The 57,671-nt window shown below is 48.0% G+C and carries 48 protein-coding genes and 1 other RNA gene (1 of these 49 running past the window's edge); 20 read left to right on the top strand and 29 right to left on the bottom strand.

Features of this window, described 5'->3' with window-relative positions:
• Window positions 1-374: 374 nt before the first annotated feature.
• From H6G00_RS27570 to H6G00_RS36310, 4 genes are all read right to left on the bottom strand, one after another.
• Window positions 375-1,160 (bottom strand): peptidylprolyl isomerase, encoded by a 786-nt coding sequence (locus H6G00_RS27570; RefSeq protein WP_190799178.1) that lies wholly within the window; start codon window positions 1,158-1,160, stop codon window positions 375-377.
• A 101-nt stretch (window positions 1,161-1,261) separates the two neighbouring features.
• Window positions 1,262-2,026: a pre-peptidase C-terminal domain-containing protein gene (locus H6G00_RS27575; RefSeq protein WP_190799179.1), complete on the bottom strand. Its 765-nt coding sequence runs from the start codon at window positions 2,024-2,026 to the stop codon at window positions 1,262-1,264.
• A 329-nt stretch (window positions 2,027-2,355) separates the two neighbouring features.
• Complete coding sequence (locus H6G00_RS27580; RefSeq protein WP_190799180.1) at window positions 2,356-5,211, bottom strand: FG-GAP-like repeat-containing protein; 2,856 nt, start codon at window positions 5,209-5,211, stop codon at window positions 2,356-2,358.
• A gap of 120 nt (window positions 5,212-5,331) precedes the next feature.
• Window positions 5,332-5,457, bottom strand: a complete 126-nt coding sequence (locus tag H6G00_RS36310) for a hypothetical protein (RefSeq protein ID WP_277881983.1) — start codon at window positions 5,455-5,457, stop codon at window positions 5,332-5,334.
• A 466-nt stretch (window positions 5,458-5,923) separates the two neighbouring features.
• Between H6G00_RS36310 and H6G00_RS27585 the strand changes: the two genes are divergently transcribed.
• The 4 genes from H6G00_RS27585 to H6G00_RS27600 all read left to right on the top strand — a co-directional run bounded on the left by H6G00_RS27585 (window position 5,924) and on the right by H6G00_RS27600 (window position 10,851).
• A complete protein-coding gene (locus H6G00_RS27585) occupies window positions 5,924-6,589 on the top strand; it encodes a sigma-70 family RNA polymerase sigma factor (RefSeq protein ID WP_190799181.1) in 666 nt (221 codons plus the stop codon).
• 84 nt (window positions 6,590-6,673) lie between these two features.
• Complete coding sequence (locus H6G00_RS27590; RefSeq protein WP_190799182.1) at window positions 6,674-7,663, top strand: DUF1822 family protein; 990 nt, start codon at window positions 6,674-6,676, stop codon at window positions 7,661-7,663.
• Window positions 7,664-7,684: 21 nt separating this feature from the next.
• Entirely contained in the window at window positions 7,685-10,075 is a 2,391-nt protein-coding gene (locus H6G00_RS27595; RefSeq protein WP_190799183.1) for a CHASE2 domain-containing protein, read from the top strand.
• A 26-nt stretch (window positions 10,076-10,101) separates the two neighbouring features.
• On the top strand, window positions 10,102-10,851 hold the full coding sequence (locus tag H6G00_RS27600) for a DUF928 domain-containing protein (protein WP_190799184.1): 750 nt from the start codon (window positions 10,102-10,104) through the stop codon (window positions 10,849-10,851).
• 101 nt (window positions 10,852-10,952) lie between these two features.
• Here H6G00_RS27600 and H6G00_RS36850 read toward each other — a convergent pair whose 3' ends face one another.
• Window positions 10,953-13,643, bottom strand: a complete 2,691-nt coding sequence (locus H6G00_RS36850) for a CHAT domain-containing protein (RefSeq protein WP_199318748.1) — start codon at window positions 13,641-13,643, stop codon at window positions 10,953-10,955.
• Between the two features lie 314 nt (window positions 13,644-13,957).
• A complete protein-coding gene (locus H6G00_RS36315; RefSeq protein ID WP_277881984.1) occupies window positions 13,958-14,080 on the bottom strand; it encodes a hypothetical protein in 123 nt (40 codons plus the stop codon).
• Between the two features lie 626 nt (window positions 14,081-14,706).
• On the opposite strand from H6G00_RS36315, the gene H6G00_RS27610 reads away from it, so the two are divergent.
• Entirely contained in the window at window positions 14,707-15,237 is a 531-nt protein-coding gene (locus H6G00_RS27610; protein ID WP_190644317.1) for an outer membrane beta-barrel protein, read from the top strand.
• Between the two features lie 413 nt (window positions 15,238-15,650).
• The gene (sir, locus tag H6G00_RS27615; RefSeq protein WP_190799185.1) at window positions 15,651-17,567 is read left to right on the top strand and encodes a sulfite reductase, ferredoxin dependent; all 1,917 of its coding nucleotides are present in this window, start codon (window positions 15,651-15,653) and stop codon (window positions 17,565-17,567) included.
• 105 nt (window positions 17,568-17,672) lie between these two features.
• Here the strand turns inward: sir and H6G00_RS27620 are convergent, their stop codons facing one another.
• The 3 genes from H6G00_RS27620 to hpsE (H6G00_RS27630) all read right to left on the bottom strand — a co-directional run bounded on the left by H6G00_RS27620 (window position 17,673) and on the right by hpsE (H6G00_RS27630) (window position 20,661).
• Entirely contained in the window at window positions 17,673-18,527 is an 855-nt protein-coding gene (locus tag H6G00_RS27620; RefSeq protein WP_190799186.1) for a 2OG-Fe(II) oxygenase, read from the bottom strand.
• Window positions 18,528-18,629: 102 nt separating this feature from the next.
• The gene (gene hpsE, locus H6G00_RS27625; protein ID WP_190799187.1) at window positions 18,630-19,598 is read right to left on the bottom strand and encodes a hormogonium polysaccharide biosynthesis glycosyltransferase HpsE; all 969 of its coding nucleotides are present in this window, start codon (window positions 19,596-19,598) and stop codon (window positions 18,630-18,632) included.
• 112 nt (window positions 19,599-19,710) lie between these two features.
• Window positions 19,711-20,661: a hormogonium polysaccharide biosynthesis glycosyltransferase HpsE gene (gene hpsE, locus H6G00_RS27630; protein WP_190799188.1), complete on the bottom strand. Its 951-nt coding sequence runs from the start codon at window positions 20,659-20,661 to the stop codon at window positions 19,711-19,713.
• A gap of 358 nt (window positions 20,662-21,019) precedes the next feature.
• Here hpsE (H6G00_RS27630) and H6G00_RS27635 point away from each other — a divergent pair, with 358 nt between their 5' ends.
• Window positions 21,020-21,580 carry a superoxide dismutase family protein gene (locus tag H6G00_RS27635; RefSeq protein ID WP_190799189.1) on the top strand — a complete coding sequence of 187 codons (561 nt, stop codon included), beginning with the start codon at window positions 21,020-21,022 and terminating at the stop codon, window positions 21,578-21,580.
• 85 nt (window positions 21,581-21,665) lie between these two features.
• On the opposite strand, the gene H6G00_RS27640 is transcribed toward H6G00_RS27635, so the two are convergent.
• Window positions 21,666-22,157: a hypothetical protein gene (locus tag H6G00_RS27640; RefSeq protein ID WP_190644311.1), complete on the bottom strand. Its 492-nt coding sequence runs from the start codon at window positions 22,155-22,157 to the stop codon at window positions 21,666-21,668.
• A gap of 35 nt (window positions 22,158-22,192) precedes the next feature.
• On the bottom strand, window positions 22,193-23,686 hold the full coding sequence (locus H6G00_RS27645) for a site-2 protease family protein (RefSeq protein WP_190799190.1): 1,494 nt from the start codon (window positions 23,684-23,686) through the stop codon (window positions 22,193-22,195).
• 456 nt (window positions 23,687-24,142) lie between these two features.
• On the opposite strand from H6G00_RS27645, the gene H6G00_RS27650 reads away from it, so the two are divergent.
• The 6 genes from H6G00_RS27650 (at window position 24,143) to pyk (ending at window position 31,820) form a co-directional block, all read left to right on the top strand.
• Window positions 24,143-24,823: an MBL fold metallo-hydrolase gene (locus tag H6G00_RS27650; protein WP_190799236.1), complete on the top strand. Its 681-nt coding sequence runs from the start codon at window positions 24,143-24,145 to the stop codon at window positions 24,821-24,823.
• A 121-nt stretch (window positions 24,824-24,944) separates the two neighbouring features.
• Window positions 24,945-25,128, top strand: a non-coding RNA gene (gene ssrS / locus H6G00_RS27655) — 6S RNA.
• A 190-nt stretch (window positions 25,129-25,318) separates the two neighbouring features.
• On the top strand, window positions 25,319-25,489 hold the full coding sequence (locus H6G00_RS27660; RefSeq protein ID WP_190644309.1) for a ssl1498 family light-harvesting-like protein: 171 nt from the start codon (window positions 25,319-25,321) through the stop codon (window positions 25,487-25,489).
• 495 nt (window positions 25,490-25,984) lie between these two features.
• On the top strand, window positions 25,985-28,426 hold the full coding sequence (locus H6G00_RS36855; RefSeq protein WP_199318749.1) for a tetratricopeptide repeat protein: 2,442 nt from the start codon (window positions 25,985-25,987) through the stop codon (window positions 28,424-28,426).
• Between the two features lie 658 nt (window positions 28,427-29,084).
• Window positions 29,085-29,792, top strand: a complete 708-nt coding sequence (locus H6G00_RS27670) for a COP23 domain-containing protein (RefSeq protein ID WP_190799191.1) — start codon at window positions 29,085-29,087, stop codon at window positions 29,790-29,792.
• A gap of 240 nt (window positions 29,793-30,032) precedes the next feature.
• Window positions 30,033-31,820, top strand: a complete 1,788-nt coding sequence (pyk, locus tag H6G00_RS27675; protein ID WP_190799192.1) for a pyruvate kinase — start codon at window positions 30,033-30,035, stop codon at window positions 31,818-31,820.
• A 226-nt stretch (window positions 31,821-32,046) separates the two neighbouring features.
• On the opposite strand, the gene H6G00_RS27680 is transcribed toward pyk, so the two are convergent.
• Both H6G00_RS27680 and H6G00_RS27685 read right to left on the bottom strand, forming a co-directional pair.
• Complete coding sequence (locus tag H6G00_RS27680) at window positions 32,047-33,063, bottom strand: DUF2382 domain-containing protein (RefSeq protein WP_190799193.1); 1,017 nt, start codon at window positions 33,061-33,063, stop codon at window positions 32,047-32,049.
• Between the two features lie 231 nt (window positions 33,064-33,294).
• Entirely contained in the window at window positions 33,295-34,230 is a 936-nt protein-coding gene (locus H6G00_RS27685) for a DUF2382 domain-containing protein (RefSeq protein ID WP_190799194.1), read from the bottom strand.
• 200 nt (window positions 34,231-34,430) lie between these two features.
• On the opposite strand from H6G00_RS27685, the gene H6G00_RS27690 reads away from it, so the two are divergent.
• The gene (locus H6G00_RS27690) at window positions 34,431-35,099 is read left to right on the top strand and encodes a bifunctional 4-hydroxy-2-oxoglutarate aldolase/2-dehydro-3-deoxy-phosphogluconate aldolase (protein ID WP_190681238.1); all 669 of its coding nucleotides are present in this window, start codon (window positions 34,431-34,433) and stop codon (window positions 35,097-35,099) included.
• On the opposite strand, the gene H6G00_RS27695 is transcribed toward H6G00_RS27690, so the two are convergent.
• From H6G00_RS27695 to H6G00_RS27735, 9 genes are all read right to left on the bottom strand, one after another.
• Window positions 35,056-35,877 carry an ABC transporter permease gene (locus H6G00_RS27695; protein WP_190681241.1) on the bottom strand — a complete coding sequence of 274 codons (822 nt, stop codon included), beginning with the start codon at window positions 35,875-35,877 and terminating at the stop codon, window positions 35,056-35,058. The genes H6G00_RS27690 and H6G00_RS27695 overlap by 44 nt on opposite strands.
• The gene (locus tag H6G00_RS27700) at window positions 35,877-36,698 is read right to left on the bottom strand and encodes an ABC transporter permease (RefSeq protein WP_190799195.1); all 822 of its coding nucleotides are present in this window, start codon (window positions 36,696-36,698) and stop codon (window positions 35,877-35,879) included. The genes H6G00_RS27695 and H6G00_RS27700 overlap by 1 nt, the downstream gene beginning before the upstream one ends.
• Complete coding sequence (locus tag H6G00_RS27705) at window positions 36,695-37,630, bottom strand: ATP-binding cassette domain-containing protein (protein ID WP_190799196.1); 936 nt, start codon at window positions 37,628-37,630, stop codon at window positions 36,695-36,697. Before H6G00_RS27705 ends, H6G00_RS27700 begins: the two co-directional genes overlap by 4 nt.
• A gap of 242 nt (window positions 37,631-37,872) precedes the next feature.
• Complete coding sequence (locus tag H6G00_RS27710) at window positions 37,873-38,463, bottom strand: HpsJ family protein (protein WP_190644300.1); 591 nt, start codon at window positions 38,461-38,463, stop codon at window positions 37,873-37,875.
• Between the two features lie 233 nt (window positions 38,464-38,696).
• Window positions 38,697-39,326: a PTPA-CTERM sorting domain-containing protein gene (locus H6G00_RS27715; RefSeq protein WP_190681245.1), complete on the bottom strand. Its 630-nt coding sequence runs from the start codon at window positions 39,324-39,326 to the stop codon at window positions 38,697-38,699.
• A 636-nt stretch (window positions 39,327-39,962) separates the two neighbouring features.
• On the bottom strand, window positions 39,963-40,742 hold the full coding sequence (locus H6G00_RS27720; RefSeq protein ID WP_190644298.1) for a WecB/TagA/CpsF family glycosyltransferase: 780 nt from the start codon (window positions 40,740-40,742) through the stop codon (window positions 39,963-39,965).
• Window positions 40,743-41,371: 629 nt separating this feature from the next.
• Complete coding sequence (locus tag H6G00_RS27725) at window positions 41,372-43,135, bottom strand: hypothetical protein (RefSeq protein WP_190799197.1); 1,764 nt, start codon at window positions 43,133-43,135, stop codon at window positions 41,372-41,374.
• A gap of 285 nt (window positions 43,136-43,420) precedes the next feature.
• Window positions 43,421-44,458 (bottom strand): MBL fold metallo-hydrolase, encoded by a 1,038-nt coding sequence (locus tag H6G00_RS27730; RefSeq protein ID WP_190799198.1) that lies wholly within the window; start codon window positions 44,456-44,458, stop codon window positions 43,421-43,423.
• Between the two features lie 25 nt (window positions 44,459-44,483).
• A complete protein-coding gene (locus tag H6G00_RS27735; protein WP_190799199.1) occupies window positions 44,484-45,056 on the bottom strand; it encodes an NAD(P)H-dependent oxidoreductase in 573 nt (190 codons plus the stop codon).
• 75 nt (window positions 45,057-45,131) lie between these two features.
• On the opposite strand from H6G00_RS27735, the gene H6G00_RS27740 reads away from it, so the two are divergent.
• The gene (locus H6G00_RS27740; protein ID WP_190799200.1) at window positions 45,132-46,034 is read left to right on the top strand and encodes a LysR family transcriptional regulator; all 903 of its coding nucleotides are present in this window, start codon (window positions 45,132-45,134) and stop codon (window positions 46,032-46,034) included.
• Window positions 46,035-46,139: 105 nt separating this feature from the next.
• Window positions 46,140-47,210, top strand: coding sequence for a sugar transferase (locus H6G00_RS27745; RefSeq protein ID WP_190799201.1), 1,071 nt, complete (start codon window positions 46,140-46,142; stop codon window positions 47,208-47,210).
• Window positions 47,211-47,219: 9 nt separating this feature from the next.
• Here H6G00_RS27745 and H6G00_RS27750 read toward each other — a convergent pair whose 3' ends face one another.
• The 3 genes from H6G00_RS27750 to H6G00_RS27760 all read right to left on the bottom strand — a co-directional run bounded on the left by H6G00_RS27750 (window position 47,220) and on the right by H6G00_RS27760 (window position 49,645).
• The gene (locus H6G00_RS27750) at window positions 47,220-48,530 is read right to left on the bottom strand and encodes a TldD/PmbA family protein (protein WP_190644292.1); all 1,311 of its coding nucleotides are present in this window, start codon (window positions 48,528-48,530) and stop codon (window positions 47,220-47,222) included.
• 46 nt (window positions 48,531-48,576) lie between these two features.
• Window positions 48,577-49,437, bottom strand: coding sequence for a Tab2/Atab2 family RNA-binding protein (locus tag H6G00_RS27755; protein WP_190681260.1), 861 nt, complete (start codon window positions 49,435-49,437; stop codon window positions 48,577-48,579).
• Window positions 49,438-49,507: 70 nt separating this feature from the next.
• On the bottom strand, window positions 49,508-49,645 hold the full coding sequence (locus H6G00_RS27760) for a hypothetical protein (protein WP_190644290.1): 138 nt from the start codon (window positions 49,643-49,645) through the stop codon (window positions 49,508-49,510).
• A 267-nt stretch (window positions 49,646-49,912) separates the two neighbouring features.
• On the opposite strand from H6G00_RS27760, the gene H6G00_RS27765 reads away from it, so the two are divergent.
• Window positions 49,913-50,140 carry a hypothetical protein gene (locus tag H6G00_RS27765; protein WP_190644289.1) on the top strand — a complete coding sequence of 76 codons (228 nt, stop codon included), beginning with the start codon at window positions 49,913-49,915 and terminating at the stop codon, window positions 50,138-50,140.
• Window positions 50,141-50,304: 164 nt separating this feature from the next.
• On the opposite strand, the gene H6G00_RS27770 is transcribed toward H6G00_RS27765, so the two are convergent.
• The 3 genes from H6G00_RS27770 to H6G00_RS27780 form a co-directional block, all read right to left on the bottom strand.
• On the bottom strand, window positions 50,305-50,718 hold the full coding sequence (locus tag H6G00_RS27770; protein WP_190799202.1) for a hypothetical protein: 414 nt from the start codon (window positions 50,716-50,718) through the stop codon (window positions 50,305-50,307).
• A gap of 177 nt (window positions 50,719-50,895) precedes the next feature.
• On the bottom strand, window positions 50,896-53,241 hold the full coding sequence (locus H6G00_RS27775; RefSeq protein ID WP_190799203.1) for a CHASE domain-containing protein: 2,346 nt from the start codon (window positions 53,239-53,241) through the stop codon (window positions 50,896-50,898).
• A gap of 103 nt (window positions 53,242-53,344) precedes the next feature.
• Complete coding sequence (locus tag H6G00_RS27780) at window positions 53,345-53,632, bottom strand: helix-turn-helix transcriptional regulator (RefSeq protein WP_242042539.1); 288 nt, start codon at window positions 53,630-53,632, stop codon at window positions 53,345-53,347.
• Between the two features lie 61 nt (window positions 53,633-53,693).
• Between H6G00_RS27780 and H6G00_RS27785 the strand changes: the two genes are divergently transcribed.
• Window positions 53,694-53,966: a hypothetical protein gene (locus H6G00_RS27785; RefSeq protein ID WP_190799245.1), complete on the top strand. Its 273-nt coding sequence runs from the start codon at window positions 53,694-53,696 to the stop codon at window positions 53,964-53,966.
• Window positions 53,967-54,330: 364 nt separating this feature from the next.
• A complete protein-coding gene (gene msrP, locus H6G00_RS27790; protein WP_190799204.1) occupies window positions 54,331-55,314 on the top strand; it encodes a protein-methionine-sulfoxide reductase catalytic subunit MsrP in 984 nt (327 codons plus the stop codon).
• 110 nt (window positions 55,315-55,424) lie between these two features.
• Here the strand turns inward: msrP and panB are convergent, their stop codons facing one another.
• Window positions 55,425-56,207, bottom strand: a complete 783-nt coding sequence (panB, locus tag H6G00_RS27795; protein ID WP_190799205.1) for a 3-methyl-2-oxobutanoate hydroxymethyltransferase — start codon at window positions 56,205-56,207, stop codon at window positions 55,425-55,427.
• Between the two features lie 362 nt (window positions 56,208-56,569).
• Here panB and H6G00_RS27800 point away from each other — a divergent pair, with 362 nt between their 5' ends.
• Window positions 56,570-57,671 carry the 5' portion of a hypothetical protein gene (locus H6G00_RS27800; protein ID WP_190799206.1) on the top strand. 137 nt of this gene lie beyond the right edge of the window, so 1,102 of the gene's 1,239 nt are visible here — the first part of the coding sequence; its start codon is at window positions 56,570-56,572; the stop codon falls past the right edge of the window.

The raw sequence follows: 57,671 nt of genomic DNA on the forward strand, positions 1-57,671 counted from the left end.
TACGCTTGATGGGTTGCGTCAGCAGTTGCGAGAACGTCTGGCAGCACTCACTCCTGAAGTGATTGCATCGATTACCGCTCGTCCCTCTATCTTGGAAGCTTTATCTGTCGCCGGAATTTAGAGAATTGGTATTATTTGTTTAACTCTAAAGGAAGAATATAATTCCCAAATAGAGCTAGAACCCTGTACCACCAGTTTGTCTAGCTCTAAAGGGAATGGACACTAATTGTTTAAAAATGGACAAATAACTGTTTAAAGGACATAAAGCATTAAAAGTGTTCCTTGAATGATTGTTGTAACTGACGTTCAGAAATAGAACGTTAAATCTTTGAAGAAGTATGTTTCTGAGAAATATTTGTTTCTGATTGTTCAACTCATGCTACTGCTAAGTTTTTTGTTGCATCATTAGGATTGTCTGATGTAACTCCCATCCAGATCCGTTCTTGGTAAGGGAGTTGACGGAGCTGTTCCTGAAACCAAGATTCAAATTTTTCTTGAAGCAATCGCTGGCGCATAGCGTCGTCTAATTCTGCCGGAATAAATTTCTCGACACGCACAATCACTTGCCATTCTCCAAAAGGCACAGGTGACTGAACTTTATTAACTGGACTTGTATAAAGCAGTTCTGCCAGGTTCGGATGCAGCTTACCTAATTCAACTGGTCCCATCAGTCCGCTGGTGTAAGCCTCTGGTCCTTCAGAGTATTCGCGAGCAAGTTCAGCAAAGGATTGCTCTCCTTCTTGAATACGAAAGTAGAGTTCGTTCGCAAGTCCTCGATCACTAACTCGCATGAATGAATAAACTACCTGATCTAGCTGCATTTTGCGCTTGAGAAAGCAAGACCCAACCGTATGTCCCCAAGACAATCGTTTGAATTTTTCAATCCTCAGCTTTCGTGTTGCCAGTTTTTCAAATTGTTCCTGACTTAATCTGTAGTGCGATCGCCAAGTTTGCCTTTGGCTTTCAGAAATGAGTCCCCATTGCTGATAAAGCTCTTGGCACGCTTGAGTTGTTTCTTCCGATGTACAGTGAATTGTTTTGATCGCCTGCTCGATAATGCTTTCGCAAATAAGCTGAGGGATAATTTGATAGCAAGCCAACAAAGGGACGATGTTCTCGCTTGTCAGTGTAGAATACCCGATTTGTAGAACGGCAGTCATAGAAGGAACACCTTATAAAGGGGCTGTATTGTAAGCACTACTACGCAATTGACGCTAACCACCAATCCTCAAATTTGAGGATTGGTGGTTAGCGCTAGTGGTTAAGCTACGTCAAAGGTGAGCTGATAGTCTGTGTTGCCAGAGTATTGATAGACTTGAAGAAAATAATTCACACCAGTCCTAAGCTGACCGGCTGAAATCGAATCCATGGAACTGCCGCCGTTGGTTGAGGAAGCAATGACCTCACCCTCATCAACAATACGGTTGCGGTTGCGGTCTTGAATGACACGGATGTCTGCATCATCGCTGAGCCCGGAAAGGTTGATACTATCGAGGCGATAATTACGGCTTAGCTTGAAGGAATAAACATCTGCTGTATCGCTATCCCCAACTGCGTCACTGTAGGTTTGATCTCTAACTACTGTTCCGGCATGACCAACTGTGAATTCTTTAGGAAGAAGGTTGCTCGGCGAGGCTGTTGGAGAAGGTGAGGTGGCAGACAAGTCTAGATCATAGGTGACGGTGCCTGAGCTACCTAGAGCATAACGCTCAACTCTAGCGAAGTAAGTGCCTGCATTGGCTCGAACATTAATTGCATCATCCAGGTTAGAGCTGTTGACGGAGCTCGCAATTTCTTCGTCTAAAACAACTCCGTTCCGGATATCTAAGCGACCATTTCTATTGGAATCTCGATATAGGCGTAAATCAGCATCATCCCCAAAACTGATCTCATTGAGAGACAAGTTGATATTGCTGGTGCCTGTGAGTCTGAACTTATAAACATCGGTAGGGTCACTTGTAGTTAAAGTCGAGTCATTTTTGCTTCTGGGTGTGCTGCGCAAAGTGCCAAGATTGGATGTAGACATTTTTTCTCCTTTGTGTAGTGACATGCGATTGCTCCTGACCAGTAGGATGAATCGCTTTTCTATACCTGTTACTGCGTTGCTCAAAATCACTTTTCGCACTCTGGTGGAATAATTTACATATCTAAACCTAGGGAATGAGAAGCAATATCCTGTTGGGGAGACTGCTGATATCAGCTCGTCATCGTTTACCCTTTGGAGGAGCCGCTTCTTAACAAGAAAAATGCAGAGACTTTTAGATCTCTGCAAATGAGCAACGTACTTGCTGGAAGTGTTAATTGTGTAGAGAAATGTTTAATTTCTGTATTACTTCCAACATGGTTATTGAAAAACTAGAGAGCTACAAAGTCTGCTTGAGTGATTGATCTGGCGCTAATGCCTCGAAGTTGAGCGATCGCACCATTGATATCTGAAATTAGGACTTGATTCCTAAGTTGAGTGATAGTCAAATCTTCATACTTTAAGCCGTTGGATAAGCCGAGGAAGTCTAGTCGATTCTCGAAGTCAATAATTTTGTCAGTTCCCGACCTCGATTGCAGCACAAAGATGTCTGAATTTAGACCACCCTTCATCACGTCTTGTCCTATCCCACCCTTAAGTCTGTCTTGTCCTGCGCCGCCACTTAAAAAGTCATTATGTCTGCCGCCATTCAAACTATCATTGCCAGCAGCTCCCAACAAATGGTCATTGCCAGCACCACCGTTGATTAAGTCATCTCCCAATCTGCCAGAAACGCGATCGCTTCCTGCAAGTGCTTCGATGTGGTCAGGTGCTCTCGTTCCTGTTGCAGTATCATCAAATCGGGTTAGCCGAATTAGGTTATATATAGTTAACTCAAACGTGTCGCTCGTAGATAGACCGGTATTATCTGTTGCTGTAACGGTGATGTCGTATTGTCCAGCAGCGGTAGCAACCCCATCAATAAGACCTGCCCCAGCATTAATCTCTAATCCATCCGGCAAACCATTAGCAGAGTAAGTTAGAGTATCACCTGCATCAACCTCGTTAAAGTAGTCACTGACTTGTAACGTAAATTCACTCACCGTGTTAGTGGTTAAATCTGCAAATGGTTGAACGAGTCTCGGTGGAATAAGCACGTCGAACTCAACCACGGTGTAGTTTGTACCAACGATAATCTCAACTCGTCCATTCCCATCGGTGTCGGCAACCAACAGACTGTTTGTATTGCCCACTGATGTACCTAATAGATCACTTTGCCAGATGATAGCTGATTGCTCAAAGCTGTAGATACCCACTGAGGTACCATTACTATAGACCAGTTCAATATCACCATCTTTATCAACATCAGAGGTTTGCAACCCAGTAATGGCAGTCGAACTGATTTGGAAATTATCTACGGTTTGATACGTTTGTCCATCTATCGCCAACACCTGTCCGTCGTTAAGACCCACCAAGATTTCTTGTGTTCCATCCTGGTCAGGATCATACAGATGGACGCTTGAAACACCACTAAATGAACTTTGCCATTGTTGATGAGTCACTCCATCGAACACAAAGAGGTGATTATTGACAGCAACGATCTCTTGTGCTGCATCGCCGTCCAGATTAGCAACTTCAATTTCAGAAACAGCTGACCAGTAGTCTCCTAAATTAATACTGTTCCATTCAACGGCTCCAGTTGCGCCATCCAAAATGTAGGTATACACCCCGGGGGCACCTGTATGCTCTCTGGAACCCCCCGCAATAATTTCAGTTGTGCCATCGTTGTCAACATCAGCGATCGCCAGTGACCTTATCGGAGCGCCTTCATCATAGAAATAGGAATGCCTGATTTCTTTTGTGATGCCGTCAATGACATAAATGGCTCCGTCATATAGGCGATCGGTGGCGACGACAATTTCTTGCGTACCATCGTTATTAACATCGCCGATTTGCACATCGTGAATTCCAGTCCAAGCCGTTCCTCCAAATAAATTGGTTTGATCCCACTCAGGCGTATGGCTTTGTGCATCCCAAACTGCGACCATGCCATCCCCATAACCACTATTACTCCGAAGCGAAGCAAAGACAATTTCTAGTTGTCCATCGCTATCCACATCACCAATATCCATCGCATGAAAGGGGCCATCAACGTGCTGGCTCTTCCACTCTAGAGATTGCGTCGAGATGTCATGGACATAAAGATGATCTGGTCCTGTTGAGGTTGCCCCAGATCCCCAAAAAAGCTCCAGGGTTCCATCTCCATCCACATCGACTACAGCAATATTAGTAACCCCATGTTCAGGGTTGTCAATTGCCCATTGCTCAGTGCGGCTGATCACGTCATAAGCGTAAATCTTACCGAATTGACCATCACCGTAAAGAATTTCATCAACTCCATCATTGTCAATATCTGTAACCAGAAGGGCATCAATGTCCTGCCTGGTGGTGATTTGCCATTTGGGAGATTGAATGTCTGCATCAAAAACCGTAATGTAGTTCCAAGGAGCTGCTCCGATGATTTCTTGAATTCCGTCTGCATCAACATCTGAGAGTTCAACTGACTGTCCAAAGTCTCCCCCAGCATAATCCCACTGGACGCTAGTGTTGGAACCGTTGACTTCCAAGACCAAACCGCTGGATAAAACAATTTCGTTAGCTGCATCTGAGTCTACATTGCCGATCTCGAAGTCGGTGGAAGCATAATTCAGTTGCAGGTCGAGCGCGAGGGAACTGGCATTGTAAATGTAGATATGGTTGTCATCAGCAATGACGATGTCCTTGATAGAGTCGTTATTTGCATCAGCATACAGGATGTGATGAATCGCGCTATTAGACGGATTGAGGGTTTTGATGGATTGAAGTGAGCTGCCATCATAGATTGCAACATCCCCATTTCCTAGTCCTGTAAAGATGCTGTAGATGCCATCTGCGTCTGTGTCAAACGCCGCGATCGCTGACACTTTGTCTGGATATAAGCTACTGGTCCACTGTCTGTTATACCCATTAGGGTTTGAGATCGGGTCTAACACATACCAAAAATCGTTGGTGCCAAAGGTTGTGAGTGACCCACCAGCAATGATTTCCGTGATTCCGTCGTTGTCAATGTCTGCTGTAATCAGCCCACTACTACCAATTCCATTACCAAAAACACTGTACTTCCAATCCTCTGTCAAATTTGATGTGGTTTGATTACTCAACTCAGAAGCAGCTGAAACTGAAAACGTTTCCGAATTATGCTGAGACATATGCTTTCCTTAAGCCAGGTAAATTGCGGGTAGCAGCAAATCTGCTCAAACAACCCTTTAAAGGAAAGAGTGAGCAGAGGGTATGCCTAGTGCTACTCATCGAACTTAGACATCACAAAGCTAAAGAATTTTGGCGTTTAAAGCCACTCCTACCTCGACAAAACCGACCTGTGTCGGTTCTTTGACCTTTGACTTCTGATAGTCTGCCGATGCGGACTGGTTCTTGTAGCGTTCGACCGATCTCATTCTGGAATCTGCGAATAAATTCGCCAATCTCCTAACCCTGGTTGATATTATCTACATTGGGTTTGAAGAGTTGATGCAACCTGGATTTGAATAAATTTTACCAAGCCATAGCCCCCTTCCCTATCACCTTTACGGGTGCTAAGGTGGGGCAGCTAACCGAATGACGTAGCGGGTCCAAGATGTTGATTTTTTAAGGTCGGGCGAAGCAAAGTAGAACTCGTGAATAGTGTGAGGGAGTCACTACTAGACAAAGAGCGATGTGGAGCAGTTCCACTTTGAGGCGATCGCCTCTTGAGCATGAACAGCACTTGAAAAGCGGCTATCGCTTAGTGAAGAGGCTTAGCTTCTTGAGCTACTGAATTCGTGTACTAAATTTTGTAATGAAGAAGCGCAGTTACCTGGAATACTGCGTATTACAGAAGAGGAGTTATCAATGCCCCAAACCCCTCTCCCTGACTGATTTAATATGAAGGATTTAGATGAAACGCTTCGCCAGCTCGTTGCCGAAGCCTGTACTCATCCTCCTAAAAGCGTTGACCGCCAACGGGCACTGCAGGAGATTTATCGGTTAGTAATGAAGTCGGGCAAACTTTGGAGAGAATACACTCCCTACTATGCAGATGCTCTTCAGCAGATGTGGGAGTATTGCTGCCAGCATTTGGAAGAATATGATCCAACGTTGAGTGGAGTGATCACCTGGTTAGATAATTATCTGAAGAAGCAACTGCGGTTATTTCGCGATCGCCGAAGTCGAGACTACAAGCGACGTGCAGGCGTAGAGCAAACAGAGCAAGGAAATTTTGTAGATCCAGTCGATCGACTTCCAGCACGCCCTGAACTGGAACCAACGCTCGACGTTTGGGAGAAGACGATGAACTGGGTTCAAACTGATCCGCAGGGGATATTGCAAGCAACTTGTTTTAGAAAACGAGCTGACATCAATGCTCAAACCTTGTTCCTGATGCGGTTTCCATCAGAGACCTCTTGGCAAGTCATCGCCGATCGCTTTCACCTTACTCCTGCTGAAGCTAAGGATTTACCCAAGTTTTATAATCGCCGTTGCCTGCCGCTGCTGCGAAATTTTGGTATCTCGCAAGGATATCTAGATGAGGAGGAGAGTAGTCATCGCTGAAACTTTCACAAAAGTATAAGTTGATGCTGATACTGCGTGACCACGACGACTCTTGACTACTCGCCAATTGCTAAGAGGGGAACTATGAATTACGATCTTGGGGCTTTCGATGATGCTGGAGTACCTGTCCTAATTACCCAGGAGGCCCACCAACTCGCACAAGGATTTGCCAAACAGCAGCCTACGCCAACCAAAGCCGATCAGGTTTATCTCAATACACTGGCGGTTTGCGCGGTGAATAACTACCTCAAAATTTTGGAGGTTTCTGCAAATTTGTCAGGATGCGACAGTTGGAATCCACTGATGCGATCGGTAATTAATGCAGCGGATCTAAACATTGTTGGGGTGGGGCGGTTGGAGTGTCGTCCGCTCTCACTGGCTGGACTCGAAGACCCTGACCCAGTTTGCCACGTTCCCACTGAGGTGCAGGAAGATCGAATTGGATATGTTGTGGTGGGCATTGATGACCATCGTCAGGAGGCAACCCTTCTAGGCTTTGTCGATCAGGTTGAGACAGAAGAATTGCCGCTGCGTCAGTTGCGATCGCTCTCTGAACTACCTACTTACCTGCACTCGTTAACTTCACGTCAAGACCCATTACAAGGCGTGACGCGGTTAAGTCAGTGGTTAGATGGCTTGATTGAGGCAGGATGGCGATCGCTGGATGACCTGTTAGGGCTACAACCCCTAGCAGTACAATGGCGCAGTGCAACGCCAGAGGCAGAGGAGACATCTGATACATCTGCGATCGCACGAGGCAAACTGTTAAGCTTCAGCGATTTACCTGATGAACAGGTCGCCCTGATCTTGAAGATTACTCCAGAGGCAGACTCATCAGAGGCAGACTCATCACATACCGTTACTGTTCATGTTTGCCCAACAGCCGATCACCCACATCTTCCAGCAACGCTGCGGGTGATGATTTTAGACAATGAAGGTTCAATCATCATGCAGTCTGATGCCCGAGCAGATAACCGACTGATTGAACTGGAATTTAGCGGTGATGTTGGAGATGCGTTTAGTGTCAAAGTGGAGCTAGCGGATCAAAACAAGGTCGAGTCCTTCGTGATTTGAGTGAGATAGCAAGGAACCGTCATGAGTAAGCTCGTGGTTCTGAAATTGGATGGTGACCTGGAACAGCAAGGATTCCGGATTACGTTGGAGATTGGGCAGGAGGGACAATATCCCGATACTGCAACGAGTGGAGCGCTTCCGCCCAACCCAGAGTTAGCTGCCCAACTCGCGCAATGGCAAACTCATTATCATCGTCTATCGGCTCCCTATCGCGCACTTAAACCTCGGCAGATCCGCTACGACGGCTCCCTCCACCCAATTGAAGCCTGTCTCCAATCGGCAAAGACGCTAGAAAAACACTTGAGATTGTGGTTGCAATCCAATTCGTTTCGAGAAATTGATAATCAATTGCGTCAGGCATTGGTTCAAGAGGAACGGATTCGAATTTTGCTTCGCACTGACGATCAGCAGTTGCATCAGCTTCCCTGGCATGTGTGGGATGTGGTTGAGCAATATCCAAAGGCAGAGGTTGCGTTGGGTGCGCCCAAGTTTCGCCGTCCCCTGACTCAACTCACCCGTTCTGCGTCTACAACGAGTGGAGTGAGAATACTGGCTATCTTAGGCGATCGCTCTAACATTAATGTCGAAGCTGATCAACAAATGCTGACTGAGCTACCAGGAGCTAACCTGACGTTTTTGGTAGAACCGGCTCGACGAGTGCTGCACAACCACCTGTGTGAACAGCCTTGGGACATTCTCTTCTTTGCTGGGCACAGCGAGACCACGGAAGATGGCGAGGGGTGGATCAAGCTCAACCCTGACGTGAGTCTGACCATTGAGGAACTGAAGTATGGGGTTAATCGGGCGATCGCCCACGGTTTGCAGTTTGCTATCTTTAACTCCTGCGATGGGTTGGGCTTAGCCCATGCGCTTGAGGAACTGCAACTGCCCCAAATGATCGTGATGCGGCAGCCTATCCCTGATCCGGTTGCTCAAGACTTTCTCAAGTATTTTTTGAAAACCTTTGCTGGAGGGGAGCCATTCTATTTAGCAGAAAGAGAAGCCCGTGAGCGATTACAGAGCTTAGAGGATCAGTTCCCCTGTGCCAGTTGGCTACCCGTCATTTATCAGCATCCAGCAGCAATTCCGATGACCTGGCAACAGCTATGTCGGAATGAACCAGAAGAAGAGCAGTCAAAGCTCAAAACTCCAAACTCTAAGTTAAAAACACCCCTTTCTACTTCCTTACAGAGACCACTTGGGCTGGTCTGCTTAAGCAGTGTGACAGTTACGGCTCTCGTTATGGGGTTACGGTGGTTTGGCTGGCTGCAACCGTGGGAATTGCAAAGCTACGATCGCTTGTTGCGACAGCGCCCGGCTGAGCTACCTGACTCTCGCATTTTATTGGTTGGGGCAGACGAACGAGATTTGCAGCAGTATGGCTTTCCAGTACCCGATGCAGTGTTAGCTCAAGTGATTGAGAAACTAGGGCACCATCGTCCAGCAGCAATCGGCATTGATATCTATCGCGATCGCCCCGTTTTACCGGGGCATGAATCCTTTGTTGCCGAGTTGCAGTCTAATCCAAATGTCATCCCCGTGTGTACCTGGGGAACAGATGAAACCCAGGCGATCGCCCCTCCTCCTGATAGCCCTGTGGAGCAGATTGGTTTTGCAGACTTAGAACTGGATGCAGCGGATGCAGTGGTGCGACGGCATGTATTGTCGCGATCGCCCAACCCGATTTCGCTTCTATCTCCCTGCACCACACCCTATTCTTTTAGCCTGCAACTGGTGTTTAACTATCTCGATCGACAAATCCCAGCAATTCCTCCAACTTTGACAGCAGAACAGGACTGGCAGTTTGACACAACAATCATTCGACGTTTAACCCCTCGCACGGGTGGATATCAAAACCTGGATGCGCGCGGCAATCAGATTTTGATCAACTATCGAGCCACCGCCGAAATTGCCCAACAGATTTCAATTACGGCTCTCCTTCAAGATCAAATTGACCCCAGTTGGATTCGCGATCGCGTAGTCTTAGTTGGCGTAACAGCCGCAAGTGTTCAAGATGATCAGTCCACACCCTATGGCAGAATGCGGGGGTTACACATCCATGCGCATATTGTCAGTCAACTGCTAGACACTATTTTGGGCGACTACTCTAAAGTGGATGCTTCGCATCGTCCTTTAATTCAAGCAATGCCTCAATGGGCTGATGCCCTTTGGGTGCTGGGGTGGACCCTCGTGGGAGGAGTATTGGTTTGGCATTTGCGGGTTCATCCTACTGGCATTCCCATTTTGTTGAATTTGACAATTGGGTTTGGAGTTGCCGTCGGAGTATTATACGGCTCGTGCTGGTTTGCACTGGTTCAGGGGCTTTGGCTGCCACTGATTCCGGGGGTTTTAGCGCTTGGAATAACAGGAGGTGTGATGCTTGTCTTAACGCCAGGTTCTGTCGTGCAGTAGGATTTGTCGAGGTTCATTGAATCCATATGGTTAATCAATTACTGATAAAACGTTTCAAAATTGGAGTGTTAGTAATTAGCCTCATACTCACTCCAAATGCCGGATGGACTCAAACGAGGCTAGAAGCAGAAACTTCTTACCCACACCATGCTGAAGTTAACCCTTCTAGAGTAGCAACGCGCCCCAGACCGCGCCCCATAACAGGTACTCCAGATGGCAGTCGTACCGGAGGAGGAACTCGTCCTGGGGAATCCGCGAGTCAGTGTAGGCAAACCACTCATCCACCCACCGCTCTTGTGCCCGAAGATGGAAAAGGGGCAACAGCAATGGAGTCTCCAGTGGTCTGGTTTTACATGCCTTACACAAATCAGGATGTGACTACCGTTGAGTTTTCAGTGCATGATCGCAATGAGACGACCACCCTGTATCGCTCCTCGATTCAACTGGCAGATGTACCAGGAGTGATGGGAATCACTATTCCGATCGCTTTGGAAATGGAGGAAGCCTATCAGTGGAAATTAATGATTAATTGTGGCTCTGAGGGCTATGGACACAGAGATTTCGCTCTGGATGGTTGGATTACGCGAACCACTCCTGACCCTGCATTTGAATGGAATGGAGTTTGGTATGACGCACTAACGGAATTGGCTACTCGTTATCGCTCTAATCTAGAAGACACTGCTGTTCGTACAGCCTGGGTTGACCTTTTGGAACAGGTTGGTTTAGCCGATCTAGCTTTAGACACGGTTGTGGATGCACAATTGCTGTCTAATTGAAGTCTACTCCCTTCCCGATTAAAGATTAGGTGCTAAAAGATCAGGGATGCCCCCCCGCGACGCGGGGGGGCATCCCTGATCTTTTAGTGGGAAAGGAGTAATTAAAGCCAGTTTCCTACCAATACATACGGTGCCCAAATATAGGGAGATCGATAGCCATATTCATTGAAGAGTGCAAGTTGAGCCTGGTGCAACGCTTCTGCTTTCGTCAGGGTGGACGGCGTGAGGCGGTTATAAAACTCTCCCATCAAAATAGCAGTAGAGGAATCGCTCACCTGCCACAGCGTAGACACGGTGCTGCGTGCCCCGGCGCGAACGGCGATTCCTGCTAACCCTAACGTTGCTCGTTCATCTCCCTGGGCAGTTTCACAGGCACTCAACACTAGCAATTCAATGAAGCTGGAGCGGTCTTGCAGGTCAGTGCGTAACAGGTCATTTAAGTCTTGGCTCTTTAGTAACTCGCTATAAGCCACAATAAAAGTTGCGTCTGGATCAGAGCTAAACTGCCCATGCGTTGCAACGTGAACGATGGAGAAGTCGCCGGAGTCAATTTGCTGTTGCAAGTTTGTTCTCGTAAATTCCTGATTCAATAGCAACTCGGTTGAAGCCACTGCCTCAATCTGCTGTAGCTCGTTTGTAACGTTTGCGAGGGGGCTAAAGGATTGTCCTTCGATTTGTCGCGCTTCACTGACCCCGGCTGTCAGCACCTCAAGGGAATTTCCTGAGGGAGGTTGGAGATCAACCAGTTGCAAGCTAGGAGCGATCGCCACAGCATAGGGTTTCTCAATCAAATAACGCTCCCCATCGTGAAGGACCGACATCGGAATGTTTCGCAGCGCTCCATCCAACACAAATACTAGAGTCTTCACCGTATTGGTGGCAGCGAGGTCTGCCTCTAGCGGACGAATGATCCAGTCGTAGACTTGAGTTGCCTTCTCAAGCAACATTTCAGGACGATTTCGAGCAACGATACTGGTTCGCAGATCGGTTAGGGTTTGTTCAACCTGATGTTGTGCGATCGCAGTGGTGTAATGCTGTAATGGTTGTCCTGGCAATCGATAGACGAGTTCTAACCGATCCTCCAGAATGATGGGATAGATGATCGCCGCTGTTGGATCAACGCGACCGATGCTATCGACTAAGGGTTCAGTTCCAAAGGGAGTTGTCGCTTGCACAACGGTGCAGCGCAAGAAGTTTTCGATCTCTGCCAGCTGTAATGCATCTATCACCTCAATTGCTTGCTTTAGCTCGTCTTGGCTCGGTTCACGACCCACTTCTGACTGCAATAGCAAACTCACCAAACGCCGATAGACTGGCTCGACGTTGCTGCGAAATGAAAATTGAACGTCGGAATTAATGGTCAACAAATCGCTGCGAACAGACTTTAGAGTTTCAAACGCCGCCGTGTAGGCAGCGATCGCTCCAGGGCGATCGCCCTGTTTTTCCAGCAGTCGTCCCATCTGCCACTCCCATCGATAGCGGATATCGGGAGCTTGAATCGTTTCTGTTTTCAAGAGCGCTTGTTGAGTCACAGCTTGAGCTTCTGACCACTGGCGGGTTAACTCGTACAGTTCTCCCAATTGTCCTAATGCAAAAGCTTCTGACCTAGAATCTTGCAGAGTGCGAGCCTGCTGAATGGCAGTTGCTAGCAATTGGGCAAGCTCACTCCAATCAGGCAAGGAAGGAGGGGGCTGTTCTAGCTCTGGTTGAGTAGTTTGCTGCAAGCAATCTGCCTGAGCAGAGTTAAGCTGCTGACGCAGGCAGATCAAGCTGCGGACTGCATTCAGAGTTGCAAACACAGTAGATCGCCCAGTCGGTAGACGGGTGAGATCAGGTTGAATCTGCAACCACAGTTCGGCAGCATCCGAAGTTTGCCCAGTTTCTGCCAGCAAGCTGAGTTGATTGAGCCTGGCTTGAATCTGATGAATCGGTAAGGTCGCTCTGCTAGCAGCTTGTTGATAGTGAGCGATCGCGTCCGTTTGATGCGGTTGTGCTTCATCTGCTTTGCCGATGGCGATCGCGCGATCGCTTAAAGCCCGGTTTGTGTTGCCCAGATCCAGCAAAATAGAGCTCGTGAGTGAAGGAAGATCGAGAGAAGTGGCGATCGCCAGGCTCTCTTGCAGCAGTTCGTGGGATTGGTTTAAGTAGCCTAAGCGTCGTTGAGCATTGCCGAGATACCACAGCCCCGTTGCTACCAAGGATGGCTCTAGAGGCTGTTGCTGCAACACCTCATAAACATTGCCTAGAGTTGCTTCGGCTTGCACACTCAACCCCAATGCCTGGAGCGCTTCGGCTTGATTAATCGAACTGAGAACCACCCCGCGAATATCGTTGGCTTGCTGATAAGCAAGCGTTGCTTGTCGCCAAGTGTCTAGAGCGTCATCAAAGCGCCCCCCAGACCAATGCAATCGACCCTGGGTATTCAAGGCTTTTGCAAATACTGCCAAGAATGGTTGAGTAGATGTATTGGATTGCTCAGACTGCAATAGGTTAAGACTGGTGGCGATCGCCTCTTCCGCCTCTTCCCAGCGTCCTAAATGCTGATACGCCACCGAGAGATTGCTTTGCACTAATGCCTGCCCTAGCTCATCATCCTGAGCCGTAAAGCCAGCTAATGCTTGATTCCAGACTTCAACCGCTGTCGCAAATTGCTCTTGCTCATAATAGTTAACCCCCGCCTGCAAAAGCTGTCGTGCATCAGCAGACAACGCGGGTCGATTGACAACCACCATAAAACTCAGGAGCGTGAGTAAGAAGAATGCAACCAGTCGGTGATATCGTCGCGTGATCACAGTTCACCTCTCCCGTATTACTTAGGGAATCTGGCAACTCGTTGAAGCTACTAAGTTATTGCCGTTCACAGACCGTCTTTGGATGATAGGTCAAAGTCTTTTAGAAGCGTTTTGAAACCATTGTGCCTATTTATCTCGCGCCGACCACACCCCTGATATCAGCATGAATAGCCCCCCTGCAAAGATGGCGATCGCAAACCCCGCTGAAATCGCGTCCATCCAATGAATTGCTTCCATTAGATATCCTCCTGATGATTCATTAACAAACAATTAATGAATCCTAGCTCAGTTCAAGGTAACTATACTGCGTTGACTTAACTCCTACACATCGAGTCTTGGGAAGACTTTAAACGGTTCATCTCAGTTGGGGCGATCGCCTGATTCGGCTGGGTAAAAAGCAAGTCATTTGTCTGCTGCATTGACCTGGGTGTAGCCACAAAACTCTGCTAGGAGAGTGTTCTCGGCATTACTAGCACCTGAAAGCATTTGAAAATAATTGCTCCATTGTACGATTCTTCTATTTTTGAAAGAGTTAGAGATTTATAGAGAAAAAAGATTTGTATTTTTCATAAAAATGTATTTGAAAGTTGCAACTAAACATTAGCTGAGGACGTAAAAGATTATGTTTTGTTCCCAAGCTATCAAAACCCTGTTTGGATTAAAGAGTGGACTTATCCTACTTTCAAATCACTGAATTGATTAAATAACTTCTTAGATAATTTCTATATATCTCGAACAAAATATTACTGACTTCGTTGCATTTTTTGAAACAAATTATGTGTGACAGTTAGAAAACAGACCATCACAACATCCTGTTCATTTTCCTAGGATTTAAAACAAGAATATATCCAGAGCAAAGTTGCTGTAAGCCCCACAAGTCTAATCTCGAAGCTACCGCTGCATGTTGAATCCATTGCAAGACGAGGCTTCTAGATTTATACAGCACTTTGTAATATCTCAAATTCGGGTGGCGAAAAAGTTGAGTTTTCTGGAACTATTACGTCGACTCTAACGACGCAAAATCTCAAAAAGAACAGCAAAGAAACTGCTGAAGGGAACGAACATGAAACTTTCATTGAAGTCTATCGCAACTTTTTCTGCATTATCTGCACTAGCAATTTCTCCAATTTTCCTCTCTGCTAATCCTGCTTCTGCTCAACCTGCTGGAATGGATGGAACCTACGTCGGTGGTGGTATCTCCGCAGGTGTCCTAGATGGTGGAAGCGATGAAGAGGGTTCCACATTTGGAGGCAACATTCAGGGACGTTTTGCTGTACCAAATGCGCCTGTTTCTTTACGCGGTGCGGTTCTATTTAGTGATGACACCAGTGCGATCATGCCAATCGTTTCTTACGATGTGCCTATCACAAATAACGCTAACGTTTACGCCGGAGCAGGCTATTCCTTTGTAGAGCAAGACGGTCAGGCAACCCCTCTTGGCAACCAGGATTCTGTCGTCTTGACGACAGGTGTTGAGGCTGAGGTCGTCCGAAATGTGGTGCTGTACGGCGACGCAAAGCTAGGTCTAGATGCTTATCAAGATAGCTCTAACCCAGCGCTCAGCTTCCAGTTTGGTGCTGGCTACCGATTCTAAGAATGCAACCCTTGAGGGTGTAACTTCCCAGGGTGCAACTACAACTAAGGGTGCAACTCCGAATCTAGTGAATCCTTTGAGTTAGGGAAAGGACGGGGAGAGAATTTAGTTCTCTCCCCATTTTTCTTAAAGATGGCGAATTGAATAACCTGCGTTATACCAATCCCAAAAATTAGGGCTCTAGATAGAAGGGCACCCCGTGGAGCAGCGTGCCCTTCTATCTAGAGCCTCTTTCTAGAGAGACGCTATAAGTTGTCTTAACTGGTGTGACAACAGCAGCATCTTCATAATTTGAAATTCTTTCTAACAATGGGAAAGGCTGATGTGAGAAGATGCGATGCTAAGATCGGAGGGGTGGATTCACCTTTATTCCGACCGGGAAACCGGAAATCAGTATCCTTTAGATCTTTGCAATGGTTAAAACTCCTGTTTCTCTACCTGCCACTGACCGTAAGTCTTCCAAAGTAGAAGGCCTTAAAGAACGCAGCCATGCACTGCGTGAGCCTGTCGCCACTGAGATCTCTCAGGATACAACCCATTTTAGTGAGGATGGGATACAGATCCTTAAGTTTCACGGTTCTTATCAGCAGGATAACCGCGATAATCGGGTCAAGGGACAGGAGAAAGATTATCAGTTCATGCTGCGGACTCGGAATCCTGGTGGTTTTATTCCACCGCAGCTTTATCTGGCGTTGGATGATCTGTCGAGCCAATATGGCAATCAAACGCTGAGGATCACAACACGGCAGGGAATTCAGCTTCATGGCATTCTCAAGAAGAATCTGAAGACGGCGATCGCCACCATTGTTCGCAACATGGGTTCAACCTTGGGGGCGTGTGGCGACGTTAGCCGCAACGTGATGTCTCCCCCTGCGCCTTACAAAGATCGCCCTGAATATGTTTACGCGCGTGAATATGCGGATCAGATTGCAGATTTGCTGACGCCCAGAACGGGCGCGTATTACGAAATCTGGCTAGACGGTGAGAAAGCGATTACGGCAGAACCCAATCCGGCGATCGCTGAGGCACTGGAACGTAACGGCAACGGCACCGTTTTTCATGACAACGAAGAGCCGCTCTATGGCACTTACTACATGCCGCGCAAGTTTAAGTGCAGCGTGACGGTGCCAGGAGACAATTCAATTGACCTCTATTCACAAGATGTCAGCCTGGTAGTGATGACCAATTCCCAGGGCGAACTGGAAGGCTTTAACGTGTTTGCGGGTGGCGGCATGGGACGCACTCACAACAAGGAAGAAACCTTTCCTCGCTTGGCTGACCCGATTGGCTATGTAGACAAAGCTGATGTCTACGACCTGATGAAGGCAATCGTGGCGACTCAGCGCGACTATGGCGATCGCTTTAACCGCCGTCACGCCCGAATGAAATATTTAATAGAAGATTGGGGCGTAGACAAGTTTCGCCAGGAAGTTGAGGGCTATTTTGGCAAGTCAATCCAACCGTTTAAACCGTTGCCAGAGTTCAAATATCTGGACTTTTTGGGTTGGCATGAGCAGGGCGACGGCAACCTGTTCTTGGGCATCTCGATTGACAATGGGCGAATTAAAGACGAAGGCACGTTTCAGCTTAAGTCGGCTCTGCGGGAGATTGAGGAACGATTCGCGCTGCCAATTCGCCTGACCGCAAATCATAACCTGGTGTTATATGAGATTAAGCCGTCTCAGCAGGTTGAAATTCAGGAAATTCTTCAACGCTGTGGCATTCAGCCGGAAACTGAGATCGATCCACTAGTACGTTACTCGATGGCTTGTCCGGCGTTGCCTACCTGCGGTCTGGCTACCGCTGAGTCAGAGCGGGTACTGCCTAGCGTTATGGAGCGAATTCGGACGTTGCTAGATAAGGTGGGCTTGGATCAGGAGCATTTTGTCGTGCGGATGACAGGTTGCCCCAATGGATGCGCTCGCCCTTATTTGGCAGAGTTAGGCTTTGTAGGACAGTCACCCGATACCTATCAACTGTGGCTAGGGGCTGACCCAAATCAAACTCGTCTGGCTGAGCTTTATCTGGACAAGCTGAATATCCAAAACCTGGAAGCTGCGCTAGAGCCGCTGTTGATCTACTTCAAGCAAGAGCGTCAGCAACGAGCAGAGCCGGAAAGTTTTGGCGATTTTTGCCATCGAGTTGGGTTTGACGCACTGCGGCAGTTTGCGGCTAGCTATGAGCCCAGAACGAGCAACAAATTGCGTCACCGGATTGGCATTAAGGATGAGGTGTACGTCAAGCTAAAGGCGATCGCCGCCCAGCAAGGTAAACCGATGACAGAGCTAGCGAATACGGCTATCGAGGCTTATTTACAGACCTTAAGCTGAACTGCGGAAGGCGATCGGTATTAAGTCGATAAAAAGTAGCGCAGTTAATCCCTGCGCTACTTATTTTTTGGGGGAAATAGCCGTTTTCCCCTACAGAAATCTCTTTTACAAATTGCTGAATTCTTTCCAGAAAATGCACTGTTTTTGGCGATCGGACAGAGATTTTGAGATAGTCAGTAACTCATCCTGACTCAGGATCGACTTGCAGGTTTCTGGATTTTTAGGCTTGCGGGAGGTGTAGGTAAAGAACATGGCAAGCCGTTCGGATTCGGTGGGCATTCTGCCTCGGTGAAATACACTGCAAGTGTCGGTAAAGACAACCGTTCCAGCGCCACCTGTGCAGCTTCTCCAATTAGACGATGGCACCGCTTTTTCTACAACATCATCTGGGACAAAACCATAGTTTCGCTTAAACACATTAGGAGGCGGTGTTAGCGACTTGGGAATATATTCATACGGGCCATTGTTCTCACCTACCTGGTTGAAGTAGACGATAATTTTTGCCATTCGCCGATCTTCAATATCGATGTGCCATTGGCGGGTACCTGCCTGCGAACCATCCGCCACATCTCGACGGAAAGAAACTCCATGGTAGGCAACGGGTAGCCCTAAATAATTTTCGATGATGCTGAGCAACCGCTCTTCTAAACCCCACAAAAACAGTCCAGGATACTGCATCAGCAGGGTTGAATCTGCGCGAGAGTAAGCTCTATTTTTCTTAGGAGGAATCTTTAGCAGTTCAGGGGCGATGTGACCTGCCGCATTCAATAAAGTGGATGTTGACGGAATGTCTAAATCAGTTAATGAAGTAATTACAGTTCCTTCTTGCTGAAGACCTTCAACAATTTGGCGATCGCCAGGTAAGATTGCTGGAAGCCTATCTACATATTTGGCTAAATCTGATTTGTAAGTTAGCTCAGATAAAGCTTGTGGAACCTTTTTGATCAGAGTGTTAAGCACGTAACCTTTCCTTTAAGTAAGGGATGAAAATAGTTGGGGCGATCGCCTCAAATTCGTTAGAGTTGTTTGACTTGTTTTAGCCAGCAAGACGTTAATTTAGAATCATGCCTTTTGAGTCTTCTTTGAGCTAGACATGAAGCAGTAAAAGGGACTGGCTAAACAGCTTAAGAAAAATGTCATTTCGCAAGCAGCAATCAAATCAGTTCTTACTTTCCCTCGATATTTCAACAGGTGAAGGATCACTCTACGAGAATTACCTAAGAGAATCTTGCTCACAATCACGGGTTTTTGCCAGCTTTTTGCTCCCACTAAACGAAGCTGACAAACACATAGTCCAGCGGTACGAATCAGCTTAAGCAGATTTTCTTTCTCCAAACGCTGTTTTGGAATTTGGTGATAGATATTCATCAGAGGGTTGTACCAAATTTCCCAATTTGCTCGATGCAAGTGTAGAGAAATCTCGAAGTCGTTGCCGCCTCTACCGGTGCGAACCAACTGTTTGGGCACGCTGTCCAACCAAGCCTGCCTGCGTACAACTAGCCCTGCTCCGGGAGGCAGACTGAGTTTTTCTGGCTCATACCGATGAGGTTTTGAGCCGCGTTTTTTAATTGCCAGAAATGATTGAATCCGCTCAAAGTTTTCGGGCGGTTCTACTTCAAAGTCACCGTGAATTTGCCCACCGAAAGCGCCTGCTGTGGGATGGGTTTGACCAAATTCATAAGCAGCAGCAACCCAGTCTTGAGTTGGTAAGGTGTCATCATCCAGGAAGCCAACAAACTCACCTTGAGCATTTTCTACGGCACACTGACGGGCAAATGCCAGCCCTTGTTTTACTTCAAAGCAGTACTTGAGAGTGGGACCTTGCCAATCAGCCTGATAGGACTGAACCACTTCTTTGGTATTGTCGCTGCTGTTATTATCGACAACTAGGATTTCCCAGGAAAAATCAGTGTTGATCTGCGATCGCAACCTTTCCAATACTTTAGACAAGCGATCGCCGCCATTATAAGTTGGGATTGCAACGGTAAAGCCAATCCCTGCGCCTTCCGGCTTACTATTTTCAGAAGTCATATCTTTCCCTGAAAGTTCTCAAAGCAGTGATTGTTGAAGTCGGTTTATCTTGCCAGCCAAAATTACTTCTAAGTAGAAGGCTCGAATTCCTGAAATAGATCAATTAGATCCGCTAGATCCGCAAAAGCCGCTTTCTCCATAGAAAGAATGGGCTAATGATGTTGCTGACCAAAAGCTCCATTTCACAGGCCGCGATCAGGTCATTCTTAATCACCTTTCGGTACTTAAGGAAATGCAAAACTAGTTTTCGTAGATCACTTGCTAGATACATTAAGAAGGCAAAAGGTCTCTGCCAAGCGGCAAAACTCAGCATCCGGATGTGATGGCTGCTCAACCCGATGCAGCGAAATACTGAAACCAGATAGTCTCTCTCTAGGCGCCAGTGGGGGATTTTGTGTTGAACCTGCATTTCAGGGTTGTACCACAGTTCCCAGCCTGCCTTCTGAATGTGCAGCACGACTTCTAAATCTTCACTGGCAAGTCCGGCTTCTTTACCTGTATTGTTCAGGAATAGACGTTTGGGAACGGACTCCAACCAGGCTTGCCTCAGCACAACCAGCCCGGCTCCAGGTGGAAACATGCGCTTCTCAGGTTGGTACAGTCGGGGTTTAGAACCTCGCTCGATAATAGCCAGGTAGCAGGCAATTCTCTTAAATTCTTCAGGAGGCGCGACTTCGTAGTCTCCTTGAATGCGACTGCCAAAGGCTCCTGCTTCGGGATGAGTTTCGCCAAAGGCGTAAGCTGCTGCGACCCAATTGGGAGCGGGCACGTTGTCATCATCCAAAAAACCGATGTAGGTTCCTTTTGCTTCTGTAACGGCTCGTTGCCGGGCAAAAGAGGCTCCTTGACGAGGTTCTAGACAGTACCTTAGCGGACAGTGAGCGGGCCATTCCGCCTGATAGTCCTGAACGACTTTGGCAGTATTGTCTTTGCTGTTGTTGTCTACAACAATGACTTCCCAGGAGAGATTGTCCAGGTCAATCTGCGATCGCAATCGCTCTAGCACGTCTGGCAAACGCTCTTCGCCATTGTACGTAGGAATCGCTACCGTGAAATCAACCATAATTTTAAGCAGATAGTGAATATTAGCGGTTACGTTAATTCAATTAAGAGCTGCAAAATTTTCAGCCTATTTGCAGACACTAAGTCAGAGTTCCTTGACCAGTTTTCATAAGTCAGATAGTAGCGAATGCGAGGATATCAGGACTAGCGATCTAGCTTGATCTTCATTCACTCTTTAAGGTTGGCTATGTGTTTCTACATATAGGTTTCGGCGGAACTAGTGAGTTGTGCTGACACTGCTTAAACCCTACAGGGGATTCACAGACCAGAAATTTACGTAGAAGATTCAATCTATGAGCGATCGCTCAAATAATCAGCGATCGCTGCTTTAATCAAGCTTATTATTCAAAAAGTGAACCATGACTAGCATTGGCAAAATCATCAAAACATTGGGGCTAGCCCTCTGTCTGAGTCTTTTGGCTGTAATCTATTCTGTCCCTGCCGCTACTGCCGCTGAAATCGGCAAAGCCATCATTGAAGGCACCTCAGAATCTGCTTCTGTGACAGGAGAAGCCCGTTTTGTCGAAACAGATGCGGGGCTGCAAATTAACGCAACGCTGGACACTGCCCCCTCTGGAAATCATGGGTTTCATATCCACGAGTTTGGCAGTTGCGCTGAGGGTGGCAATGCAGCAGGAGGGCACTTTAACCCAGATGGAGTAAAACACGGCAAACTTGCCACCGATGGATTTGCCAATGCTCATGCAGGCGATCTGGGCAACATTTCGGTTGCAGGGGGTGAAGTCACTACGTTTAGCGAAACGCTTCCTGGCTTAACGCTGAATGACGGAAAGTATGCGATCGCCGGACGAGCAATTATCGTGCACGAAAACGAAGATGACTTTGGGCAACCCACCGGCAATGCCGGAGGTCGCATCGGCTGCGGCACGATTTTCCTCAGCTCTGATACGGCAAGCTAAACTTGTTTGCTTCCGGACATCCTGCAAGCTATAGCTGTAGTCCCTTGTCTTCAGCGTTAGGGATTACAGCTATACAGCTATAAAATTAAACCGCTGAGCCATTAGTAATTGGCGTACCAGATTTTGTCTGATCGCGAGTCGCTCGTTCTTTAGCTAACAGGTTCACCGTGTCTCCGAGAGCCGTTGTTAAGCTGCGCCGCGTCTGAGCATGGTCTGCCTGCTCTGCTTTGAGCGATTGGGACAGACGATCGCACTCCATCAGCGCTCTCACCAAAGTCTCTTTAACCTCTGATGGGTTTTGTAACTGCTCTAGCTGCTCTTGAATTGCAGACTCAGTTATCCCATCACTCACAATAGGCTGAGGCGACTGCTGTAACCGTTGCAGTTCAGCTTTCAGCATTTCAATTTGCTGTTGTGCCAAACGTGCCTCAGTACGCCGCTGCTGTGCCTCTGTTTCATAAAACCTGCGCCAATTTGCAGCACTGGTGTAAGCCTGATCCCGTTCTTGATTGACCTCAGCCAGTTTCTGTTGAAGTGCCTTAATCTCTAACAACCACTGCCTAACATCCTGAGACATCCCACCAACTCCTCATGCAGCCCATGCTAGAGAGTCTAAAACAAAATTTGAGTTACAGATTGGGGAACTGGCAAAATAATACTGACCAGTAACCCTAATGCAACTAACCCCCACCAATCACGCTGGTTATCCAATTCACTGACATCATTCAGGGCAGGTTCGTCTACCACGGGAATGAAAAACAGCAAAATTGCCCAGAGAAAAAATTCTTGCTGAACAAACGACAGAGCCAGAACCAACAACCGTGCGACCTGACCGATCACTGCACCCACTCGCTGCCCAAACATCGCGTGAACGATATGCCCCCCATCAAGCTGACCCACAGGCACCAGGTTCAGCGCTGTCACCAGCAAACCCAAACAGCCTGCCACCGCTACTGGGTGCAGCTTTAGAGCAGTAGTCGCAGTCAACCCACTACCCAAAGCTAGCTTACTCAACAAAGCTAGCAACAGCAAGCTAGGTTGAAAGGAAGTGACGTTTAGAATACCAGATTCTTCTGTGAGGCTAACAGGAGTAGAGTGTGCTAACCCCCAAAGCAGCAGCGGTATCGTAACCAAAAAGCCTGCCATTGGTCCAGCAATCCCTACATCAAATAGCGCTTTTCTATTAGGTACAGGAGAACGCATCTGAATAAATGCACCAAAAGTCCCAAAGGGAAAGAAACTGGCTGGTGGAACCGGAATAAAGTAAGGCAGTGTTGCCCGAATTTTGTAAAACCTAGCCGCCAGATAGTGCGCTAACTCATGAACTCCCAAAATAGCCATGAGTGCTAGTGCATAAGGCAGTCCATTCAGCAGCAAAGCAGCTGTAATTTCTGTCTCTTCAGTAATTGCGCCGGAGATTGCAACGCCTGCCAGCGTTGTAGTGAAGATAGTTGCTAGCAGCAGAGTTAGGGCTAGACCGGGGCGGTTTAGGGAATCACTGGTTGATTTTGCGGCTGCTTGGGCTTGAGGGTTAGGCACCAGAGCAAAGAAGGGTTTGCCGTTCATTCCCTCCTGAAACACAATCAGGAAGCGATTGCCAAACTGCCTTTCCACATTCTCCCGAATCGTTTTGTAGGCTACTTCGGGTGAGGTTCGCAGTTGTCCCCGACAAATTAAAGCCTGGGGACGGTATTCAACATTTTGCAAGTAATAGACTGACCAGGGAAAGCAGTTTTGCAGGGCCGCTTCTTCTTCTTTATCGATGGGTCGGAGGGTAGGGCGCTTTTCAGCAGTAGGTTCGGCGATCGCCTGCGGTCCCTGTTGTAGACCTTGTGCCTGTGCCTTAACCGCAGCGCCAGATTTGGACGAACGTCCCCACTGAATCAAAAACCAGTACAGCAATGGACAAAGGATGAAGGGCCCCAACAACAGGATGGCTGGCATTGGTTCGTTTTCTCCATAAACCAAAATCCAGCCTGTCCAGACAAAAGCAGGAGTCATCATCACTAACCACAGTACCCAGATCGGAGTTCGGGTAATGCTCGCCACCGTCCGCTGGACGATGAAGTACGTAAATATTCCCAAGAGGAGCAACCAGAAAATCATGCTGCGGGTCTCAATTTCGTCAACTCAATCGATCACTGATTGATCACTGGTAGATCTCCAGCATACCGCTTTCAACCAATCCTCAAGGCGAATGAATCTAAAGCTTTAATTCAAACCCGCACAAAACAAACACCTGCGTCATCAACATCCCAAAACTCGCCAAGAAGCTTTTGCTGCGGGATTCGAGCAAGACTTTTTCAGATGAACCCCGTTAAAGTGATCATTCTACAATCGATCAGCTAGCAGATTACTGAAATTTGCCTAGAAATTCGTCTCTATAGTTAAGTCTACTCACGAGAGTTAAGCTCGTTCACCAGCTTCATGCCAAAACGTCAGTAGAATAAGGATTGCATTAGCGTGAAATCCGCTTAGTACGATCTGCTTAGAGAGACTAAATACTGAATAGTTGTGTTAGATCCTGCCTTTAGCCCTGACTCATCCCAAGCCAACCGAACTTTGAGTGATTCTCAAGCCAACTCTAAGCAACCCCGTAAAGTCTTTGAGGATATTTTTGCCTTTCCCCCTAACCGCGACACGATGGGGGGAACTGCTTATTTAATACAAGCCACGGAAGGAAACGAAAACATTCTGGTTGACTGTCCTGCTTGGGATCAGACAAACCAGGACTTTTTGCAGGAGCAGGGCGGCGTTCGTTGGCTGTTTCTGACACACCGGGGTGGTAAGGGTAGAGTTCGTGAGATTCAGCAAACGTTTGGCTGTGAGGTATTGATTCAAGAGCAAGAAGCTTACTTGTTACCGGGAATCGAGCTAACTCAGTTTCAGCAAGAGTTTCAAATCAATCCGCAGTGCCACACGATTTGGACATCGGGTCATTCTCCTGGCTCCGCTTGCTTGTATTGCGATCGCCACGGCGGGATTCTCTTTACCGGACGACATTTGCTGCCCAATCAGCAGGGCGAACCTGTACCTCTGAGAATTGCAAAGACCTTTCACTGGCCCAGACAAATTCAGAGTATTCAGCGAATCATGGATCGGTTTACGCCAGAAACGTTGAGCTATATCTGTCCGGGTGCCAACACTGGATTTCTTCGGGGCAAACGCGCTATTGAACAGGCTTATCAGCGGTTAGCTCAACTTGACCTAGCTACGCATCTACAAGCGAAACCTCTGCTGTAAAGCTTTTCAGCCCTTGGGTAGACCGATTGCTACGTGAGAAATATGGCTTAAGTCAAGATTTATTCATTTACGGTTTACCACCCTTGCAATCGCCCCCACAAAGATCGTTAAAATAGGCGTAGTTCTGCTGCGGCGTTGGTGACTGCCAATAATGTTTTATGATCTATGCCTTGTTTACAAGGGAAACTAGATGTTTCAGTGGCAGTATACCGGGCTTGTACCCGGAAACTTAAAACTGAGGCCGTGCTTCCCACCTGGATTATTCCAGGTCAAAAACTGAGGTAAGACGGCGTTGCGGGGGACTCTCAAGCTTTCTTGATTTCTCATAGAAGCTTTTAGTTCTAAGAGAACAACGGATTTGAGTGGCGTAGGCATTGCCTGCGCCACTTCAATTTTTGGAAAGAGAAAAATTATTAAGAAAAGTAAACAGCTAGGTGAGAGTGATCCCGCAATTATTTGTTACAATTGGTGAAATTTGTAACGAGAGGTTCTTTCATGCCCTATACCACCGAAGAAGGCGGTCGCCTGAATAATTTTGCGGTTGAACCCAAAATTTACCAGGCTGAACCACCAACCCAGGGACAACAGCGGAATTATATTATTTTGAGCGTTGCGGCGATCGCACTGATCGGCGGACTCCTCTTTATAGCGGTTTCTGTATCGTAAAAGTCTTTTACAAAATCGATAGCAAACCAGGCGTTGAGTGCCTTCTGAAATTTGGCACACATCTGAATTTGACATCATTAACCAGGCTGCCCTTGTGGAAAAGCCTGGTTTTTTGATTTCGATAAACACCCCTGTGCAGCGTTTGATAGGGCTATTTCAGTTTCAGGAAGGGGAAGCGAAATGGCGTAAAACTGACTTACCTCAGATACAGCACTCTTGTCCTGACCTGAAGGCAATCGGCTTGAAGAGGTTTATAACAGCTTAATCTGTTAACTGCCCCAACTCCTTTATCAAGTTAGCCGGAAGCCAGCTAGTTCAGTCACATTTCTGAAGAAACTGTTGTAGAAACGGCACATCTGTAGCGTTCTACGAAAATAGGTTTCATTACGTAGTATTCAAAATTGACTGAAACCTATCTGATTCCCAAATTTCTGGCTCCAGATCTGGTTATCAAATCTGGTTATCAAACCCATTCTCGACCTGCGGCATCTTCTCGTGACAGACATCCCCTTTCGCAAAATTTTAGGCTTAAACCAGCAGACCTATCAATGCCTGAAACTGGCTTTGAGTTTGAATCTGCGTCGTCAGATTTTTATTGCAGTCTGTGATGACCTGACTTTGCGCGATCGCCTCGCGGCACAGCTTTTGGCAGAACTGGCAAATCCTTCTCCAACGGCACTCAATCGGGCTGCAGAAACAGGCGGACAGCGCTATCCTCGTCTAGTCACGCTGGATTTGAGCTTGAGCGATCCTAACCCAATTGTGCAAGTGGCTCAATGGCTGTCTCAGTCACCGCCACCCAAGACGGGCAACCGCCGCGCCCCAATGCCAGCCTTTCAGTTTGTGGGGATCGAACACCTGACTCGCCAGTCGGCTGCGGTGCAGCGTCTCTTTTTGACGCATCTTCAGGGCATCGAGCGCAGTTTACCTGTGCTGGAGTCGAGCTTGCTGCTGTGGATGCCGCGTCCCTGGTTTCGCTCTATGCCGCAGTCTGCCCCAGAGTTTTGGCGCTGTCGCACGGGAGTGTTTGAGTTTGTTGGCGATCCCACGCCGCTGCCTGCCGCATCTATTCCTCAACCTCGGACGCGTCCTCAAGAGGCGATCGCTGCGACTGCGGCTCAAGCGGCCCAAGCATCACCTCAAAAAACTGTTCCGGCGATCGCCAAAACTAATGGTTTGCCGCAGTCTCAAGCAACTGAATCAGAATCGCTTTGGGATGCACTGGATCGGGATCTGGCAAAACTAGACCAGGCTAACGCAGCCGCACCCCCAGTTTCTCGTGCAAAAGCACCTCAACCTGGCCCTGGTGATCGCCCTGCAAACTCAAACGGCACGGGGACAGCTCCACATCAACTTGTCACCTCACCTGCCGCTCCAACAGGTAGAAATCAATCTCCAGGTGCGACCCCCAGTGCGCGTCCCGCCCAGACTGCGCCGACCGTCCCACCCCGCGTCGCCCCTCCAGCCCAACCACCTGCTGCCAAAACTCAACCTCCTGCTGCTACCCCTGCGCCGCGTCAACCAGTAAAATCTGATGCTGCGGTGGATCAACCTGCTCAGGCTAGACCACCCCAAGTTCAGACGGGAAGCAAACCGAGCCAGCAGCTAGTTGTGACGACTTCGACCCCCAAGCAGGGTAAATTAGCCGAATCTCAAGCCCGCATTCAAGTGCCCCCAGGAGCAAGTGAAGCGGTGCAGCCATTGCCTTTGTTGCAGCAGATTGAATTGCTGCATCAGCAACAGGCTCCTCCAGCAGTGTTGGCAAATGCCTATCGAACGCTGGGCAACCTCTATCGCGATCGCATCGAGCAGGGTGACGCTTCTCCTCAAAACCTGATGATCGCGATCCAGGCGTATGAGCAGGTGTTGCTCTGCCTCGACGAAACTTCAAACCAGTGGGCAGACATCCTGAACGACCTGGGCAACCTCTACTGGATGCTGTCGCGATCGCCCCTTTCCCCCGATCAAGCATTACCTTACTTGCAGCAGGGCATTCAAGCCTATCAGCTTGCCCTGACGAAGGTTGATCCCCAGGCTCAGCCTCAAACTTTCCCAATGATTCAAAACAATCTGGGAGCGGCCTACGCTGATCTGGCGCGGTATCAGGAACCTGCCGAGAATCTTCAGCGATCGGTTCAGGCATACCAGCAGGCATTGCGCTATCGCAAAGCAGATGTAGAGCCATTGCGCTATGCCTCGACGCAAAACAATTTGGGCACCACCTACTGGAACCTGGCGCAACACCAACAGCCCAAGGTGAATTTGAAGCAGGCGATCGCTGCCTATTCAGAGGCTCTGCGCTACTACAATCCCAAGCAAGAGCCGCTCAACTACGCGATGATCCAAAACAACCTGGGCACCGCTTACTGGAATCTGGCTCAGCAAGAACAGCCAAAAGACTGGCTGGGGCTAGCTCTAGGAGCCTATCGCATGGCATTGAAATATCGCACCCTGGAAGTCGCCCCAGCCGCCTTTGCCGCCACCCAGAACAATCTCGGTACAGCCTACTGGCACATGGCGAATCATATGAAAGATGACGCTGAAGCCCGGTTGGACTATCTAGAGCAGGCGATCGCTGCTTACAAAGCAACTCTTATCGCTGCCGAAAAACTGGCTAAATCTTCTCAGCCCATCCCGCTCAACTTTGACCTCAACGCCACTCACAATAACCTGGGCTTAGCCCACTATCAAATCGCCAGCGATCCTCACGTTTCAGCTGAAGCTCCAGCTCGATCAAATCATCTGGAAGCTTCACTACATCACCATCTACAAGCGCTACAGGGCTGGCAGCAAAAACCCGAATTCAGCCAAACTGCCTTGAGTTGTCTCCTGCAAACCATCCGCGCCTTCTACAATCAGTTCGGCATTCAAGGACAAAACCTAGCCCTCTCTAAAGTTCCTGGGCATCTGCTGCCGCAGATTTTGCCTCAGCTTTAGAAGAGGGGCTAGGGGCTAAGGTTCCGGAAGGAACTAAGGAACTATAGGTGGGAGGTTCGAGGTTCGGGGTTCGGTACTGGCCCCTAGCCTCTACAAAAAAGCTGACTTGATTCCAAGCCAGCCCAAGAGATAGTCAATCACGTTGTCTTTTCATTGGAAGAAACCCAAACTGCGCGTTCCCAAATCGGCAGGGGTTAACGGAATATTGACGTTTCCGCCATTTCCTTCTCCACAAAATAGTGTAACAAGAGACACAGACCTTTCGTCATATAACTTTACGAGATTTTTGGGGCCATTCCATAACTGCACCTAATGAATGCTAAAGATACTCTTAAGACAGATTGCTCAAAAGCGGCACCTAGAAACAGCTCTATTTTATCAAGCTGCGATTTAGCGCTTCTGCACAAGCCTAAGTAAAAGCGAAAAATTGTAGATCTGAGGCACTTTGCTGAGATTGTTCTCGTCCTCAGAAGATGGAGAAGCTTGTGCTAGCTTTCTGGATCGCGCCACTTAACCAAACCAACTAGCTAAACTAGTGGAAACCAATTCTGGGATTCGCTTCCTCTCCCCGCCCCAGTTTGCCTAACTTTTGCCCCAAAATTTGCCCAAAAACGAGTTTAAGAAGATAGCGTTCATTAACCTAAAAGGACTTCATAATATGCCATTATCCCTGTTTGGGTCACGTCAAACACTCACAACACGATTACGACGAGGAATCAGCTTGTCTGTAGGGCTGGCAATGGGGCTAGCAGGAGGGGCGATCGCCCAAACCACTCCCCAACCGGACATCACCAGCAGCACCCGCTTTGCCTGCCAGTCCATCAACGGACAATATACTGTGATGTACTATCCCCAAAGCCAACCTGGGCAAGCCTATGCCTGGGCTACTCCAACTGAGCTAGGTGGCGGTTGGACGGAAGAACGACGCTGCAGTGAGATTAGCCGTCGCCTAGAGTCCTACCGTCCTGACGGCTTGCTAGAAATGCAGACAGGCGTAGAAAACGGCTACAACACCATTTGCGTCACTACTCAGCAAGATGCATCTTGCCGAATTGTATTGACCGTGCCTCCTGGACAAGATCCATTGGTAATGCGCAACCGCGTCTTTGAAAACCTGGCAGTTGCAGATAGAGGTCAGCAAACCGACTCCGTTACAACTTTCACTGGCGGTGATGATGGCATCCTCAACCGCATCGGAGAGGCGCTGGATATTGACTTACCGGGTTCGAGACGCAGCAACTCAAGCACTGACAGCATCAACCTGCGTCCCTTCCTGGACCAGGCTGATGGTGGCACCGGAACCAGACTACAAGGCGGCACCCCTGCTCAATCTAGTCCACAGCTCAACCCCGACAGTTTTCGCTAGATGATCTCCTAATAAATTGGTGCCCACCTCCCCATTCTCAGTCTGAGGGTGGGGAATTTCATGCTGAAGGCGATCGCCAAACATGATACTATCCCTCTTGCCTCTCCACCCTGCCTCTCCATCCTGAATGTCTTTCCTTCAGAGACGAGCTAGCCTCTACCAAGCAATCGTCGCTCCAGACCAAACCCGTGAAACCTGGCAATTCTGCCTCTAGAATTTCTACTTACTTCTGGCAACTCTATGCAACTGCAACACTCTATCCGTCGAACCAAAATAGTAGCTACTATCGGGCCAGCCACTAGCAGTCCAGAAGTTTTGCGCGACCTGATTGAAGCTGGGGCAACCACACTACGACTCAATTTCTCTCACGGCACTCATGAAGACCACCAGCGAAGCATTCGCCTGATTCGCCAAATTTCGTTTGAGCTTAACCAACCCGTTGGAATTCTGCAAGATTTACAGGGTCCCAAAATTCGTCTGGGCAAGTTTGAAAATGGTTCCATTACCTTACAGAAGGGCGACCCATTTATTCTTACCAGTCGGCTTTTGCCTGGAAGCCAGGAAATTAGCTCTGTAACCTACAAACCCTTGGCAGACGAAGTTCCAGAAGGCGCAACGATTTTGCTGGATGATGGTCGCGTCGAGATGATTGTAAACAAGGTAGACAAGACAAACAAAGAACTTCACTGCCGTGTGGTTGTGGGTGGAGTGCTGTCCAACAACAAAGGCGTAAATTTCCCAGGGGTTTACCTTTCGATCAAGGCACTTACCGACAAGGATAGAACTGACCTGACGTTTGGGCTAGACCAGGGCGTGGACTGGGTCGCACTGAGCTTTGTTCGCAATCCTCAAGACATTCTAGAAATCAAAGAATTAATCTCTAGCGCAGGCAAAAACGTTCCTGTGATCGCCAAAATCGAAAAGCACGAGGCGATCGAGCAAATGGAAGCTGTGTTGTCGATCTGCGATGGAGTGATGGTTGCCAGAGGCGATCTGGGAGTAGAACTGCCTGCCGAAGAAGTTCCGCTGTTGCAAAAGCGGCTGATTGCCACCGCTAACCGTTTGGGTATTCCGGTGATTACGGCCACTCAAATGCTGGACAGCATGGTTCAAAGCCCTCGCCCGACAAGGGCAGAAATTTCAGATGTGGCAAATGCCATTTTGGACGGAACCGATGCGGTCATGCTTTCTAACGAGACAGCGGTCGGCAAATATCCGATTCAGGCAGTAGAAACGATGGCTCGCATCGCCACTCGCATTGAGCAAGACCAACCCCTGAACAGGAATGCAGAAAGCGCACCGGGGCGATCGATTCCCAATGCGATCAGCCAGGCGGTGGGACGCATTGCTGAGCAGCTTAAATCCGCTGCCATCATGACGCTGACCAAAACCGGAGCAACGGCTCGAAATGTATCCAAGTTTCGGCCCCACACTCCCATTTTGGCCATTACTCCCCATGTGGATGTAGCTCGCCAACTCCAGCTTGTCTGGGGAGTAAAACCTTTGCTTGTGTTGGATTTGCCCTCTACCGGGCAAACCTTTCAGGCAGCACTGAACGTGGCTCAAGAAAAGCAACTACTCTCAGAGGGCGATTTGGTGGTGATGACTGCGGGCACACTTCAAGGCGTGGCAGGTTCAACGGATCTGATCAAAGTTGAAGTGGTCACTGCCGTGTTAGGTCGGGGAATTGGCATTGGACAAGGTTCAATCAGTGGACGTGCCAGAGTTGCTCACAGCAGTAAGGAAGTCGGTAATTTTAACCCTGGAGAGATTCTGGTTGCCTCTGGCACTAGTGCTGACTTTGTAGAGGCAATTCGCAAAGCTTCGGGGATTGTAACTGAAGACGACAGCCTCACCAGCCACGCCGCCGTAATCGGTTTGCGCTTGGGGGTTCCGGTGATTGTGGGTGTTAAAAATGCAACTGAGGTAATTCGAGATGGGACAATTCTCACGCTCGACATGCAAAGGGGATTGGTTTACTCCGGTGCAGTAGGGCTAAACCAGGCAGATACAACGCTTAGCGTATAGCGCGATCGCCCCTTGTTATCTCTCTTCCATTACTCTCGAACAAGAGGAACGAGGGAAATTTCTTTCCCAAAAGTGACAAAGCTTGTAGTGCCACGCATATACTTCTTTCCCACTAAAACAGGAATGCACCCCCGCGTCACGGGGGTGCATTCCTGTTTTAGTACCTAATCCTCAACCGGGAGGGGAGTAAAGGAGATTGGTACAGACGTAATGTTGTCTTGAGGGGCTAAGGAAGCGGACGTTCATCAATCAATGGACGACCGGCTGTGTTGATGTCTAGCTCCTCACGGCGCAGCGTTTCTTCAGTGGTCACCGTGTCCTGCCGGACTTCCTTCCGAATCACCACTTCGTCGCGCACCACGGGCTGCTTGGTAATGTCAACGGTTTCCTCGTAGAGGTCTACCCGCATCACCTCACCCGACTGAAAGTCGGTAGCACCTGAAGTTACGGCTACACCCCGGTTTGCAGTAGGGTTATGTTGAATTACAACGCGCTCCTGCTGCACGGGGACAGCAACTTGAGTAGTCTCAGTCTCGATGCGCTTACCAACACTTACCTCACCAACTTTACGGCGGTCTTTGTTCGCGACTAGCTGCTCTTCATAGAGCCTGAAGGTTTGATGATCTTGCTCGTTCATAGAGTACAGAGAGGGTTCCTGCTCATAGCGGTATGTATTGCGATTATAAGGAGTGCGATCGCGATCCGCATCCCTATCCAACCGATCAAACCCTGGAGTTGAGGTAGTTGTGTTGCTCACAGGCGGGTTGACTACCGGCTGGGCAGGAGGAATATTGTTTCTGACGCGCTCACTTGGTTGGGGAGCGGAAACCGCAGCCGTCCGAGTTTCCGTTGGCATTCTCTCTAGCGGAACCCCATTCTCTAATGGAGCGGTCCGGTAAACGCCTCTCACCTGCTCTTCATAGTCATAATCGACAGTCATGTGTTCATCATATTCAGGCAGCTGCTCTGCTTGCTGGCGAGAGAGCCCTTTTAGATAGATGCGCTGCGATCGCGGATCGCTACGAAACCGCCCAACTGGCAACAGCACCTTCTTGCCAAAGATCCAGAAGCCTGTATCCATCACTAGATAGCGAAATCGCCCATCTTCATCTACCAGAGCAGTACTAACCGTTCCTACTTTTTCATCTTGTTCGGTGTAGATATTGAGACCTTTGATGTCTTCGCCACCAAACAACTCGTTTCGATAGTTGGGATGAAAATCTTCGATTTTATAAAGAGCCATGCTATTCTCCGTTCTATATTCGTCAGCCTTACAGCCAAATAGGTTCGCTTGACCAAAAATGAGTTCAAGTGGTGCAGGACTAACCTACACCACTCAGGGTTTTCTTCACTTAAGACTCCACCCTAAGATGCCAGTTTAGAAATTCTGGATCTTATCTTGTTGGAAGGTAGAGTTCCGCTAGAGATGTCTCCAGGTTTTACCTAGAGACACGATTGGCTAGGGGAGTCCGTTTTATACCGAGCGTCCGGGGCGGTCAGAGCGCTCAACGATGGGTCGTCCTTGGGTGTCGATATCCAGTTCTTCACGACGAATATCTTCTTGAGCTTCGACGGTTTCATGGTCGACCTCTTTGCGGATCTGGACTTCTTCCCGAACTACGGCTTCCTTGCGGATATCAGGAGTTTCTTCGTAAACTTCCATCCGTGCTACTTCTCCCTCACTGAAGTCGTGGGCACCTACCGCAGTGCGGGTCGCGTCGGTGGGGGTAGTGCGCTCAACGACTACTCGCTCCTTATCAACGGGTACTGATACTCGTGCAGTCTGGGTCTCAACGTGCTTGCCAATTGCTACTTCACCAGTTTTAACGCGGGTCTTGTTGGCAACTAGACGCTCTTCATAAAGACGTAGTGGCTGATCTTCAATTTCGTTGCGGTTGTACAGAGCGTGGTCGCGATCGTAGCTATAGGCATCGCGATCGTAGGTACTATCGACAGCTGAAGCGCCCATAGCAGCCGTGCCTGTGAGTGGCTTCGTGCCTGCATCAACGGGTTGCATGCCGGGTTGCGTACTGGATTGAGCGGCAAGAGGACGATATCCACTTCTCACGCTCTCTTCGTAATCCTGATCGACTTTGAGGTCATCGGTGAATGCGGGTAGATTTTCTACCTGATCCTTGGTCAAGCCATCTACATAGATCCGACGTGCGTCATAGTCAAAACGAGCCATACCGATGGGCAGTAAGACTTTCTTGCCAAAAACCCAAAAACCTGTGTCTACGATTAAATAACGAAAGCGTCCTTCTTGCTCGTCAATTAGAGCGTCTTTAACAGAGCCAATTTGCTCGTCGTTTTGGCTGTAAACGTTGAATGAATCAAATGGAATTGCATCGCTATCGCCAAAGCTATTGCGATAATCTGGATAAGCTTCTTTGAATTTAACTAAAGCCATGTTGTTCTTCCTAAAACTAAACTTCGGTCTATACCCGTCTAGGTTATGAAAATGCTGACTGCGATTCATCTCCCGCCTGGCTGACGTGGCACTTGTTAAATTTCGGAGCAAAGTCTCAATTATTGAAGTGACAACTAGGCTAAAAGGTAGACGCAGTAATGTGGTTTGGTCTTTAGCCAACAAATTTTGTTTTTAGAGGTATGTTTAAGAGCGCTTGGCAGAATTTGGTGCAACAGCAGCGGGCGATCGCCGTCATTCGGGTACCCCAGTTAAGTTTGGGACTTAGTATGGCTAGAGCGATCGCCGCTGCAAATATGAAACTAATTGAAATTACTTGGAATAGCGATCGCGCAGGTGAGCTGATTCAACAGTTGCGGGATGAGTTACCCGATTGTGTAATTGGTACAGGTACTTTACTCACGCTTGACCAATTAAAAGATGCGATCGCCGCTGGAGCTGAGTTTTTGTTTACCCCGCATGTCGATTTGAATCTAATTGAGGTGGCAGTTGCCCAACAGGTACCGATTATTCCAGGGGCATTTTCACCCACAGAAATTGTTACGGCCTGGCAAGCCGGTGCCGCGAGCGTGAAAGTATTTCCGGTGCAGGCCCTAGGAGGAGCTGACTATATTCGCAGCTTGCAGGGTCCATTGGGCAACATCCCCCTGATTCCAACAGGTGGCGTAACAATCCAGAATGCCAGGTCATTTTTGGATGCAGGGGCGATCGCAGTGGGGCTATCGGGGCAGTTGTTTCCCGAGGAGGCGATCGCCACTCAAAACTGGGAATTGATTACCCAGCAGGCCCAACTATTGCGACACAATCTTACGAATTACGTTTCTGATACGCCCGAATCGCCAGAGTGCTAAATACGGCAGTCAGCGCTGCACTCCACAGTAAGGACTGAATCACATATTCAACATAAGGGCCACCGAATGATAGCCCTCGCATGGCTTGAGCTACAGCAGAAACGGGATTGAGGGACACAAACCCCTGAACCCATTCGGGAAATCCTTCTTTGGGGACGTAGCCAATGCTAAGAAAAGTGAGTGGCAACAACCAGGGAGCCATGGCCGCCTGAACGGTTTCAGCAGATTTGGCTTTTACGGCTAGAAAGACTGCCACCCAGGAAAAAGCAGAGGTGAAGACGACAGGAAGGAGTAGATAGAGCAGACTGTTGATGAATCCATTTTGGAAGCGAAATCCGATTAAATGTCCCACTAAAGTGATGAAAGTGACCTGAACGAGGAGCCGTCCGGCCCCACCTAAAATGCGTCCGGCTAACACGGCAGAACGGGCGATGGGCAAGGTGCGAAGTCGAGATACCATGCCGCTTCTAAGGTCATAGTAGAGTGCGGTTCCTGTATTGATCGTGCTAAACAACAATCCCTGAATTGTGCTAAGTGGTACCAAAAACTGTGCGTAGTCTGTGTAAGAGCCATTTGGCACCACAACCTTTGCAAAACTGGCTGTAAAGATAAGCATCAGGAAAATAGGAAAACCAGTTGAACCAATGATCACAGCCGGATTTCTCAGATCTAATAGTAGGTTGCGCTGAGTCACAATGGCAATGTCATGCAGGTCGCGAAAGAGTCCACCTTCTTGTCGGATTTCAACCAGTTGAGCGGCATTCAAAGGAAGCGTCATCAGGAAATCCTCCGGTAAAGCCAGATCGCAGTAAATCCGAATCCAAATAACAGCACAATTAACCAGCCGATCGACCACAGCAACGGAAGCAGCAGTGGTTCACCACTAGCCAGTGCCCTGAGAGCCGCTGCAATATGACTCACGGGTTGAGCTATGACAAAGGGCTGAAGCCAATTTGGAAAGTTTTCGGCAGGGCTAAATCCACTGCTAAGCAATAGAAAAGGAGCATAAGGAACAATCACAAGAGATTGCACCAGATCAGGTTTCTTTAGCCCCAAAGCGAGGAGAGAGTAGCCAGTGACAGCGACGGTGGTAAAGAATAAAGTGAGTAAAATGTATCCGATCGCAGACAACACCCCTGCCTGAAACCGAAAACCATAAAGGTAAGCAACGGGAAGTAGAATGGCGATCGTGACAATTGCCCTGACTAAGTAGGCAATTAGTAGCCCACCTAGAACAGCCGCCCGTGAGATCGGCATTGCCCGACAGCGTTGCAGCATTCCTGTATCAATATCACCTGCCAGGTTGCTAGCAGAATTCATTGCGGTAAAAAACATCGCTTGAAGCGTGATAATGGGCACCAGGTATTGAATGTAATCAATGTTTTGAGCCGACATCGATCGCTCAAATGCAAGCAGGAAGGCAGTCAGAAACACAATAGGAAAGACTAACACACCAGTAATGACGGCTGGCTGGCGACTCAGTCGAATTAAGTTGCGCTGACCAATGATGAAACTATCGGCGATCGCTCTACTAATTCCGGCTTCACACCGAACCTTCACCAGTTGTTTGGCTTTAGCCTGCAAGTCGATCGCAGTCATATGGTTTCTCCTGTGGTGTGTCCGGTCAGGGCAAAAAACACATCATCCAAACTGGGACGACAGAGAGAAATATCAGCCAGGGTAATGCCGATAGCATCCACCCGACGAACCACTTCAGATAAAGTTGTGACACCATCGGGTGCAGCCAGAGTAAGTGTTTCGGTGCCTGCAATATCCCCTAACCCAGATAGCGCTCGTCTCACTTTTGGCTCATCCTTGGGGTCTGCCAGTTCCAGTTTGCAGAATGTCCCACCGACGCGATTTTTTAGATCATCAGAAGTGCCTTCTGCAATAACGGTGCCGCGATCGATCACGACAATGCGATCGGCAAGCTCGTCTGCTTCTTCTAAATATTGCGTGGTTAAAAAAATGGTGATACCGCGTTTTTTTAGCGCGACAACCATATCCCAGAGTTGACGACGGCTGCGTGGGTCAAGCCCCGTAGTTGGTTCATCCAAAAACAGCACCAGCGGCTCAGCTACAATACTGGCTGCTAAGTCCAAGCGACGACGCATTCCACCCGAAAATTCCTTGACCCGGCGATTGCCTGCCTCTAGTAGCTCAAACTGTTCAAGCAGCTCTGTTGCCCGTTTTGCTGCCGTGTTGGCAGAGAGTCGCAGCAATCGCCCAAACAGAATTAGATTTTCGCGGGCAGTCAATTCTTCATCAACCGCTGCAAACTGACCCGTTACGCCAATTAGCGATCGCACCGCAGCGGGCTGTTTAATGACATCGTACCCGGCGATCGTGGCATACCCTTTATCAGGCTTGAGTAGGGTTGTCAGGCAATTAATTGTTGTGGTTTTACCTGCTCCATTTGGCCCTAGCACCCCCAACACTGACCCAGGAGGCACCGAGAGATTAATGCCCTGTAAAGCTTTTGTCTTGCCAAAGCACTTTTCTAGCCCTCTGGCTTCCACCATTACATCCATTATGAGTCCGCTCGCTACTCCAGTAAGTCTAGAGTAGACGAACGGCAATCGCATCCTCCGGATCTCCAAAGACAGGATGCGATGCCAAAAGCAAAGATCTGCAACTCCTCAAAGAAGTCGCAGATCTGATTCCTTAAAGACCGAACGCGATCGCCAGCTGTAGGTTAACAAATTAGTTGCCGGGACGAACGTCTGTTCGTCCCGGCAGCGGGTATTTCTAACATGAAATCGTCTTATCTCTATTAACGCTGTCGCATTCCGTAGCGTCCTAGGCTAACTAGCCCAATTCCAATCACAACCAGGTTACCGACAGTAGAAAGTCCAGCTTTCAAAATTCCAGTTCTAGCGTTTTGTCTAAGCGTCTCGGCACGAGTTGTGAGCATTTGGTTAACTTGCTGTCGCTCCTCTGGACTGACTTCAGCCGCCGCCGGGTCATTTTCAGATGCTTCTAGTTGCGTTTGCAGTTCAGCAGCTTGGGTAGAAATGTTAGCGATCGCCTGCTGTTGTAGAACCAGACTATCTCGCAAAAGCAAAATGCAGGAAAGGTGAAAGACAACACCAATAATTAAACAGCCCATTGCCAATTGCTTCAGCCATTGGCGACTATCAAGGCTGCCAAACATCGTGAGAGCTGCGCCAAAGAGTAAGATGATGCTGCGATCGCCAATTTGCTGCATAAACCCAACCCGCCATTCCAGGCTACCGAGGTTAGGTGGCAGTGCCAGCAACAGTAAATCAAACAAAAAACCAGCCAGACAGGTGAACCCAACAATGCGGCAGAGGTTTCTGGCAGCGTAGGGGTGAGCAAAGTTGGGGGCAGAGATACTTGCCATAGAAGTTAAAGGATTGGTAGGGGAAAAAACTGCTGTAAACTGGACTGCAACATACAAACTTAGAAAAAGTTAAAGGGAGGAATAGCTGCGTCGGAACGGCTTCCAAAACAGCTATCCCTACCAACCTTGACTAGTAGAACAGTTCCAAATGGAGTAGTTATTAGTTACCTACACAGAGGAACTAACGTTTAAAGGACCGTCTCTAAAGGCAGAGCATATGATCACCAATCAATTTATGCTTCTGCTTCTACCTGCTCATTCTCTTCAGCATTACGCTTCCGCAGCACAGCTGCACCCATGCCGATCAAACCGGGGAGCAGAGCAGGAGTGGGAATTTCATTGCCTGCGACGATAGTGACGGAGTAGCTATTCTGATTATTCCCCATGAATTGAGTGGTTAGACGACCAGTTCCTATGGTGTTGTCAGCAAAAAGTCCACTAAACTCATACAACTCTTTGGTAGAGTTATATGCAAAGGAAGTTAGGTTGAAGTTGAAGGGGCTATTTTCACCGAAGTACAAGAAGTTGTTAATAGCCGTAAAGCTTGCTACAGAGGAGATGTCTTTGACTTGACCAACCGTTATTGCTCCGAGGAATGGAAGATTCACAGATGGCAATCCGGTGAAGCTACCCGTTTTACCGCTAACGGCAACAGAAAACTCACCAATGTCCTCACCAGTTAAGGTATCTACAGCGCCATTGTACAATTTGAAATCCAAACTCTCTGGGCTAACAACAGCGTATCCTGTAAAATCTAGTTGGCTACCAAACTCTAGAGCTTCAGCAGGAGAAACCGCTAGTGTGGAGCCTGTGAGTACAGTGGCAGCGATCGCGGTCTTAAGAGCAAATGATTTGAAATTCATGCTTAACCTACCTAGTGTGTGTGCTTGTTCGGGTTGAAGGGTAATGGTTGAACCTGAGTCAGCTACCGAAGTTTTCGTAAGCTATTCTTTGCGAATAGTCTTAAAAGCTTCGTAGCTAGCGGCGCACCTTGGGTAGAGAATTAGCACCTGAGAGAAATACGTAGGGCTTAAAAAAACGCATCTTGCAATAAGTCAATTGTATGTGACTGTACTGTAGCCACAAGACATATTGCGTGGTTTCACGGTATTTTTACACTCACCGTCCTCTTGTTAAAGAAACCACTTATTTATCAAATGTTCCTCGTAAGTTGACTAGTCAGTATATTCACCTCTTCTCCATTAAAATCAGGGACAAGTTTTCATTAAGTAGGACACATTCTTAATTTTTTAATTCTTGGTCTTAGTTTTTTAATTCTTGGTCTTAAAGTTGTTCTAAAGAGTTTTTCCCCTACGTTTAGCAAACAAAAATCGGCAAGTTATTTAAGTTAGGAAAAAGAGGGGAGGCAGGGCTTAGCCCTGCCTCCCCTCTTTTTCCTAACCTGTATAGCTGCAACTGTAGAATGGGCGATCGCGCAAAAACAAGGAGCATAGGCCCCTTGTTTATTAGTGAGTATGTGACTTCAAAGAATTGCTGGTTTACCCTTGAGAGCGTAACAACACTTTGGGTTGTTTAATCAACTGCTTTGTCGCCAACCACAAAAACAGAGGAATCGTCGTGCTGTAGCGTTTCCAGAGCCGACGAGGTTCTTGAATGAGTCTATAGAACCACTCCAGACCCATTTCTCGAACCCAACGCGGCGCTCTCTTGCAAATACCTGCATAAACTGGGAAAGCTCCACCTAAGCCAATCATGACCGCGTGAATTTTGTCCTTATGCTCTGCCATCCAGCGTTCCTGTTTTGGACAGCCTAATGACACCAAAACCACACCTGCACCACTCGCATTAATTTTTTGAATCAACGCCTCATCTTCCGCTGGTGTAAGGGGTCGGAAGGGTAACGGTTCCATTCCAGCAATTTGTAGGTCAGGAAATTCTTGATTTAGCTTTGCTCTCATCTGATCAAGGATAGGCGTCTCAGAACCTACAAAGAACAGTCCGACATCAGTTGAGGGAGCAGCTTTACAAAGAGCTAGTAGGATGTCTAAACCTGCGACGCGGTCTTGATCTCGCACTCCCAACAGTTTCATCATCCAGACCAGCGGCATTCCATCCGGTGTAACCAGATCAGCGCTTTTGAGAACCTTGCTAAAGTCCTGGTTTAAATACGCCTCTGTCACCATGTGAACGTTAGCGACACAAACAACTTTACTGAGATGTTTGCTAGCCCATTCCAAAATTACTTTTATTTGCTCGTCGAATGGTGAAGCGGTAACGGGGGAATTGACCACACTCACCTTTTTAAGGGGTGGTTTCACAGTATGACTCCTCTATCCAATAACTGTTTTTTTGCTTTTGGATGCAGCGTTAAATGCGTCCGCTACGGTTCAGCCACCCTGTGAAAAGGTCAATAACAGACCTCTTTGACCAAACGTGTGTTTGCAAAAGAAATTGAGGTTAATGGTAGAAGTCCTGTTTGCTAAGTTGTCCTGAAGTTGCAACACACATTCAGGAATGTAATTAGCAATAGCTGTGGCAGTTCAGCACCAGAGAGAAGGTAGATGGAGGGGTAATGAACGACATTGAGCACAAACTTGAACAATGTCTAACTATCTATGTCTACGTAAAACCACTAGCCTATCCGGAAGATTATTTTGAAGTTAAGTCGGATTTGGGCACAGTTGACAAGAATTTTTGAGCTCAACCCTAAGTAGGCTGCTTCGTAGCTTTTGCAACTCAAAAGTGAATACTTCAAGCAGCGGTAGAGCGAGTAAGCAATGGTTTAGCTGCTCGTCAACCACTGATCCACACTAACAAAATATACCGAATTACGTGAACATACTCATCCTTTCACATCCTATTTCATGAAGAGATGCGTAAGAATTGCGATCGCCTCAAGCATTAAGCTCAATCCTTGAGAAATCATCAGCATCGTAGCAGTTTATACCTAGATTGCGAAAACGAGTTTAGGTTCGGAAGCCGACTCTTCAGAAACTAGTTCTGCAGTAATGGTTAGGGGTGCCGAAGTCCAATCCGATTGATGCGAGTGAGCATCTGCTTGGAATTGAACGGGTTGTGATTGCTGAGATCCTTCTGGCAGTCTCAACATGGGATAGCAGTTAGTCAGCATAGTTTGCCCTTTGGTGTGTTGTTCTGTATTCAAACCAACGTACCGCGCCAGCATTGCCAGCCTGGATTGGATGTCAAGGTGAGTGATAGTAGTTTTAGTTTGAATAGCAGAGTTAAGGGATTTACGTCTGTCAAGGGCGATCGCCGCTCCAGTCGCAAGCAACATGCTAAAGGCAATTCCTGCACTTAAATCACGCTGGAGATTGGAAATTGTGGGTGCAGGTTGACCTGTTTGATCGTGAATTAATTCTGGTGGAGCAATGACTTCCCAGGCAATTTTCTGCTGAGCAGCCTGCGGTTCTAGCTCTTGCCGCTTCACAAGATACTGGTTTAAAGTGCTAGTGGCAGTGTGCAACTCCTGTTCCACTTGTGAGTGTTGACGAGACAGCGCTGCCCACTGTTCCGTTTGCTGGACCAGCAGCGTTTCCGCTCGTTCAAGGGACTGTTGACGAATTTCTAGAACCTGGAGGTATTGAGTGGTTTCAATCCAACGTAGGGCCATTTCTGGTGAAACAGGCATTTCCACCGACTCTGTGAGTGCAATCGTGGGATTGGTGGATAAGTAACTGAGTGCAATCTGTCGAGCTTCCAGACGCATTTGTAGCTGCAACTCACGATGCTCTTGCTGCAAAGACTCGACTTTTTCAGCATTCACTTGGAAGCGAGTCGATTCTTGGGCAATTTCTAACTCTACGGTTCGGAGCTGGTCGAGCAGCGTTTGATAGCTAGATGACTGATTTAACAAAGTTTCGGCGATCGCCGAATCAGGCAAACCCATTTGCTGCTGTAACATTACCTGACTGCTGCGAATCTTCGGCAGAGTTGTTTGCAAGGTTGCCTGCTGGTTTGCAATTTCGCGAGAAAAAGCAGACAAGCGTTGCCCTTGGGCATCTGGATCGCTTAAGCCATGCTGTTGCTGAAACCCCTGTAGCTGCTGACGCAAATCTTCCACCCTTTGCTGCACCTGAGGAATCTGGGCATCAACAAATTCGAGTCCTTTACATGCACCTGATTGACACTGTTGTCCATAGTTCAGGTAAGCATCCACAACCTGGTTTAGAACAACCTGAACCGTTTCAGGATCTGCATCGCGATAGGTAATCTCCAACATTCCTGGTGCTTCAAGCTGGGCAATGTGCAAGTTGCGGCTCAAAGCATCATAGTCAAGCTCAATGTCTTGCGCTTGAAGCTGTTCAACGACCGGGCTAAGGAGTGCTGCACTCCTTAAAACCTCGATTTGAGTATCATAATCAATCGTAGGAACCGCTGTCTCATAGCCATTGCTCAGGGCTTGGGCTTGAGGAGAACGGTTGGCGATCGCAGGCTCCACGGAAATCTGGAACTTTCCCTCATATTCGGGGGCGCGGCTCAAGATTTGTGCCAGGTTTGCAGAAGTCACAGCCACTGCGAGTCCAGCAACAACCACTACACGCCGCTGTCCATCTGAAGTAAACCACTTTGAGGGAGATGGCTCCGGGTTAATGGGTTCCCATAAAGACGGCAAGAAACGAGAAGAGGGCTGAATTGAGTAGCTGTCCCTTCTAGAAGGTGACAACAGGATAGCCTGTGTGAGTTCTGTCATGAGATTCCCTTGACAGCATTACAGATGGTGTCTTTGCTTTTGGTAGACTTTGCCCCTGTGTCATCTTTCAAGCCCAAAAACGTGAATCAGGAAAGTTTTTTTAACAATCTCCTCAAACTCCTCAAAATCAGGAGTGAAATCCACGTGAAGTATTGCTGTTCTTTAATGAACTTGAGTAGAAGAACAGAGTTCCCCATGCCCGCTTCTGAACTTCAGACGTAGAAAGATAGAGACAGTCCGGAGTCCTTCAAAATAAGAGAAGGATTTTAGCGGACTTTATACGTTCTAAGGCTCGAATTGCCAGAGGGTAGGTTCCCATTCATAGCGATCGCCTCTTAGACGAATATGACCCACTGCGGGAAACGGCATATGATAGGCAATCACCATTGTTCGATCTTGAATGACCTGATCGAGTAGCCTGCGCCGCGTTTCTGCTGCTTGCTGCGGGTTAAAGTCAAACCCAGTTTGCCATTCAGGATGTTCTAAATCAAACGCTTCATTAAAGAAGACATCAGCAGTAACCATCAATTGAGAGGCTTCAGATTTAATTTGTAATGCTGATTGACCCGGAGTATGTCCTGGTGCAGCGATCGCAGTAATACCTGGAACAATTTCTTGATTAGGTTGAAACTGACTAACTTTGTTGGCGATCGCCCCTAAATGCTTCTGTGCAGATGCAACAATACCTTGCTTGAAAGCTTCAGGAATGATCAGGAGTGATAAATCAATCGTGGGGGTTGTCCAAAACTGCCACTCGGTGGCTGAAATGTAATATTGAGCGTTAGGAAAGGTAAGTTGTCCATCAGGAGAAACAATCCCTCCAATGTGATCAGGATGAGCATGAGTAATGATCACCGTATCAATGTCTCGAGGTTGAACTCCTATACTCCGAAGATTTTGCGCCAGTTTTGCAAGCCCTGCTCCAAGCTCTATCCCTGCACCTGTGTCAATTAGGACTTGATGAGCGCCTGTATCCACATACGTTGCATTGAAATAGAGGGATAAGTCGCTAGGTGACCAAAATCGTTCTACCATTGCTCTCTCCACTTCTATCGGATCGGCTGTTGGAGCGTAGGTTGGCAGAGGAGGCAGTGTTAGTAATCCATCAGAAATCGTCGCAACTTTGAAACTTCCTACCTGAAACTGATAAGCTCCTGCGTTGGGAGTACTTTCCTCATGGGCTGCATTAACTGTCGGTGATTTCATCGGCAAAGTGAGGATGAGCGCAATGAGCAGAAAAGCCATTGTTTTAACAATCGTTCTGAAGTGCGATCGCTGTACAGCCTGAATGACTGCTCGAACTAATCGAATAGAAAGCGACATACATTGCTCCACTTAAATGTGAGTATTAACTCGCGACACATTGCTGCAAAAGTTGTTTGTACCAATTTGATGCCTGTAACAGTTGCTCATCTGAAATGGTTCCAGGAATTCCCAGCTCTTTCGGCAGAAATCCGTGAACGACGAAAGGTGTTTTGTAACTCATTCCGCAAAAATTTGCAGTTTGCTGAATGGGTCGCAACAGTTCACTCATCGTGAAGTTAACAGCTCCTCCTGCCACATACATTTCTGATAAGCCACCTGCTGTCACTACAGGCATCAACTCCTTTCCCTTAAGGGCCGTACCTGCTTCACCATAAGCAAAACCATAAGTGAGTACATCATCCATCCACTTCTTCAGCAGTGGCGGCACTGAGTACCATTGCAACGGATGCTGAAGCACGATCAAATCGTGGCTTCTCAAAAACTCCTGCTCCACCTGCACATCAATTTGCCAGTTTGGATATCGCTCATACAAATAGTGAATCTTTACCGAGGGAATTTCCTGAGCCGCTTCTACTAGTGCTTTATTGCCTCGGGATTCTGCAAAGTTTGGATGAGCCAAAATAATGAGTACTTTCTTCATAACTTGCTCTGCCATAGCTCTTCGAGTCTAAGATATTGGCAGAACGGTTATATTGTCTAATAAACAATCACCATAAGGGTTATCACTGAAATGAATTACGAACAGCTTGATTTGAATCTGCTGAAGATTTTTGATGCGGTAATGACAGAACTCAACGTGACTCGTGCTGCCGATCGCTTGAATATGACACAACCTGCCGTTAGCAATGCTCTCAAACGCTTACGTCACTTGGTGAATGATGAGTTATTCATCAAAGTCCCAAGTGGAGTGAGCCCAACTCCAAAAGCGACAGAAATGTGGCAGCCTATTCGCGAGTCTTTAACTCAAATTCGTCGAACTTTTGAGCCAGTGGAGTTCGATTCCGCTGTTCAAAGTGCTAGCTTCACGATCGCCCTCAATGACTTTTCAGCCCATGTGATTTTGCCTGCTTTGATCCACACATTGGAAAAACTTGCACCCAACATCAATTTGCGGACTATACCCAACACTCACATCAATGCTCCAATGCTGCTAGAACAAGCAGAGATTGACCTTGCAATTGGTGTATTTCTAAAGGTCAATGCTCGTTTGCGATCGCACACACTCTTCACCTCAACCTGGGTCTGTGCGATGCGGCATAACCATCCGCTTGCAGGTAAGAAGTTAACTCTAACCCGCTACGCCGAAGCAAAACATTTGCTTGTAACCCTGACTGGAGAAACAACAGGTTTGCTTGAACCCTTCCTACAGGAACAAGGACTCACTCGCCGCATTGGACTGACGGTCAACCAGTTTTTTGTGGTTCCCCAAATTCTTATTAACTCGGATCTAATTGCAGTTTTGCCAACACGAGTGGTTCAACTAAGTGGAATGAGTGATCAACTTTACCTCACCGCTGTTCCCATTGAAATTCCTCCCTCCTCTGTGAAGATGATGTGGCATGAACGCAGCCATCACAATCCAGCCCAAGCATGGTTTAGGTCTCAACTGGCTAAAGTTTGCTCAGGCATTTAAGTAAAATCACCCAACCCAACCCCCAATCTCCATGAGCTATAATCCTAAAAGCCCTTAGAGAGCACAGGTTTTATCGTTCACAGAGAAAAAAGAGTGTTTTAGAGAATGACTAGCTATGTATCATTACCTACCTCCCTCAATGATGTTCCACTACCAGTAGAATTACCTCCACTTGTCCTGGTAGCCTTTACCCGCCCTGATTTGCTCAAAAAAGTTTTAGCAGCAGTTCGTCAACAATCACTAATGCCATCTAAGATTATTGGTTTTATTGATGGGGCAAGAAAAGCTGCTGATGAACCTTTGATAGAACAGTGCATTTCACTACTAGAAGAGTTATCTACACTCGTACCTGTCCATATCGTTAAAAGAAATCATAATTTGGGGTGTGACCAAAACGTAATTCTGGGTCTAACAGAAGTTTTATCCTCTCATGATTCCTTGATTTATCTAGAGGATGATATTGTTCCTAATCCACACTTTTATGATCGGATGTGTCGGCTTCTAGAAGCTTATCGACATCACCAACAGATATGTTCAATTAGTGCCTATGCAAGCCTACCAGCAGAGTTGAGTCCTCGGACTGATACAGACTTTATCGTGTCTAACCGTGTCTTTAGCTGGGGATTTGCAACCTGGGCTGATCGGTGGAAAGAGCTGAATTTAGCCAATCAATCAGAACAATACAATCCTTTTGGCGAGTTTTACAAAATTCCAGCTACCTCTCAAACTAAGAGAACAATGATCAACCAGTTTTGGTTGGAGAAAAATCGACAAACAGACTGGGTCATTACATTTACCCTTGCCGCTTTATATCACCAGAAGACGCATCTTGTCCCCACCACTTCCTTTACAACAAATATTGGGTTTGGTCATCCTGAAGCCAAAACTTACAAAGGCAAAGAACTAGCCTGGGTCAATGCTAGATATGATGCCAACTTTTGTCCCAAGCGATTACCAGTTAGCCTAGAGTTGCCAGAGGAACTGAGACATACTCTTAACAATACGAGCTTGACTCAGCACTTACTGAAGCAGGGGGAGTTGTGGCTTAACCCATCAGCTTTTCTATATCTAGCGAGACAGTCTAAAAATTTAAGTAATGTGTTGGCGCTTTTAAAGCTGTTCGTAATCCGTCTGCCTTTAATGTTAAAACGCTGGCGTAGAGGTCTACCTGTGTAAACTTAACCATCAACTGCGTCCTGTAGTTGACAATCCCTCAACAATAATTGAAGGTGTGTAGCAGGAACCGTTCCAATCAGCATCGCCTCCAAGTTCGACCAGGTTTTTGAGGGCAGTGTAGACGTTGCCTGCAACCATGGTGTCTTTAACACGACCAATGATCTGCCCATTTTCTACCCGATAGCCCAAATCAACATTCACCGAAAACTCACCAGAGATGCCTGCACCGCCACCCAGCATTTGATCAACGATGATGCCGTAATCGAGGGAGGCGATCAGGTCTGAAAGAGATTTGAAGCCAGGTTGAATTAGCAAGTTAAACAATCCGGGGGTGGGGTAGCTGCCCAAGCCGGGGCGAAAGCCGTTGCCTGTGGTGCCGCTGCCGAGCGATCGCCCCAGCGTGCGATCGGTATAAAAAAGCTGTAAAACACCATCTTTGATAAAGGTGATCGGTTGGGTGGGCGTGCCTTCATCATCAAAGGGGCAGCTAAACGGGCCTGCTTCGGGCTGTTGAGAGACGGTCAGATCAGGGGAAGTAACGGGTTCTCCCAGGCGATCGCTCCAGGGGGAAGCCTTTTCGAGTACCTGTTTGCTATTCATCGCCGCTTGAATGGTGCCCCACAGCATGTCTGCTGCCTTGGAGGTAAACAGTACTGGAACGCGCCCATTGGGAGAAGCCGCGTTGTTTTTTGCCCAGTCCAGCCGCTGCAACACCTGATCAGCCACAGCCACCGGATCGAGCCTGCCGCGTTGGGTTTGCCCGTCTGCGACACTCAGGAAATCTTCACCCCGTACCCACTCCGCCGATAGATAACAACTCAGTGTGGTATCAGTGTAGCTACAGTCCAGTCCTTGAGAATTGACCAGGCGCGTTACTTCTGCCTCACATTCCCACTCGGCTGTGCAGAGACATTCGGGGTAAGCCTGACGCACCAGAGCGATCGCCTCTCTGCCCCAATCTACCAGGGTTTCAACCGCTACTGCTTCTCCCAAATCTGGGTAGGTAATGTGAGAGGCGGCATTGAGTTCAATGGTTTCTGGGTCGTTCAGTTGACTGAGGGCGATCGCCCGTTCGACTAATGCTTGCGGTTCAACAGCACCATAGGCAACAGCCAAACCAGGGCGACCATCTTGCCAAAGCCGTAGTGCAGTTCCTTCTGCCTGAGAGCTTTCTAGCTGCTTTAGCCGATTTGCCTCAAAGAAGACCGGACGAGAGAGCGATCGCGACTGAAACACTTCTGCCGCCTCTGCGCCTGCTTGCTTTGCTAAATCCAGCAGTTGCTCTGCCGGTAACATTTGTGGCGAGTTATCGGAACCCATAGTATTCCTTGGTTGACCGTTTACTATCTTGTGCGATCGCGGTACTTTACGCCAAGTTCAGTTCTTGCAGCAGCCAAAATCCGGCAAAGGTTTCTGATTCTGGGTCAGTCTGCACGGCGATGAAATGTACTTGGTTTGCCTGCTGCTTAGCAATCTCAAAGGCTTTTGCTTCGGCTTGCAGGGCGGGGGTTGGCAAGTTGATCAGAATCCAGGCGTTGTCGGCTCCGGTTTCCAGGACAAGCTGCGGTGGAGAAGTGTTGAACTTGAGGAAAGCTAGCTCTAGCCCAGACATCCAGCCTGCCAGCGGCACAGCACGGGGCGAGAAGATGATTAAACCGGGAACCCGAGCATCTGGCGCTAAGCCTGCCATCTCTAACGGAAAGGCTTCACCAAAGCCAATTTCCCACTCTGGCATCTCTTTGAAAGCGATCGCTTCCAAATTGACAAACGCCCACTGTTGCCCAATTAGCGCATCTGGCAAGGGCTGTGGCGCGTTGTCAGCCATTGCTACCGAAGGATTGGTCCCTGGCTGATAGGTGGGATAAGTGGGATAGACCTCTTGCATTCGCTGCTCAATCCACTGATTGAGCGCTAGCGTGCGCCGACTCGCAAAGGCAGTGATTCCGGCATCTTCGCAGCCTTTGGTGATCATGTTAGCCATCTGACGGCGAAAGAAGCGAATGCGGGAGGGCGGCTTAGCTGCTTGGGCGATCGCCTCTTCCAGCGATTCTCGCAACGTCACCGAATTCACTTCGCTGTTAGAACAAAATTTGGCATAGCGAAACAGCGAATCAGGCTCAGTGGTGATGTCTGTGGGGCTTTCGCAAATCAGCACCTCCCAAAGTTTCTTGTCATTTTCATCCAGCACCGGACGAGAGTAAAAGTCTAACTCCCAGATAACAGGCATAAGCAGGCAATTAATCTGAACCTCTGCTCTAGATCATAGGTGAGGACGGTTCTGCAAGTTTATTTTTATTTCACGCAGAAAGTGCAATCCTAACCAGTTCTGTAAATCGGGCTAGAGAATGCGATCGCGACATGGGCATCTGTTCTGCTAGGGGCATCTGTTTTGCTAGAGAGGCTACAGTCCAGGCTTTTTTGGGCGATTCGTGCATTAGTGATAGGGCAATCTCTAGCGTTCGGTTCTTTGACTGAGATTATGATGCTTCTTAATTCAGGAAGTGATGCTAAATGTTCTCCAACTAAGGGTGGATTTATTCTTCTCTTAACAAAATTTATTACTAATAGTCTTACTTCTTAGGTTTGCCTTACTTCCTTTGTCAGAGAAAAACTCACTTTAGAAAACCCAAACGAAAGAGGCAGATCTTGATATTGAGCGAGAACATAGTAGAGACGTTACTAATGAAGTATTAAGAAAACTCATGAACACTACTGAAATGGATTTAGAAAGGTCTGGAAATTCTGCCTTTGCCGTCAACGATTCTCCACCCCATCAAGCTACACAAGCGGAAAAAGAAGCACGCTTGAAAGAAGATGTTTTAGATGAGGACGAGACTCCTTCCTACGCGTTTGGACTTAGTCTCGTAGGCGTTATACTTGCGCTTCTCTTGTTTATAGCGGGTCTTTACTATGGCATTATCAATCCTTAGATGAAGCAACAAAATCTAGAAAGGATGGAGTTATTAAGCTAACTTCGTCCTTTCTAAATTGTTTTATTCACAATACTCAGGCTCATCCAACTGAAAAAGCGGTTGAAGTTCTAGCCTAAACTAGTTCTCAACCGCTTTCTTATAGCGACGCTATCGACTATTGCTTACTTGCTGAAAACATCTTTGATGTTGTCAACAGCACGTTCAACAGCATTTACATTGTTGTCGATCGCTCTCTGAGTCCGAGATGCATCTTCATTCGCTCTTTTCTCGATGCGGGCTGCATCTCTTTGAGCTTTGCGTCCGATAGAGCTGCCATTGTCAGTTGCATCATCAACTCGGTTAGCGTTGCTATTAGCAGCATCCTTAACCTTCTCTGCCGCATCCTGAACAAAGCCTTTGTTGTCTTGCTGAATCTCGCTACCGGTCTCTGTTCTTGCAGCGATTACGAGCGTACCCGGAGCAGCCATTGCGGCGGTGTTTGAGAAGAATGCACCCTGCCAAACAAAGGCGATCGCTGAAACACAAAACAGGGCGGTCACAGCCCAACGTCCCATAGCAGCAAACAAATTAGTCATTGGTTTCATAGAAATAGAAACAGTGTTTACAATGTTGGTCATTTCTATTTCTAGTGCATTCAATTTGTCGTTTGAATGACCTTTTGGCAGAGTTCACATGGTCTAAAGGCATAAATTGAGATCTTCTAGTGAAGGGTAGTACGACTCAGCCGCACTACCCTTCACTAGACTCTGTTCCTATTGCGGCAAGGTCACGGTAAAAGTAGTGCCAGTGGCGATCGCACTCGTCATTGCAACCAGTCCCCCGTGCAAATCTACGCAGGTTTTCACAACGGCTAATCCTAGACCGGTGCCTGCAATGTCACCCACATTTTTGCTGCGGTAAAAGGTTTCATAAATTCGCTGCTGATCTTCTGGGGGGATGCCAATGCCGTAATCTTTGACCTGAAACACAACTGAACCCGGATTGTAAATCAAGCTGAGCAACACGGTTGAGTCAGGCGGAGAATACTTCACAGCGTTCGAGAGCAGGTTCGTCAGAATGGAGTGCAACAGTTTGCTGTCGAGTTTTACCGGAGTCGGGTAGCCGTATTGGGTGAATTCGATCTGAGATCTGCCTGTGCTGAGCTGCATTTCTTCGACAATCTGCTGGCAGAAAGGTTCTAGATTGAGGAGTTCTGGACGAAATTCTAGCTTCCCGGCTTCGGCGCGGTTGAGCGTCAGGATATCGTTCAAAAGCTGTGCCAGGGTTTTGGCAGCAGACTGAATGCGCGACAGGTTCTTTCGCTTTTTCTCCTCTGCCCAATCTTCAGAACTACCGGACAACAGTTGGGTCGAGAGCAGGATCGTACTTAGGGGAGTACGAAATTCGTGGGAAACCATTGAAAACAAACGTTGCTTCAGATCGCTAATTTCCTTGGTTTGTGCCAGTTCTGCCGATCGCTCTTGCACTTCCATTTCTAGCTGACTGTTTGCCTCAAATAAGGCAACCTCAACTTGCTGGCGTTCATTGATTTGGCGATGCAGCAGGTAATACACCCAAACCAACAGTGCCGCACTCAGAAGAATGCCACCAATATTGATTAGAAAAATGCTGCGAACGCTATCGGCTGCCTGCGTTTCCCATTGCTGAAGGCGCGATCGCTCCACTTGCTCCATTTCACGAATCACCTGCTGAATCTGCTGCTGAAGCTGGCGATCGCCACCATTGTTCTGAGGCTGTGGCAGGGTTTGCTGAAGTGAGGTAAGGCGTTGAGAAAGTAGCGGCTCCAGCAGATCCAGGCGGCTTTGCTGAGCAGCATCCGGGGCAATGGCTTGGCGCAAAGATGCTACTTCGGAAGTGATTGTCCCCACGCTTTCAGCATCAACTTGCTCAATCGCGGGTACCGTTTCTGAAATAGGAAGTTCTACATTCTCTAACCGAATTTTGGTATCCGTGGCGATCGCTAAGATCTTCGCCAAACTTGCCATCGTGCTATACGTGCGTTCCATGCCGTTTGTGCTTGCGGTCAGGCGAGTTATGCTGCGGTGAGCAACCAAGTTGACGCTGCCCAGCACTAGAAACACCAGCCCGACTCCAACCGCAATCAATCGCTTTTCTAGAAACCATCTCGCCTGCGTTTGTTGCAGATTGAGCAAAACCTGCTTCAGTTTTTCAGCCTCAGCCGTCGCTGCATCTGCCAGACTGCGGCTTTGCTTGTATAGCTCTTCTCGATCGACATAGGCAGACGTGGGCAATAGCAAGAGCGACCAGTGGCGATCGGCAATGGTAAAACTGCGGCTACAGATTGAATTGTCCTGAGCTGACAGCTTTTCTTGCCAAAAGGAGTGGTGTTCCTGAAAGCCCCTTTCCTCGGCTGGGCTAGCAAGCACCCGTCGAGACTGAGCTTCATAAGTAGCCAAAAATGCTTTGTCGGGCTGGTCGGACTGATCACACAGAAAGAAGTTGATGTTGTCTAGATTCAACCCGGACAACGAAGCCCGAACCACGTCTGCTACCCGAAAGACGCCTAAAACGAATCCTTGGAGGCGATCGCGCCTTTCTGCAATGGTTTCTCCGGGTGCACCCCGGTAAATCGGCAAAATTACCAAAAAGCCAAACTGCCGCTGAGTTTCCTGCACCAGTTCGACCCTACCACTGATGGCGATCGCCCCCGTATCTCGGGCCCGTTCCAGCGCCGTCCGCCGAATTGCATCCGAAAACAGGTCAAACCCCAGTGCCAACTCATTGCCAGTGAGCGGCTCTACATAAGCAACCGGAAAATATTCTGGACGTATTGCCGCTCTGGTCAGTTGCCCGTCTGTGCGCTCTGTTACCTGAAAGTTTGTATAGCCCTCAGCTCGGAGAGTTTTCTCGAATAGGGGGCGATCGCACTCCTGCAACCGGGGCAGCCATTCCAATGCCTGAATGCCTGAATGCCGCAGCAGCACAGGCTGCACAAATCGACCAAAATCTTGCCGCCCTACCCACTCCGCTGAACCATAAAGCTGCCCAATCGAACGCAACACCTCAAAACAGGTATCAATACTGCGCTGTAAATTGGCAGCTAAGACATCGGCTCGTTCTTGAAGTTCTGTTTTCACAGGCAGGGGAGAGGGGAAAGAAGGGCTTGCTCGTTACCAAGCTCTAGCCCGGTAATGCTAATTCGGAAGCTCCAGCTTCCTCTGCTCAACCGGGGGACTTTGCTCAACCGGGAGAAAAGTCATCTGGTATTTCATCAACAGATTGAATTTCTAAAATCTGCATCAAGGTTTTCCATTGGCGAGGGGTCAGCTTTGGCTCAGTCTCTCCTGACACCCAGCGTTGATAAGTCCGTAGCGGAATGCCACACTGAACCGCGAATTCAGCCTGTGACAAGTTTGTGCGCTGAATCCTCAACTTCTCAATGGATGAATCGCTTTCCTGAGGTCGCCTGTCTTTCTTCATCAACGAATTTGGCGCGCCATGTTGACGTACAACCATTTGGCGCGTCATAATGGCGTATGAAATTTAAGAGTAGTGAATTGCCCAAATAGAAAAGGGCAGCACTACTTTAGTGTCTCATTTCTACCACTACAACACCATGACTTATCACGACCAGCTTCATCCTTGGGTGGTCTATCGTCTGCTGCCCAACTGTGAGAATGTGGCGATCGCCCGTTTTCGTCGTCGCAATGATGCTGAAATGTACCTTGCTACCCTTCAGCGACAGGTGCCTGATGTGCGATTGGCGATCGCCTTTGAACCACCTGAAGCCCTGCCAACTAAGTGCGAAGGACCCGATACTATAAATTCAGGGGAAGTTTCAAAGGCGCTACAAAAGAGTTAACGATGACGGAAATTATCTTTATTAGTTGAAGAAGATCCTGAAGGCAGCTACGTTGCACAGGCGATCAGTGAACCTATCTTCACTCAAGGTGAAACCTTGGCAGAACTGCGGGAAATGTTGCGAGACGCGGTGCAGTGTCATTTTGAGGATAATGTTGTCGACCATTTTGAAATGGAGCGGGATGAACTGCTTAAAAGACTTTTTTAGATGAAAGTAAGGCTGGTGATCGCTTCATAACTTGTCCATTCATAAACTTGGAAATGGTTGCTGCAAGCTGAGATAAGAATTACCTGAGAATAAGATGTTTCACCTGGAGGAACCCTATATATTAAGAAGTGTAGAGCGGTAAGGGTTCTGGGTTTTTATGGCACTCATTCGGGTTCCCCAGTCATGGCAACTGCCAGAACGGGACGTGACTTCTGAAGCAGCCTTTTTTAATCGGCGGCGATTTCTCAAAACCCTGATAGGAGCTGGAGTTGGCGGTTCCATCGCAGGACTGTGGGGTTGTCAGGCTCAAAGCGTTGAGGGAGAAGAGCCACTGTTGGGCACCAGTCCATTGCAGGGTGCGCCAAATCCGGCTTTTTTGGATGCTGGCAGCGATCGCCCCCTGACCAATGAAATGCTAGCTGCCACCTACAACAACTTCTATGAATATGGCGGCAGCAAACACATCTGGCGAAATGCACAGGCACTTCCCACAGAAGATTGGAAAGTTGAAGTCACCGGACTGGTCAACAATCCGCGCACCTTTGACCTGGACGATTTGCAAAGAACTTTTCCTTTAGAAGAACGGGTTTACCGTTTCCGCTGCGTTGAAGCCTGGGCGATGGTCGTTCCCTGGATCGGGTTTCCGATGAATGCTCTGATTGCAGCCGTTGACCCAACTCCTCAGGCAAAATTCGTGCGATTTACCTCTTTCTACGATCCTCAAGTCACGAAAGGTCCAGGATTGCACTCCAGATTCTTACCCTGGCCCTATACCGAAGGACTGCGAATCGAAGAAATGGCAAATGAGCTAGCCTTCTTTGCCGTCGGCATTTATGGACATACCTTACCCAAACAGCACGGTGCCCCAATTCGGGCCGTTTTGCCCTGGAAATATGGCTTCAAGGGGGCTAAATCGATTGTCAGCATTGAGTTTACCGATACTCAACCTGCAACCTACTGGAACACTATCAGCTCCAGCGAATACAAATTTGATGCGAACGTGGAACCACAAGTCCCCCATCCCCGTTGGTCACAGGCAAAAGAGCGGCTGATCGGTTCCGGCTCTGAATTTAGCTGGGAAGAACGCCCAACATTGCTCTACAACGGCTATGAGGAATACGTTGCAGCGCTTTATGCTTAGGAATAAGGATTACACAAAATGCAATTGCTTGGATAGGGGCTTGGCAGTGCCAAGCCCGTACAGAGAAGGCGATGCACAGATTATCTAATTTCGGTTCCTTAGTGGCGAGATTATTCTACTGGAAACTTATGTTCTCTTACTTCTGTGCTGTAGGTTTGCACTGCCTGAGTAATCGTCTCTTGTAGGTTGGCATAGGTTTTGGCAAAGGGTGGTTGCCAGTCGGACAAGCCAAGCAGGTCGTGTGTCACAAGCACCTGTCCGTCGCAATATGGGCCTGCACCAATGCCAATTGTGGGGATGGTTAGCTTTTGGGAAATTTGCTGCGCCAAGTCCGAGGGAATGTGTTCCAGGATGATAGCGAAGGCTCCAGCTTGTTCGAGGGCGATCGCCTCTTGCAAAATTTGCTCTTTTGCTTCTGGTGAATTGCCCTGTTTTCTAAAACCGCCAAACTTGTGAACCGACTGAGGCGTTAAACCAATGTGACCCAGCACCGGAATACCAACCTGCACCAGCTGAGCCACCGTCTCAACCATGAGAGGATAGCCCCCTTCTAACTTAATCGCCTGTGCCCCCGTTTCTTTCAAGGCACGGCCTGCTGAGTGTAGCGCCTGGGTCGAGCTTTCTTGATAACTTAGAAACGGTAAATCAAATACAAGTAGGGCTTGTTTTACACCACGTCGCACTGCCTTTGCATGGTGCAACATTTCGTCTAAGGTGACAGGGATAGTTGTTTCATAGCCCAACACGACCATGCCCAGCGTGTCCCCTACTAAAATCAGGTCTACTCCAGCCTGGTCAATCAATTTTGCAGAGGGATAGTCCCAGGCAGTAAGCGCAACAATCGGCTTTCCTTGCTGTTTGAGGCGGATGAGATGCTGAGTAGTAACTGCCATTTGAGGGGGATTCCAAGAAAAATACTCCACACTCAAACTGTATAGCAGCACTCATACATTTGTAGCGATCTGGTTAAGCGGCTGGTCCAACCTGCTCCGTATTTTCTCGGTTATCCAGAGGTAAAGCGTGCTAGCTCAGGACTGATGCTTCATCAAAACTTTATAAACTTTACTAAAACACGAAAGACTTTGCCCCACCCCCACCGTAGGATCAAGGGTAAAGCTTTGGCAGAAGGGAAAAAATCATTCTTTCCCATCGGATAGTAAGTCACCTGATACCGCGAGTTCAGTCTACCAGGATACGTATTTTCACATAATTTAACTCCAAAGACTGAGTTACCTCACATAAATTGGATTTCGTTATGAGAATTGAAAATCTTAAATCAAAAAACACTGCTGGATTAAAGCGGGTTTCGGCGGCAGTTGTTTGGGAAGATTGCGATCGCCCCACTCAAGAAATCTATTTTGAAACTACCTCAGATTTTGCTCAAGATTTATCCTGTAACCCTCATGCGTTTCTAGTTGCCAGCATTGTGCCCGCTCTGCATCATGGCGAAAAGCGGATCTCGATAGATGCAGAAATTTGTCCAGAATTGCTTGATGGATTAATGACTGCAATGGGCTGGATTCGCCACTGGTATGAGCTGAACCGCGAACCCGTTGAAATTCACGCCAAAACTCGAACAACACCTGCTCAAAGTACTACACCCCAGAGAGCAGGCTGGTTTTTCTCAGGTGGAATTGATTCCCTTGCGACGTTGCGCCACAACCGTTTGACTGTGCCACGAGAGCATCCCAATTCGTTCAAAGATGGATTGACCATCTATGGCATCAGTTCTGGTGGAGATGAGATAGAGGAAAACGAACAGTTTTTAGACGCTTTTGATCGCTTGGTGGCTTCTATGTCAAACGTAGCCCAAGATGCTGGAGTAAATTTGATTCCGGTTTACACCAACGTCAGACAGCTTAATACTGACACCTACTTCTGGAGCAATGAGTTTCAGGGAGCCGCTCTTGCTTCGGTTGCCCATGCGTTTGGCCCGCGGTTCGGTCGAATGTCCATTGCTTCAACAGGCAACATTCCATCTTTGTTTCCTCATGGCTCCCACCCGTTGCTTGATCCCAATTACAGTAGTTATGACTTAAAAATTCAGCATGATGGCGTCACTCTATCAAGGCTAGACAAGACGAAGCTTGTTGCCGACTGGGATGTAGCGCTGCAAAACCTGAAGGTCTGTACCAAAGTGCGACAGATGCAGCCCGGTATGCTGAACTGCGGCAAATGTGACAAATGCATCCGAACCACACTAGCGCTGCTGGCACTTGGAAAACTAGAGCAAGCTAGCACTTTTCCTAAAGTTGAATTTTCTGAAGAGATGCTGGTGAAACGGGTGTTTATCAAGACTCCCTACCGTATGTCTTGCTATGAGGATTTGATTCCACATCTACAAGCTAGAGGGCGAC

This window comes from Leptolyngbya sp. FACHB-541 (genome assembly GCF_014695875.1).
Taxonomy (GTDB): domain Bacteria; phylum Cyanobacteriota; class Cyanobacteriia; order Elainellales; family Elainellaceae; genus JAAUTN01.

What these genes read in the sequence shown, in the direction of transcription:
- H6G00_RS27570 (WP_190799178.1), bottom strand. Translation starts at nt 1,160, where the DNA reads ATGACTGCCGTTCTACAAATCGGGTATTCTACACTGACAAGCGAGAAC.
- H6G00_RS27575 (WP_190799179.1), bottom strand. Translation starts at nt 2,026, where the DNA reads ATGTCTACATCCAATCTTGGCACTTTGCGCAGCACACCCAGAAGCAAA.
- H6G00_RS27580 (WP_190799180.1), bottom strand. Translation starts at nt 5,211, where the DNA reads ATGTCTCAGCATAATTCGGAAACGTTTTCAGTTTCAGCTGCTTCTGAG.
- H6G00_RS36310 (WP_277881983.1), bottom strand. Translation starts at nt 5,457, where the DNA reads ATGAGATCGGTCGAACGCTACAAGAACCAGTCCGCATCGGCAGACTAT.
- H6G00_RS27585 (WP_190799181.1), top strand. Translation starts at nt 5,924, where the DNA reads ATGAAGGATTTAGATGAAACGCTTCGCCAGCTCGTTGCCGAAGCCTGT.
- H6G00_RS27590 (WP_190799182.1), top strand. Translation starts at nt 6,674, where the DNA reads ATGAATTACGATCTTGGGGCTTTCGATGATGCTGGAGTACCTGTCCTA.
- H6G00_RS27595 (WP_190799183.1), top strand. Translation starts at nt 7,685, where the DNA reads ATGAGTAAGCTCGTGGTTCTGAAATTGGATGGTGACCTGGAACAGCAA.
- H6G00_RS27600 (WP_190799184.1), top strand. Translation starts at nt 10,102, where the DNA reads ATGGTTAATCAATTACTGATAAAACGTTTCAAAATTGGAGTGTTAGTA.
- H6G00_RS27610 (WP_190644317.1), top strand. Translation starts at nt 14,707, where the DNA reads ATGAAACTTTCATTGAAGTCTATCGCAACTTTTTCTGCATTATCTGCA.
- sir (WP_190799185.1), top strand. Translation starts at nt 15,651, where the DNA reads ATGGTTAAAACTCCTGTTTCTCTACCTGCCACTGACCGTAAGTCTTCC.
- hpsE (WP_190799187.1), bottom strand. Translation starts at nt 19,598, where the DNA reads ATGACTTCTGAAAATAGTAAGCCGGAAGGCGCAGGGATTGGCTTTACC.
- hpsE (WP_190799188.1), bottom strand. Translation starts at nt 20,661, where the DNA reads ATGGTTGATTTCACGGTAGCGATTCCTACGTACAATGGCGAAGAGCGT.
- H6G00_RS27635 (WP_190799189.1), top strand. Translation starts at nt 21,020, where the DNA reads ATGACTAGCATTGGCAAAATCATCAAAACATTGGGGCTAGCCCTCTGT.
- H6G00_RS27640 (WP_190644311.1), bottom strand. Translation starts at nt 22,157, where the DNA reads ATGTCTCAGGATGTTAGGCAGTGGTTGTTAGAGATTAAGGCACTTCAA.
- H6G00_RS27645 (WP_190799190.1), bottom strand. Translation starts at nt 23,686, where the DNA reads ATGATTTTCTGGTTGCTCCTCTTGGGAATATTTACGTACTTCATCGTC.
- H6G00_RS27660 (WP_190644309.1), top strand. Translation starts at nt 25,319, where the DNA reads ATGCCCTATACCACCGAAGAAGGCGGTCGCCTGAATAATTTTGCGGTT.
- H6G00_RS27670 (WP_190799191.1), top strand. Translation starts at nt 29,085, where the DNA reads ATGCCATTATCCCTGTTTGGGTCACGTCAAACACTCACAACACGATTA.
- pyk (WP_190799192.1), top strand. Translation starts at nt 30,033, where the DNA reads ATGCAACTGCAACACTCTATCCGTCGAACCAAAATAGTAGCTACTATC.
- H6G00_RS27680 (WP_190799193.1), bottom strand. Translation starts at nt 33,063, where the DNA reads ATGGCTCTTTATAAAATCGAAGATTTTCATCCCAACTATCGAAACGAG.
- H6G00_RS27685 (WP_190799194.1), bottom strand. Translation starts at nt 34,230, where the DNA reads ATGGCTTTAGTTAAATTCAAAGAAGCTTATCCAGATTATCGCAATAGC.
- H6G00_RS27690 (WP_190681238.1), top strand. Translation starts at nt 34,431, where the DNA reads ATGTTTAAGAGCGCTTGGCAGAATTTGGTGCAACAGCAGCGGGCGATC.
- H6G00_RS27695 (WP_190681241.1), bottom strand. Translation starts at nt 35,877, where the DNA reads ATGACGCTTCCTTTGAATGCCGCTCAACTGGTTGAAATCCGACAAGAA.
- H6G00_RS27700 (WP_190799195.1), bottom strand. Translation starts at nt 36,698, where the DNA reads ATGACTGCGATCGACTTGCAGGCTAAAGCCAAACAACTGGTGAAGGTT.
- H6G00_RS27705 (WP_190799196.1), bottom strand. Translation starts at nt 37,630, where the DNA reads ATGGATGTAATGGTGGAAGCCAGAGGGCTAGAAAAGTGCTTTGGCAAG.
- H6G00_RS27710 (WP_190644300.1), bottom strand. Translation starts at nt 38,463, where the DNA reads ATGGCAAGTATCTCTGCCCCCAACTTTGCTCACCCCTACGCTGCCAGA.
- H6G00_RS27715 (WP_190681245.1), bottom strand. Translation starts at nt 39,326, where the DNA reads ATGAATTTCAAATCATTTGCTCTTAAGACCGCGATCGCTGCCACTGTA.
- H6G00_RS27725 (WP_190799197.1), bottom strand. Translation starts at nt 43,135, where the DNA reads ATGACAGAACTCACACAGGCTATCCTGTTGTCACCTTCTAGAAGGGAC.
- H6G00_RS27730 (WP_190799198.1), bottom strand. Translation starts at nt 44,458, where the DNA reads ATGTCGCTTTCTATTCGATTAGTTCGAGCAGTCATTCAGGCTGTACAG.
- H6G00_RS27735 (WP_190799199.1), bottom strand. Translation starts at nt 45,056, where the DNA reads ATGGCAGAGCAAGTTATGAAGAAAGTACTCATTATTTTGGCTCATCCA.
- H6G00_RS27740 (WP_190799200.1), top strand. Translation starts at nt 45,132, where the DNA reads ATGAATTACGAACAGCTTGATTTGAATCTGCTGAAGATTTTTGATGCG.
- H6G00_RS27745 (WP_190799201.1), top strand. Translation starts at nt 46,140, where the DNA reads ATGACTAGCTATGTATCATTACCTACCTCCCTCAATGATGTTCCACTA.
- H6G00_RS27750 (WP_190644292.1), bottom strand. Translation starts at nt 48,530, where the DNA reads ATGGGTTCCGATAACTCGCCACAAATGTTACCGGCAGAGCAACTGCTG.
- H6G00_RS27755 (WP_190681260.1), bottom strand. Translation starts at nt 49,437, where the DNA reads ATGCCTGTTATCTGGGAGTTAGACTTTTACTCTCGTCCGGTGCTGGAT.
- H6G00_RS27760 (WP_190644290.1), bottom strand. Translation starts at nt 49,645, where the DNA reads ATGCACGAATCGCCCAAAAAAGCCTGGACTGTAGCCTCTCTAGCAAAA.
- H6G00_RS27765 (WP_190644289.1), top strand. Translation starts at nt 49,913, where the DNA reads ATGAACACTACTGAAATGGATTTAGAAAGGTCTGGAAATTCTGCCTTT.
- H6G00_RS27770 (WP_190799202.1), bottom strand. Translation starts at nt 50,718, where the DNA reads ATGACTAATTTGTTTGCTGCTATGGGACGTTGGGCTGTGACCGCCCTG.
- H6G00_RS27780 (WP_242042539.1), bottom strand. Translation starts at nt 53,632, where the DNA reads ATGACGCGCCAAATGGTTGTACGTCAACATGGCGCGCCAAATTCGTTG.
- msrP (WP_190799204.1), top strand. Translation starts at nt 54,331, where the DNA reads ATGGCACTCATTCGGGTTCCCCAGTCATGGCAACTGCCAGAACGGGAC.
- panB (WP_190799205.1), bottom strand. Translation starts at nt 56,207, where the DNA reads ATGGCAGTTACTACTCAGCATCTCATCCGCCTCAAACAGCAAGGAAAG.